Origin of the sequence: Parapedobacter sp. ISTM3 (genome assembly GCF_016533505.1) — a bacterium.
In the GTDB taxonomy this organism is placed as follows: domain Bacteria; phylum Bacteroidota; class Bacteroidia; order Sphingobacteriales; family Sphingobacteriaceae; genus Parapedobacter; species Parapedobacter luteus.
Genome location: NZ_JAENGN010000017.1, coordinates 57,672 through 115,342, shown reverse-complemented (window position 1 = coordinate 115,342; position 57,671 = coordinate 57,672). Strand labels below are relative to the sequence as shown.

The 57,671-nt window shown below is 46.9% G+C and carries 57 protein-coding genes (2 of these 57 cut by a window edge); 35 read left to right on the top strand and 22 right to left on the bottom strand.

The window, feature by feature from the left end; translation table 11 throughout:
- From traM to JHJ32_RS19080, 12 genes are all read left to right on the top strand, one after another.
- Positions 1-736 carry part of the coding region annotated (gene traM / locus JHJ32_RS19135) for a conjugative transposon protein TraM (RefSeq protein WP_200122052.1) on the top strand (this coding region is incomplete at its 5' end). The annotated region extends 258 nt beyond the left edge of the window, so 736 of the 994 annotated nt are shown.
- A gap of 24 nt (positions 737-760) precedes the next feature.
- Positions 761-1,654: a conjugative transposon protein TraN gene (traN, locus tag JHJ32_RS19130; protein ID WP_066436433.1), complete on the top strand. Its 894-nt coding sequence runs from the start codon at positions 761-763 to the stop codon at positions 1,652-1,654.
- Between the two features lie 20 nt (positions 1,655-1,674).
- Positions 1,675-2,235, top strand: coding sequence for a conjugal transfer protein TraO (locus JHJ32_RS19125; protein ID WP_013632611.1), 561 nt, complete (start codon positions 1,675-1,677; stop codon positions 2,233-2,235).
- Between the two features lie 12 nt (positions 2,236-2,247).
- Entirely contained in the window at positions 2,248-2,697 is a 450-nt protein-coding gene (locus JHJ32_RS19120) for a DUF3872 domain-containing protein (RefSeq protein WP_200122051.1), read from the top strand.
- A gap of 259 nt (positions 2,698-2,956) precedes the next feature.
- The gene (locus JHJ32_RS19115) at positions 2,957-3,229 is read left to right on the top strand and encodes a molybdenum ABC transporter permease (RefSeq protein WP_066436434.1); all 273 of its coding nucleotides are present in this window, start codon (positions 2,957-2,959) and stop codon (positions 3,227-3,229) included.
- Positions 3,230-3,299: 70 nt separating this feature from the next.
- Positions 3,300-3,614: a hypothetical protein gene (locus tag JHJ32_RS19110; protein ID WP_013632608.1), complete on the top strand. Its 315-nt coding sequence runs from the start codon at positions 3,300-3,302 to the stop codon at positions 3,612-3,614.
- An 88-nt stretch (positions 3,615-3,702) separates the two neighbouring features.
- A complete protein-coding gene (locus tag JHJ32_RS19105; RefSeq protein ID WP_013632607.1) occupies positions 3,703-5,874 on the top strand; it encodes a TonB-dependent receptor in 2,172 nt (723 codons plus the stop codon).
- Positions 5,875-5,878: 4 nt separating this feature from the next.
- Positions 5,879-6,673: a cation transporter gene (locus JHJ32_RS19100; RefSeq protein WP_013632606.1), complete on the top strand. Its 795-nt coding sequence runs from the start codon at positions 5,879-5,881 to the stop codon at positions 6,671-6,673.
- Between the two features lie 158 nt (positions 6,674-6,831).
- Entirely contained in the window at positions 6,832-7,143 is a 312-nt protein-coding gene (locus tag JHJ32_RS19095; RefSeq protein WP_066436440.1) for a helix-turn-helix domain-containing protein, read from the top strand.
- Entirely contained in the window at positions 7,124-7,411 is a 288-nt protein-coding gene (locus JHJ32_RS19090) for a helix-turn-helix domain-containing protein (protein ID WP_066436443.1), read from the top strand. The genes JHJ32_RS19095 and JHJ32_RS19090 overlap by 20 nt, the downstream gene beginning before the upstream one ends.
- A 278-nt stretch (positions 7,412-7,689) precedes the next feature.
- Complete coding sequence (locus JHJ32_RS19085) at positions 7,690-7,977, top strand: hypothetical protein (protein WP_091520313.1); 288 nt, start codon at positions 7,690-7,692, stop codon at positions 7,975-7,977.
- The gene (locus JHJ32_RS19080) at positions 7,959-8,408 is read left to right on the top strand and encodes a response regulator transcription factor (RefSeq protein WP_103905093.1); all 450 of its coding nucleotides are present in this window, start codon (positions 7,959-7,961) and stop codon (positions 8,406-8,408) included. Before JHJ32_RS19085 ends, JHJ32_RS19080 begins: the two co-directional genes overlap by 19 nt.
- Positions 8,409-8,648: 240 nt before the next feature.
- Here JHJ32_RS19080 and JHJ32_RS19075 read toward each other — a convergent pair whose 3' ends face one another.
- From JHJ32_RS19075 to JHJ32_RS19045, 7 genes are all read right to left on the bottom strand, one after another.
- Positions 8,649-8,981 (bottom strand): penicillin-binding protein, encoded by a 333-nt coding sequence (locus tag JHJ32_RS19075; RefSeq protein WP_066436448.1) that lies wholly within the window; start codon positions 8,979-8,981, stop codon positions 8,649-8,651.
- 23 nt (positions 8,982-9,004) lie between these two features.
- Complete coding sequence (locus JHJ32_RS19070; protein ID WP_200122050.1) at positions 9,005-9,436, bottom strand: hypothetical protein; 432 nt, start codon at positions 9,434-9,436, stop codon at positions 9,005-9,007.
- Positions 9,437-9,440: 4 nt separating this feature from the next.
- Entirely contained in the window at positions 9,441-9,935 is a 495-nt protein-coding gene (locus JHJ32_RS19065; RefSeq protein ID WP_066436455.1) for a hypothetical protein, read from the bottom strand.
- A gap of 2 nt (positions 9,936-9,937) precedes the next feature.
- On the bottom strand, positions 9,938-10,345 hold the full coding sequence (locus JHJ32_RS19060) for a hypothetical protein (RefSeq protein ID WP_066436456.1): 408 nt from the start codon (positions 10,343-10,345) through the stop codon (positions 9,938-9,940).
- Positions 10,346-10,396: 51 nt separating this feature from the next.
- On the bottom strand, positions 10,397-11,470 hold the full coding sequence (locus JHJ32_RS19055; protein WP_066436458.1) for a DUF932 domain-containing protein: 1,074 nt from the start codon (positions 11,468-11,470) through the stop codon (positions 10,397-10,399).
- A gap of 577 nt (positions 11,471-12,047) precedes the next feature.
- The gene (locus JHJ32_RS19050) at positions 12,048-13,298 is read right to left on the bottom strand and encodes a site-specific integrase (RefSeq protein WP_066436467.1); all 1,251 of its coding nucleotides are present in this window, start codon (positions 13,296-13,298) and stop codon (positions 12,048-12,050) included.
- A gap of 493 nt (positions 13,299-13,791) precedes the next feature.
- Positions 13,792-14,094, bottom strand: a complete 303-nt coding sequence (locus JHJ32_RS19045) for a hypothetical protein (protein ID WP_200122049.1) — start codon at positions 14,092-14,094, stop codon at positions 13,792-13,794.
- 60 nt (positions 14,095-14,154) lie between these two features.
- On the opposite strand from JHJ32_RS19045, the gene JHJ32_RS19040 reads away from it, so the two are divergent.
- From JHJ32_RS19040 to JHJ32_RS19015, 6 genes are all read left to right on the top strand, one after another.
- On the top strand, positions 14,155-14,835 hold the full coding sequence (locus JHJ32_RS19040; RefSeq protein ID WP_079718509.1) for a response regulator transcription factor: 681 nt from the start codon (positions 14,155-14,157) through the stop codon (positions 14,833-14,835).
- A 10-nt stretch (positions 14,836-14,845) separates the two neighbouring features.
- Positions 14,846-16,204: a HAMP domain-containing sensor histidine kinase gene (locus JHJ32_RS19035; protein WP_200122048.1), complete on the top strand. Its 1,359-nt coding sequence runs from the start codon at positions 14,846-14,848 to the stop codon at positions 16,202-16,204.
- A 62-nt stretch (positions 16,205-16,266) separates the two neighbouring features.
- Entirely contained in the window at positions 16,267-16,479 is a 213-nt protein-coding gene (locus JHJ32_RS19030; RefSeq protein WP_233632762.1) for a twin-arginine translocase TatA/TatE family subunit, read from the top strand.
- A gap of 11 nt (positions 16,480-16,490) precedes the next feature.
- Positions 16,491-17,783, top strand: a complete 1,293-nt coding sequence (locus JHJ32_RS19025) for a TolC family protein (RefSeq protein ID WP_200122047.1) — start codon at positions 16,491-16,493, stop codon at positions 17,781-17,783.
- 25 nt (positions 17,784-17,808) lie between these two features.
- On the top strand, positions 17,809-18,894 hold the full coding sequence (locus JHJ32_RS19020) for an efflux RND transporter periplasmic adaptor subunit (RefSeq protein ID WP_200122046.1): 1,086 nt from the start codon (positions 17,809-17,811) through the stop codon (positions 18,892-18,894).
- A complete protein-coding gene (locus JHJ32_RS19015) occupies positions 18,891-22,013 on the top strand; it encodes an efflux RND transporter permease subunit (protein WP_200122045.1) in 3,123 nt (1,040 codons plus the stop codon). The genes JHJ32_RS19020 and JHJ32_RS19015 overlap by 4 nt, the downstream gene beginning before the upstream one ends.
- On the opposite strand, the gene JHJ32_RS19010 is transcribed toward JHJ32_RS19015, so the two are convergent.
- Genes JHJ32_RS19010 through JHJ32_RS18995 form a run of 4 tightly spaced genes read right to left on the bottom strand, consistent with a single transcriptional unit; the run spans position 22,010 to position 24,642 of the window.
- Complete coding sequence (locus tag JHJ32_RS19010; RefSeq protein WP_079718504.1) at positions 22,010-22,576, bottom strand: DUF4256 domain-containing protein; 567 nt, start codon at positions 22,574-22,576, stop codon at positions 22,010-22,012. The two genes, JHJ32_RS19015 and JHJ32_RS19010, sit on opposite strands and share 4 nt — an antisense overlap.
- Positions 22,577-22,626: 50 nt before the next feature.
- Complete coding sequence (locus JHJ32_RS19005) at positions 22,627-23,019, bottom strand: DoxX family protein (RefSeq protein WP_233632761.1); 393 nt, start codon at positions 23,017-23,019, stop codon at positions 22,627-22,629.
- A complete protein-coding gene (locus JHJ32_RS19000; protein ID WP_233632760.1) occupies positions 23,016-24,248 on the bottom strand; it encodes an RNA polymerase sigma factor in 1,233 nt (410 codons plus the stop codon). Before JHJ32_RS19000 ends, JHJ32_RS19005 begins: the two co-directional genes overlap by 4 nt.
- A 46-nt stretch (positions 24,249-24,294) precedes the next feature.
- Positions 24,295-24,642, bottom strand: a complete 348-nt coding sequence (locus JHJ32_RS18995) for a YciI family protein (protein WP_079718503.1) — start codon at positions 24,640-24,642, stop codon at positions 24,295-24,297.
- 183 nt (positions 24,643-24,825) lie between these two features.
- On the opposite strand from JHJ32_RS18995, the gene JHJ32_RS18990 reads away from it, so the two are divergent.
- Together JHJ32_RS18990 and JHJ32_RS18985 are read left to right on the top strand one after the other, a co-directional pair.
- Positions 24,826-25,857, top strand: coding sequence for a L,D-transpeptidase (locus JHJ32_RS18990; protein WP_139378784.1), 1,032 nt, complete (start codon positions 24,826-24,828; stop codon positions 25,855-25,857).
- A gap of 65 nt (positions 25,858-25,922) precedes the next feature.
- A complete protein-coding gene (locus JHJ32_RS18985) occupies positions 25,923-26,717 on the top strand; it encodes a murein L,D-transpeptidase catalytic domain family protein (RefSeq protein ID WP_079718501.1) in 795 nt (264 codons plus the stop codon).
- A gap of 21 nt (positions 26,718-26,738) precedes the next feature.
- Here the strand turns inward: JHJ32_RS18985 and JHJ32_RS18980 are convergent, their stop codons facing one another.
- A complete protein-coding gene (locus JHJ32_RS18980) occupies positions 26,739-26,924 on the bottom strand; it encodes a hypothetical protein (RefSeq protein ID WP_200122044.1) in 186 nt (61 codons plus the stop codon).
- 245 nt (positions 26,925-27,169) lie between these two features.
- On the opposite strand from JHJ32_RS18980, the gene JHJ32_RS18975 reads away from it, so the two are divergent.
- The 6 genes from JHJ32_RS18975 (at position 27,170) to JHJ32_RS18950 (ending at position 37,438) form a co-directional block, all read left to right on the top strand.
- Positions 27,170-29,320, top strand: a complete 2,151-nt coding sequence (locus JHJ32_RS18975) for a phosphocholine-specific phospholipase C (RefSeq protein WP_200122043.1) — start codon at positions 27,170-27,172, stop codon at positions 29,318-29,320.
- Between the two features lie 400 nt (positions 29,321-29,720).
- Entirely contained in the window at positions 29,721-30,632 is a 912-nt protein-coding gene (locus tag JHJ32_RS18970; protein ID WP_370584545.1) for a GLPGLI family protein, read from the top strand.
- Positions 30,633-30,673: 41 nt separating this feature from the next.
- Positions 30,674-33,352 carry a carboxypeptidase-like regulatory domain-containing protein gene (locus tag JHJ32_RS18965; protein ID WP_200122041.1) on the top strand — a complete coding sequence of 893 codons (2,679 nt, stop codon included), beginning with the start codon at positions 30,674-30,676 and terminating at the stop codon, positions 33,350-33,352.
- Positions 33,353-33,417: 65 nt separating this feature from the next.
- Positions 33,418-34,656, top strand: coding sequence for a beta-ketoacyl-ACP synthase II (gene fabF, locus JHJ32_RS18960; protein ID WP_200122040.1), 1,239 nt, complete (start codon positions 33,418-33,420; stop codon positions 34,654-34,656).
- 371 nt (positions 34,657-35,027) lie between these two features.
- The gene (locus JHJ32_RS18955; protein ID WP_200122039.1) at positions 35,028-36,191 is read left to right on the top strand and encodes a histidinol-phosphate transaminase; all 1,164 of its coding nucleotides are present in this window, start codon (positions 35,028-35,030) and stop codon (positions 36,189-36,191) included.
- Positions 36,192-36,286: 95 nt separating this feature from the next.
- Positions 36,287-37,438 (top strand): AEC family transporter, encoded by a 1,152-nt coding sequence (locus JHJ32_RS18950; protein WP_200122038.1) that lies wholly within the window; start codon positions 36,287-36,289, stop codon positions 37,436-37,438.
- On the opposite strand, the gene rmuC is transcribed toward JHJ32_RS18950, so the two are convergent.
- Both rmuC and JHJ32_RS18940 read right to left on the bottom strand, forming a co-directional pair.
- Positions 37,435-38,799 (bottom strand): DNA recombination protein RmuC, encoded by a 1,365-nt coding sequence (gene rmuC, locus JHJ32_RS18945; protein WP_200122037.1) that lies wholly within the window; start codon positions 38,797-38,799, stop codon positions 37,435-37,437. The two genes, JHJ32_RS18950 and rmuC, sit on opposite strands and share 4 nt — an antisense overlap.
- 55 nt (positions 38,800-38,854) lie before the next feature.
- A complete protein-coding gene (locus tag JHJ32_RS18940) occupies positions 38,855-40,036 on the bottom strand; it encodes a formimidoylglutamase (protein WP_079718493.1) in 1,182 nt (393 codons plus the stop codon).
- A 196-nt stretch (positions 40,037-40,232) separates the two neighbouring features.
- Between JHJ32_RS18940 and JHJ32_RS18935 the strand changes: the two genes are divergently transcribed.
- Both JHJ32_RS18935 and JHJ32_RS18930 read left to right on the top strand, forming a co-directional pair.
- Positions 40,233-41,282, top strand: a complete 1,050-nt coding sequence (locus tag JHJ32_RS18935; RefSeq protein WP_233632759.1) for an NAD-dependent epimerase/dehydratase family protein — start codon at positions 40,233-40,235, stop codon at positions 41,280-41,282.
- Positions 41,279-42,571, top strand: a complete 1,293-nt coding sequence (locus JHJ32_RS18930) for an HAD-IB family phosphatase (protein ID WP_079718492.1) — start codon at positions 41,279-41,281, stop codon at positions 42,569-42,571. Before JHJ32_RS18935 ends, JHJ32_RS18930 begins: the two co-directional genes overlap by 4 nt.
- A 363-nt stretch (positions 42,572-42,934) precedes the next feature.
- Here the strand turns inward: JHJ32_RS18930 and JHJ32_RS18925 are convergent, their stop codons facing one another.
- The 7 genes from JHJ32_RS18925 to JHJ32_RS18895 form a co-directional block, all read right to left on the bottom strand.
- Positions 42,935-43,519, bottom strand: a complete 585-nt coding sequence (locus tag JHJ32_RS18925) for a 5-formyltetrahydrofolate cyclo-ligase (RefSeq protein WP_200122036.1) — start codon at positions 43,517-43,519, stop codon at positions 42,935-42,937.
- Between the two features lie 103 nt (positions 43,520-43,622).
- The gene (gene efp / locus JHJ32_RS18920) at positions 43,623-44,183 is read right to left on the bottom strand and encodes an elongation factor P (protein WP_200122035.1); all 561 of its coding nucleotides are present in this window, start codon (positions 44,181-44,183) and stop codon (positions 43,623-43,625) included.
- Between the two features lie 87 nt (positions 44,184-44,270).
- Complete coding sequence (locus tag JHJ32_RS18915) at positions 44,271-44,891, bottom strand: ATP-binding cassette domain-containing protein (RefSeq protein ID WP_079718489.1); 621 nt, start codon at positions 44,889-44,891, stop codon at positions 44,271-44,273.
- A 3-nt stretch (positions 44,892-44,894) separates the two neighbouring features.
- Positions 44,895-45,689: an acyl-ACP--UDP-N-acetylglucosamine O-acyltransferase gene (lpxA, locus tag JHJ32_RS18910; RefSeq protein WP_079718488.1), complete on the bottom strand. Its 795-nt coding sequence runs from the start codon at positions 45,687-45,689 to the stop codon at positions 44,895-44,897.
- The gene (locus JHJ32_RS18905) at positions 45,686-47,095 is read right to left on the bottom strand and encodes a bifunctional UDP-3-O-[3-hydroxymyristoyl] N-acetylglucosamine deacetylase/3-hydroxyacyl-ACP dehydratase (protein ID WP_200122054.1); all 1,410 of its coding nucleotides are present in this window, start codon (positions 47,093-47,095) and stop codon (positions 45,686-45,688) included. Before JHJ32_RS18905 ends, lpxA begins: the two co-directional genes overlap by 4 nt.
- A gap of 45 nt (positions 47,096-47,140) precedes the next feature.
- Positions 47,141-48,181, bottom strand: a complete 1,041-nt coding sequence (gene lpxD, locus JHJ32_RS18900; protein WP_200122034.1) for a UDP-3-O-(3-hydroxymyristoyl)glucosamine N-acyltransferase — start codon at positions 48,179-48,181, stop codon at positions 47,141-47,143.
- Between the two features lie 49 nt (positions 48,182-48,230).
- Positions 48,231-49,478: an HD domain-containing protein gene (locus JHJ32_RS18895; protein ID WP_079718485.1), complete on the bottom strand. Its 1,248-nt coding sequence runs from the start codon at positions 49,476-49,478 to the stop codon at positions 48,231-48,233.
- Positions 49,479-49,649: 171 nt separating this feature from the next.
- On the opposite strand from JHJ32_RS18895, the gene JHJ32_RS18890 reads away from it, so the two are divergent.
- The 7 genes from JHJ32_RS18890 to JHJ32_RS18860 all read left to right on the top strand — a co-directional run bounded on the left by JHJ32_RS18890 (position 49,650) and on the right by JHJ32_RS18860 (position 57,621).
- Positions 49,650-51,203, top strand: coding sequence for a PglZ domain-containing protein (locus JHJ32_RS18890; protein ID WP_079718484.1), 1,554 nt, complete (start codon positions 49,650-49,652; stop codon positions 51,201-51,203).
- 22 nt (positions 51,204-51,225) lie between these two features.
- A complete protein-coding gene (gene tsaE / locus JHJ32_RS18885; protein WP_079718483.1) occupies positions 51,226-51,645 on the top strand; it encodes a tRNA (adenosine(37)-N6)-threonylcarbamoyltransferase complex ATPase subunit type 1 TsaE in 420 nt (139 codons plus the stop codon).
- 120 nt (positions 51,646-51,765) lie between these two features.
- A complete protein-coding gene (locus JHJ32_RS18880; RefSeq protein ID WP_233632758.1) occupies positions 51,766-52,323 on the top strand; it encodes an RNA polymerase sigma factor in 558 nt (185 codons plus the stop codon).
- Complete coding sequence (locus JHJ32_RS18875) at positions 52,310-53,146, top strand: hypothetical protein (RefSeq protein WP_200122032.1); 837 nt, start codon at positions 52,310-52,312, stop codon at positions 53,144-53,146. Before JHJ32_RS18880 ends, JHJ32_RS18875 begins: the two co-directional genes overlap by 14 nt.
- Before the next feature lie 32 nt (positions 53,147-53,178).
- Positions 53,179-54,084 carry an outer membrane beta-barrel protein gene (locus JHJ32_RS18870; RefSeq protein ID WP_200122031.1) on the top strand — a complete coding sequence of 302 codons (906 nt, stop codon included), beginning with the start codon at positions 53,179-53,181 and terminating at the stop codon, positions 54,082-54,084.
- 198 nt (positions 54,085-54,282) lie between these two features.
- The gene (locus JHJ32_RS18865) at positions 54,283-55,344 is read left to right on the top strand and encodes an ABC transporter ATP-binding protein (protein ID WP_079718479.1); all 1,062 of its coding nucleotides are present in this window, start codon (positions 54,283-54,285) and stop codon (positions 55,342-55,344) included.
- Between the two features lie 93 nt (positions 55,345-55,437).
- Positions 55,438-57,621, top strand: coding sequence for a S9 family peptidase (locus tag JHJ32_RS18860; RefSeq protein WP_200122030.1), 2,184 nt, complete (start codon positions 55,438-55,440; stop codon positions 57,619-57,621).
- Here the strand turns inward: JHJ32_RS18860 and JHJ32_RS18855 are convergent.
- Positions 57,615-57,671, bottom strand: the 3' end of a protein-coding gene (locus JHJ32_RS18855; protein ID WP_079718477.1) for a TolC family protein. It continues 1,269 nt past the right edge of the window; 57 of the gene's 1,326 nt are visible here — the last part of the coding sequence; the start codon falls outside the window, past its right edge — the gene reads right to left on this strand; it ends in the stop codon at positions 57,615-57,617. The genes JHJ32_RS18860 and JHJ32_RS18855 overlap by 7 nt on opposite strands.

Sequence of the window (57,671 nt, the reverse complement as noted above, 5' to 3'; positions counted from 1 at the left end):
ATTAATGGAGAAATCCTATGAAATGGCAGCAAAGTATCTTCCCCAAAATGCCAATACCGGAAACGCTGCTCCTGCCATCGGTGCAACTCCTGCTGCTGCGGGTGCTAACCAAAAAGAGCAATTTGTATCGTTCACACCAACAAGAAAGAACATTGTATCAGCCTTGTACCGTGAACCGTCGGACAGTGCCTTTGCAGCCGATTGGAGCCAAACAAAAAACAGGGGGTTCTATACCGCAGGTTCTACTGAAGAGGTGGTACAGCCTAAAAACAGTATCAAAGCCTGTGTACACGAAGCCCAAACGGTAGTTGGCGAAACGGGTGTGCGTTTACGCCTGTTAGAGCCTGCCAAAACCCCGCAACGTACCATCCCCAAAGGAACAATTGTAACGGCTAATGCCAAATTTCAGAATGGCAGGTTACAATTAAAAGTTACTTCGGTAGAACTGGAGGGCAATATCATCCCGGTAGATATTACTATTTATGATTTGGACGGACAGCAAGGTTTATATGTTCCGTATTCGCCTGAAAGAAATGCGGTTACGGACATTGTAGCCAATATGGGCAATGCCACAGGTTCGAGCTTCAGTATGAGTTCTACTCCTGGACAGCAAATTACTTCTGACCTAAGTAAAAGTGCAGTGCAAGGTATTTCGGGCTATTTCGCTAAGAAAGTAAGAACGCCAAAGGTTGCACTCAAAGCAGGCTATCAGGTCTTTCTTGTATCTAAAAAATAATGTTGAACTCAAATAAATAAAACAATGAAAAATCATTTAAAAACCTTTTGGGCTATTGCCCTTATACTCGGCTTTGCTGCACAATCTAATGCACAGGACAGCATCAGAACACCACTTGCATTGGGCAAGATAGAGCCGTACCGTATGGAAGTTACCTACGATAAAACCTCGCACCTGATTTTCCCGACTGCCATTCGTTACGTGGATTTGGGCAGCGAATACCTTATTGCAGGGAAAGCCGAAGATGCGGAAAACGTGTTGCGTGTAAAAGCATCTGTAAGGGACTTTGAGCCGGAAACGAATTTTTCCGTTATTACGAATGACGGACGTTTTTATAGTTTCAACGTGTATTACAGTTCCTACCCGGAGGCAATGAGCTATGACCTGCTCACGATGCAAAAAGCGGTGGATAAAGCCAAAGGTAACGATGTGCTTTTTGAAGAACTGGGCAACAATTCGCCGTCACTGGCAGGCTTGCTTTTGGAAACCATTTACAAGAAAGACAAACGCATTGTAAAGCATATCGGTGCTAAGAGTTTCGGCATTCAGTTTATCCTAAAAGGGATTTACATACATAACGGCAAATACTATTTCCATACTGAATTGAGAAACCGTGCCAATGTTCCTTTCGAGATTGATTTCATCAATTTCAAAGTAGTGGATAAAAAGGTAGCTAAACGCACCGTAGTCCAGGAACGCCCTTTAACTCCTTTGAGAACTTACAAGCCATTGGACGGTATTTCCGGAAAATCGACCGAACAAAATGTGTTCCTGTTAGACCAGTTTACCATTGCCGATGATAAGGTACTGCTGATTGAGATTTTCGAGAAAAACGGTGGCAGGCATCAAACATTGCACGTCGAAAATTCCGATTTAATCAAAGCCCGTTTGATTGACGATATGCACCTGAAATTTTAATAACCCTTTAAAGCAAGAATATGAAAAAGTATATCTATACCGTGCTGTTTGTCCTGATAGGCATCACGGCTGCACAGGCGCAAAGAATGCTGCCGAAGCAGAAAGGATTGGAAATAAGTGCAGGTGTATTGTCCGATGATAAGATTGGCAATGATTACTACATCAGCGCAGCAATGACGGTAAACGGTAAGAATGGTAACTATCAGCTTTGGGCGTTGGAATATACCCACCAGTACCACGGGTATAAAGACCTCCGCATACCGCAGGAAACCTATTCCGCAGAGGGCGGTTACAGCTTCTTTTTGTTGGGCGATGCCCGTAAGAACATCACGCTGAATTTCGCCGTAACAGGTGTGGTCGGTTACGAAACCATCAACCGGGGCGAAACAATGTTGTACGACGGTGCGAAGATATTGAGCGAAGATAATTTTATCTACGGTGCAGGCGGTCGCCTCACTTTTGAAACGTACCTGTCCGACCGTTTTGTATTAGTCCTGCAAGGGCGTACAAAAATCCTTTGGGGTACGGATTTACAACAGTTCCGACCGTCAGCAGGTGTGGGATTAAGGTTTAACTTTTAAAACGTAAAAACGATGATAGCAATATTCAATAAATTCAGAACGGGGCTACTGCCACTATATGTATTCCTGACAATCCTCACAGCTTCGGTTACGTTGGTATCTTGCAGCAAAGATGATGACCTCGAAATACAGAACAATTTTCCTTTCGAGGTCAATGTAATGCCAGTGCCTAAAGATGTTGCAAACGGGCAGACCGTAGAAATACGCATTACCATACAGCGTATAGGCAATTACAGCAATACGCAGTATTTCCTCCGTTACTTTCAATTTGACGGGCAGGGAACATTGCAATACTACAACGAACCGCCGTATCAGCCCAATGACCTGTACCAATTACCAACGGAGCAGTTCAGGCTGTACTACACTTCAACGTCTGCCGTTTCACAGTCTTTTGACGTTTGGATTTCGGACAGCTTCGGGAATGAAAAGCAGATAACTTTTCAGTTTAACAGCAGCGATTAAGAGCAGTATTTCAATTCAAAAAAAAACGGCTTATCTGATTGGTAAGCCGTTTTTAATTTTCAGCCGGGCAGTGTATTTCAAAAGAAATAATTTCTTATCCTTGTAATCTATTTCAGTGTTGAGTAAGGTTTTATTTCCATAAACAATGAAAGAGGCTTGCCTTTTGGGGTAAGCCTCTTTCGCATTTAATTCACATCGTTTACAGGCTGAAAAAAATATTTTTCGTAAATTCAAACAGTGGAAATAAAGTGTTTTTGTTATGGTCGCATCATTGGTTATAGGTATCATATTTTTGGTTGCAGGCTTGGGACTTCGTTACTGGATTAACCGCAGGAAGTTTTACAGGCGCAGCCCTATGGGAGCAGAGGGTTTCTCATCTTATGAAAGTTCGGTTTTCATTAAATTGATTGAAAGGGTTGGTAAATGGATAGCTTACGCACTGATTATTTTCGGTCTGTTGTCACTGTGGGTTTATTCCCGTGAGAAAAAGGAAAAACAGCAGCCTGAAGTAAAAACCGAACAATCTCGATAAAAAAACTATTCGCTTTAACTACCTCCACAAGATTTGTGAGCTAACGCAATTAATTTTTATTTAACTTTGTATGGTGAAGTTTATATCTTTAATATTAGCCGCCTATGTATTGCTTTTATCAGCAGTACCGACTTTTATTGAGGATAAATGTATGCAGAAGCATACTACCGAACAAGGACAAAACGGACAGGATGACCAAGATTGTAATAAGGGATGTTGCTCGCCTTTTTTTAGTTGCAACACCTGTACAGGATTTGTTTTAACTACTTTTCATTTCTCTATTGTCCATTCAGTAAAAGAACCGCAACGGAAGTTAGGAAATATGCTGACCCCACCTGTTTCTGATTTTCCATTTTCCATTTGGCGTCCCCCGCAACTTGCTTAATGTATAATGCTTTCAGCACAAATTAATTAAAAAGCGATGTCTTTGCATCGTCATAGCTTATTTATATACATTAAGTATCATTTTTACAATGAAAAAAATACTCATTGTGTCATTTTTTATGGCACTCAACCTTTGTGTATATGCACAAAATACATTAAACATTGTTGTAAAAAACAGTGAAACAAAAGAACCCTTGATTGGTGTAACAACATCTATAAAAGGCACCTCAATTGGAGGAACCTCGAACGAAAAAGGACAGATTATATTATCGAATATTCCTGATGGAATACAGGAGATACATTTTAGCTACGTAGGCTTTGAAGAGTTTATTGAAAAAATAGAATTTCCACTAAAGGATACCAATGTTATTGAAATTCTGCTCAAAGAAAATTCAGAGGAATTAGAGGGTGTTGTAATTACATCTACCCGAAGTACAAGAAGCATACAAAATATTCCTACACGTATTGAGTTTATTGGAAGTGAGGAGTTGGGAGAAAAAGGGAATATGAAACCGGGAGATATTCGTATGCTTTTGGCAGAAAGTACAGGTATTCACGTACAAACTACGTCGCCCACAAGTGCCAATGCGAGTATCCGTATTCAGGGACTTGACGGACGATATACACAAATCCTTAAAGACGGTTTTCCGATTTATTCGGGAGCTTCAAGTGGTTTGGGCTTATTACAAATTCCGCCACTTGATTTAAAGCAGGTTGAAGTTATCAAAGGCTCAACTTCTACACTTTACGGAGGTGGAGCAATAGCAGGATTAGTCAACTTGATTTCCAAAACGCCAACTGATGAAAGAGATTTACGCTTTCATATCAACGGAACATCAGGGAGAGGTTTAGACATTAATGGTTTTTATGGGCAAAAATTCAATAAAATTGGAACAACTATTTTCGCTTCGCACAACAGAAACGGAGCTTATGACCCTGCAAAAATTGGTTTTTCCGCCATTCCAAAGTTTGAACGCTTCGTATTGAACCCTAAATTATTTGTTTACTTCAATGATAAAACGAAACTGAATTTTGGCATCAATACAACCATAGAGAACCGTTTGGGCGGCGATATACTTTACATCAAGGGCAAAGGGGATAATACGCATCAATATTTTGAAGAAAACAAAACACAACGCTATTCCACACAATTTGTTTTTGACCATTTAATTAATGAAAACAGTTCTTTTCAAATCAAAAACAGTGTAAGTTATTTTAACCGCAATACGGCTATTCCCACTTACGAGTTTGAGGGAACGCAAACAGCCACTTTTACGGAAGCTAATTATACTTACAGCAAAGAAAAGTCAGAATGGGTAACAGGCGTTAATATTTGGACGGACAATTTTAAAGAAAAGCAGATTACAGTATTTCCGTTAAGAGATTATAGCCAAACCACATTTGGGGCTTTCGTCCAAAATAATTTTAAAGCTACGGATTGGCTTCAATTGGAAGCAGGTTTAAGAACGGATTATGTTATAGATTATGGGGCTGTATTCTTGCCAAGAGTATCGGCGCTATTCCATATTGCAAACGGATTAACATCAAGGATTGGCGGCGGATTTGGATATAAAACACCCACTATCTTTACCGAAGAAAGCGAACGCTTACAATATCAAAACGTAATGCCAATTAACAATAAAACCAATAAACTGGAAAAAAGTTATGGTGGAAATGCAGATATAAATTACCGCACTAATATTGGCGATGGTTGGTCATTCAGTATCAATCAATTATTCTTTTATACCTATTTGAATAATCCTCTATTACTTGAAAATCCATCAGCTAATCTCTATCAATTTGTAAACTCTACTGGTTACATCCATACAAAAGGAACAGAAACCAATATCAAAATCGGTTACGATGATGTGAAATTATTTTTAGGGTACACTTATACAGATGCACAGTTACACCAAAATGCAACAACTACCGAAAGCCCGTTAACCCCAAAACACCGTATTAACTCGGTTTTAATGTATGAAATCGAAGACAAATGGAAAGTTGGTTTAGAAGCCTACTATTTCAGCCCGCAAAAGCTGAACGATGGAACAACAGGAAAAGACTATTGGACTTGTGGATTTATGGCTGAAAAGATTTGGGAAAGGTTTTCGTTATATGTCAATTTTGAAAATTTCCTTGATACAAGGCAGACACGTTTTGGCAACATTTATACAGGTACAATTAGTAATCCTATATTTAAAGACATTTATGCACCATTGGACGGATTTGTCATTAATGGCGGAATAAAATTTAGACTTTAAGAAGATGAATAAAACCATATTCAATATAACTAAAATGGATTGCCCAAGTGAGGAGCAATTAATCCGTATGAAATTGCAGGATTTCGATATGGTAAAGTCATTGGAATTTGATATTCCCAGTAGAAAACTAAATGTTTACCATAGTGGAAAACCAGAGCCGATTTTTTCGGCTTTGGAAACATTAAACCTGAATACGTCATTGATTTCAACTGAAGAAAGCAATGCAGTTCTTGAAACAGATACAAGCAATGACCAACGGAAACTACTTTGGACTGTACTGATTATCAATTTCGTTTTCTTTGGATTGGAAATGTTGTTCGGTATTTTTTCCAATTCAATGGGATTGATAGCAGACAGCTTGGATATGCTTGCAGACAGTATTGTTTACGCTTTGGCATTGTTTGCTGTTGGGGGTACGATTGCAAGAAAAAACAATATCGCCAAATTTGCAGGTTACTTTCAAATTCTGTTAGCCGTTATCGGTTTTGTTGAAGTTATCAGACGTTTTATCGGAATAGAAGCGATGCCTGATTTCAAAACAATGATTGTTGTTTCTGTTTTGGCGTTGATTGCAAACGTACTTTGTCTTTATCTATTACAAAAGAACAAAAGCAAAGAAGCCCATATGCAGGCTTCGATGATTTTCACTTCCAACGATGTTATAATCAATTCGGGTGTTATCATTGCGGGATTATTGGTCAATTGGCTCAATTCGAGTTATCCGGATTTGATTATTGGGGCAATTGTATTCGTGATTGTGGCAAGAGGTGCATATAGAATACTGAAGTTGGCAAAATAAAATAGCAGCAAATCATAGCCCCGAAATTCGGGGCTTTTTTTGTACCAAATCTTACTACTAACGCCAAACGCTGCCTTTCAAAGCCAAATCCTGCAACATTCTCCAACGCTGCAATAAGCCTTTATAAATTCGACTTCCACAGCAAAATTGAGCAAACTATGGAAGTAATCACAATACAAAAGTCCGTACTGGAGGGAATGAAAAATGAGCTGAAAGCACTTTTGGAACTGACCGAAAATGCTACGAAAAAATACACGCCAATTTTCAAAGAAGAAAAATGGCTCGATAACCAGGAAGTGTGTCTGATGATGAACATTACCAAGCGGACTTTGCAGACGTATAAGGACAAAGGACTATTGCCCTATTCCCGACTGAACCGTAAGAATTATTATAAACGCTCGGATGTACAGGCTTTGCTCGAAGCCGGACAGCCGTACAATACCGTTGAAAATGGATTTATTCGAGAATGACGAAATCATTGCCCATCAGGAAATGATAACGCTGCTAAGAACCCGTATCGAAAGTATATTGAAAAATTACCGTCCTGTAATGAACGGGGAAATATACCTGTCGGGCGAAGATGTGTGTAAGCTGCTCCATATCAGCAAACGAACTTTACAGCAATACCGTGATGACAATATCCTGCCGTATATACAGATAGGCGGTAAGATTATTTATAAGGAAAGCGATATTCTGACAATACTTGAACAGAATTATATTTCACAAAAAACAGTTTGACTGTAATCTTTTTTGTACTATATGCAGTCAAAAAGGCACGAGTTTAGTCTCTTTGTTGTCGAAAATATAGAAAATACTTAAAGTGTTTTTGCTTTAAGTCCCACATTGAAAACTGGTAATTTTTAGACAACGGGACAGATAAGTAAGAACGCTCACGTCAAAAGGCGTGGGCGCTCGCTTATTCGTTGTCGGGCATACCAGTGCCTCAATGTGCGGTAAGTGTAGTTGCCTGCGCTCTTTTTTTGTGCCAGGCATCCACAACCTAAAACATTAAGGCTATGGAGAATGAGCATATTTTTTACCCCGAATTTGACTATCCTGCATCCCATCTATCTGCATTCACTCTCTGCATTGATGTTTTTATCGTATCTCTTAAAAACGGGGAAATTGTTCGTTTCAAGCCTCACGAAATAGCACACTTTAAAGAATGGCTTAATCATTTTAAGGTCAGGGACATTACGGTTAATAATGGCTTACCTCACGTTGACAGAACATCTGATTTATCTAAGTCTAAATACGGATTTTTCAATTTTATCAAAAGAAGAAAATGGGTAAAGAAAAAATAATTAAGATAGGAATGATAGACGACCACGACTTACTTAGGAAAGGTATCTGCGATTTTATACGGGACGACGATAATTTTGAAATCGTATTTGAAGCGGAAAACGGCAAATTAGCACTGAAAAAAATGGAGCAAATGGAAGTTATTCCCGATATAATGGTTGTTGATATAAATATGCCTGTAATGAATGGTTTTGAAACTGCTAAAGCATTGCTTGAAAAATATCCGCAAACCAAAATCTTGGCTTTTAGTATTAACGATGATGTGCAGGATGTGGTTAAAATGCTTAATAGCGGGGCAAAAGGGTATATCCTGAAAGGCGCAGACCCCGAAGAACTCAAAAAAGCCATCACGGTACTAAACGACGGAGGGCGTTATTTCAGTGCAGGTGTAGCTGAAGTAGCAAAAGAATATTACAAACAGTTTCCGCAATAGCAGGTTTCTTTGTTACTTTCTTTTCCGCTGAACTCACGAAAGAAAGTAATCACTCTAATCTAATTATGGGATAACGAATATCCCACGCAATAACGCTGCAACCTGTTTGGTAAAATGAAAAGGATTTGTAAGGGTGCATTTTGCTAAAGGGGATTGCACCAATTTAAAGCAAAAAGACTGCCCGACCATCGGGAGGATCTGTCTTTTTGCCGCCCGACTTTTCGGGTCAGGCGGCTTGTATTAGTTAATCGTTTTTAAATACTCGTAGTATCTTTCCGTTATATCCTTTCCTTTCCTGAAAGTGTCATTGGTATAACTGTAATGCTCTTCAAAAAACTTAACTTCTTTAGTGGTAAGGTCTATTAAATAGCGGTAATATGCGTTTATCCGCCTTTCATCCATCGTGCAATACTCTTTAAGCATTAAGAGTTCTTGCTCGCTGTTATCAAGGGATAACAAGGGCAAAAAAAGCCTTTCAACGATATAGCCCTGTTCGGGTGCGCTGCTGCTGTCGGCAACGCATACAAGGGATTTACCGTTACTCAATTTGATGTGAAGATTTGAACGTGTCATAATTTGAAATTTGATTTTTCTGATTAAGCAATTAATTGGGTTAATAAAAATTCTTCCGTCCAAAATTCTTCGCTCGTATGCTTCCCGTATGCTGTATAGTAGCCTGTACCGTTTGCCCTTAATACAAGCCTGTAACAGTCCAGTCGGTTTTCAGGTACGGTAAACGTTTCCTGCTCTTGCTCGTCAAGCTCCACAAATATCCATTCATTACCGTTTAGCAATTCTTCAATATTCGGGTTGTCGTTTTCGCCTGTCCTATAAAAATCTACTGCTGTATCATAGTAATTCATTGAGCAGAAAGAGTGATTGCCCTCTAACGGCTTAACTAATGCAAGCCGTTTTGCCTGTTCTGTTTTCCATTCTTCGGATAGGTGGATAATTGCAAACTCGCAATTATCCCATTCGCTGTTGGCTTTAACCAAAATATGTGCTGTCGCTTTATCTGATAGTTTCATCGTTCTAAATTTTAATGGTGTTTAATTGATTTTCGCTTTTACGCTCTAACAAAGTGTCGAGTATTTCCCATTCGCTGTCGTACTCTGTTCCCTCAAAATGGTAGGTGTCCGTTTCCTCGTCTAATTCATAGCTGTCAAAGTCCTGGCTATCTAAACAGGTATCCGTTAGTATTCCTTCTTCAAATATTGCCTGACCATATACTAAGCATCCTAATTCCTCATAGTCCTGTGTGAAATTCACTTTGAAATGTTCGGCTATCTGCTTAACGGCATCCGTATTTGGCGACCATTTTGTTTCATACTGGAATACACCCGCACTTTCATTGTCCTGACTGATATTGTAGAAATAATCTCCGTGCGTGTCCTGTACGAAATGGGGTAAATGCCCGCAGTTGTCTTTCTGTTCCTGTTCAGCCATTGATTTGAATAGCTGTGTTATCTGCTCTATTGCTTCGGCTGTTCCCTCAAAAACAACCCAGTTGTTGCACCAATTAGCCATAATTATTTATCGTTTAAGGTTATCTGTAAAAATTTGTCGTTCCCGAAAAGCAGGTGTATCGCCTGTTTTAATTGCGGGTCGCATTGTGCATCCTCTGTATATTCAATCAGGCAGTGGATAGCGAAAATTGAATTGTGTCCGTCAAAAAAATGGTCTGTAAACCAGTTCGGGCGTTTCCAAAGTGGTTCATTCTTGTCTATGCCTTTTTGTGCATTCTGCACAAGCCTGTACCAAAATTCAGCGGTAAAAAATCCCTTTTGATACCAACCCTCACGAAAGGCGGTTTCATTTTGCAGGAAGTAGTCGCATTGCGTTTTTATAGCGTTTTGCAGGTTCTCCAGTTCTGCGGGAAACAATTTGCACAACAAGCCCGCTTTATCGAGGTTGTCCATTTTATCTAATGCTTTCATATCTTTTGTTTTTAGTAGGCGACCACCTTTGCAGGCAGTCGCCTTTGATGATTAATTGAAGTTGAAAATCTCTGCTCCTGAATAGGCAAAGTCTGTACACAGTTCAAAGGCTTTTTGTGTCTTTAGCTGTGCTGTACCGCCCATTACAATAGATTGTAGTTTGGCTTCGCCATCCCTGTAATTGCGTACATTCTGAAAGTAACCTGTAACAGCATTGTAAGCCCCGAATAATGTGCCTTTGGTAGTTGCCATTTGTTGGGTGTCGCTTATCATAGCGTATTCAAAGGCATCATCTACGGTGTTTTTAAACACGGTGGAAACTTCATCTTCCGCACCTTTTTTGAGCAGGTTAAGCGTTTCTTTGTTCGGGCAAAGTGCCAACTGGATTAGCTTTCTTACTTCTCGGTCTGTTACCCTTACTTTAGCCCAATCGTTAAAGATGTTCTCTAACTGCGTGCTTAGTGTGTTGGCAAGCCCCATAACCTTGTGAGCATTTTCGAGGCGTTGTTTTGCTCCTGACGTGTGTTTGATACGCACTACATTGGTCATACTCCGCAATGATGCGTTCAGGGTGTTTTGACATACGATACGGATAGGTGTAAACGCTGCGGTAATACTTCCACTACCGTCGTGGCTTGTGGTTAAGAAGATGTACTTTTCTGTAACATCGTCGCCGTTACCTACACGGATATAGTCGGGCAGCTTGGCAGTGATAAAAATACGCTCCCCGTTACCCAATGCTCCTGCGGTTTCGTACAATATTCCCTCGCCTCCGCCTACAATAGCATCAAAGAAATTGAACGCCTCACGGTTTTGTACAATATGGTAGTCTTTGCCTACTACACCCAACGGTGTATTGGTGTCGGTGCGGAGGGTGGCGAAACTGTTAGGTACTAAGATGTCATTGGCTTCAATCAGTTCTCCGTTTTCGCCTATGCTCATTGTTCTGCCCTGTGTAAACAGTGGGGATTTGATAACCTCGTAATCTAAACCTGCGTGTACTATTGCTTCCTCGCTTGTTGGGTATTGCTCTACGATTTGCCCCAAACCGTGCCACGCTTTTTGTTGAACGCTAAAGAATGAATGACGTCCTGTTTGCTCGTTGAAATTGATGTTGTGTGCCATAATGCTAAAATTTTGATGTTTGAAAAAATGTTATTTACTCACTCGCTTTTCTCGTTTCCCGCTTCCCGTTGTGGTTTGCTCCGCTTCGCTTCGCATAAATTTTTCCAAAAGAAAAACCGGAAAAAAGAAAGCAGATAATCCAAGCGGGCAACAGCGTAAAACCGAAAGGAAACGGAATAAGTCCCGGAGGGTGGCAAGGCAAAATGCTGGCTTCGCCGAATTGCTGTGTGTTGCCTTGCCATTATGCCGTAGTCTTTTGGTTGGGCGTGTGAGGTGGCTGCCCGCTATAACTTAGCTGCCTTTTTACCGGTTGATTGTGGAAATTTTCTGTTCTAAATTTTTATGGCATTAATGACCAGGCTATGATAGCCTGTAATAGGGATTTGAAAAATGGAATAGCAGGGAGCGTTAGATAAGGGTTTCGTTTTTCAATTTTCTATTTCTGAAGTAGGTAATAAGCTCTTTTACAGCGTTGGATTGCGTAGAGGAAAATAAATGTGCTTTACCTACACAAAAAGATAGGCATAAAAAAAGCAGAACCGTTAAGTTCTGCTCATTGAGATTAGATAAAAGCTGATTAGATTGCCATCATAAACGCTTCTTCCATTGCCTTGAATTTAGGGGTAACTAAATCCATATCCTTACTGATTTTTTGGCTTGTGATTTTAGCGTAAATCTGTGTGGTGGAAATATTTTTATGCCCCATCATTTTGCTAAGACTTTCAAGCGGTACGCCCTCGGTCAAAAACATTGTTCCGAAAGTATGCCTTGCCGTGTGAAAAGTTACTTTTTGCTCCGTAATGATTTCTGCCTTTTCAACCAGTTTGCCTATGTGAGTATTGCAGGTTGCATTGGTCGGAACCGGAAAGATAAATTCATTCCTTGTCGTACCCTGATATTTCTCAATGATACGTTTAGGGATTTCCATTAACCGAACATTTGAAGCAATATCTGATTTCTTTCTCCTGCTGATAATCCACTGATGACCGTCAAAGAATGATTGAATGTTGTTCCTTGTCAGTTTCTTAATATCCGCATAAGCAAGTCCTGTAAAGCAACTGAAAATAAACAGGTCTTTTACAAGTTCATACCGTTGGTGCGATGGTACGCACATCATCAGCTTTTCAACATCTTCTTTAAGGATATAGCCCCGGTCGGTTTCTTCCATATTGATTTCGTAATCCTGAAAAGGATTATCACGTATCAAGCCTTTTTTAATAGCCAGTTCCACAAGGGCTAATACAGGCATCGTGTACACCCAAACTGTATTGTGGGAGGACTGCAAATCATACCGGAGGTAAAAATCAAACTCCCGGATAAAATCGGAAGTCAATTCCCGAAAAGCCATATCGTCACGATGATAGCGTTCCTTTATAAACGTGGTAAGATGATTGTAAACTGTGATATACTTGTTGTAGGTGCTTTGTGAGCGTTCTTCCTTTTCGACCAATTTTTTAAAATCCTCATTTTGGTCGTTGAAGACTTTAAGTATTGCATCATCCATTACGCCAACACCCAAAAACGATAGCTTTACTTTTTGGGCGGTTGCAAAGCCCTCGTGCTTCAACATATCTTCATAAATCTTGTCGATACGCCCACGTATATTATCCAGTTTTTTATTGATACTTAATGCCTGCGCACTCTTGCCCTGAACTCTTCCGTGTTTTAAATCCCAATTATTGGGGTCAATTTCTAACTTTGTTCCGAAAGTTTTAGGGGTTCCGTCAATGGTAATACGTGCCATAATCGGAGCATTACCGTTCTTTTTCAATTCGTTCTTTTTTAGGTAGAAAAGCAGTTTGAACGTCGATTTTTTTGTCTGTTCCATAACTCAAATGTTTAACGTTTAAAATTAAATTACATTGAGTTACAAGGGAATGTAGAAAAGGGTGCAAAACACTGAAATATAATCAGTTAAACCACACTGTTACCTTTGTCAATCGGTAACGAATTAGTAACCTAACCTAGTCAATTTAAGCCCCAAAACTATCAGACACCGACTTCCGAACTAAGACTACTCTTTTTATAAAGCCTTGTATAGCAAAGGTTTTAACCGTTTTGCTTAATTTTGCTTTTTACTAATCTTTTTTTATAAAAATGATCTGATTAGGCCGCCCCATCGAATGATGACTACCGAAGAGGTCCTGGCCTTGGTACCCAAGCCGATTTATATTCAGTACCAGTGATGGGACGAAAAGCTGTCATCTAGTGCGGTTCGTTTCCAAAAGGGCAAACACGCCCTCATTCTCTAATATCCACAGCCCGATGCGATCGTCTGTAATTCCTTCGCGTAGACGGTAATCAAACATGGGGATCCCCCTCTATATTGGTAGGGATGCCGAAAAAGATATGGGCCGATCGGGACGTTTTAGGTAGTAATCTACGAAATCTATTGTTGTCTTGTCCAGTGTGAGCTTTTCCAAGTTGTCCATCAAGAACCTGATGGTTGCCATACGTGCTTGGAGCTGGCTGCGGTCTGCAAGTGGCTTACGGAACAAGCTGCGCAATGCGTCCTCGCCGCCATAAGTCACGGTTTGGTTAAAACATCCGAATACGCTGCCCGCCCCCTCGTTGAACAATTGTAAATCGGCGAGGGTTTGTTTGTCGATATAAAAGTCGTTCATACAACAAATATACACGGCCAAAATTGGATTTGGTCATCCCGAACGCTAACTTTGGCCATAATGAATATTCTGCTCATTGAAGACGATAGCCGCATTAGCGATTTTGTGGTGAAGGGATTGGAAGAAGTAGGGTACAGCACGGCGCTGGCTACCTCAGCAGAAGCCGCCCGGGAGCTGGTAAACACGCACGATTGGGACGTGATCCTGATGGATATCATGTTACCCGGTATAGACGGCGTGCAGCTCACCAAGCTTATCCGCTATCGGCGCAATCAGACTCCCATCCTGGTGATAAGCGCATTGGATGGCCCCGATGACAAAGTCAACGCATTGGACAGCGGAGCCGACGATTATTTGGTGAAGCCTTTCCACTTCAAGGAGCTGCTTTCTCGTATCAACGCCTTGGTTAGGCGATCCAAATTGGCCCACCAGTCAGACAGTAAGGTATATCGTAGCGGCTCACTCACCGTCAATACAGCCGAGCACGCCGTTCGGTTGGGCGAAGATCGGGTTGAATTGTCTCCCAAAGAATATAAACTGTTGCTTTACTTCCTCGAGCATCCGGGCCGGGTGTTGCCACGTGCGCAGCTACTGCATGCGGTATGGGGAATAGACTATGACAACAGTACCAACGTGGTAGACGTGTACATTTCGTACTTGCGTGCAAAAATAGAGCGCGGGGGTGTAAAATTCATTCACACAATCAAAGGTACTGGATATCTTTGGAAAGAACCTTTATAAACCATACCGTATGACCATTCGCAACCGGCTCACGCTCATTTCATCGCTTACCTTTGGGGTGGTGTTTACTTTAGCGGCCTTTGCGGTTTATTACACCTTCCATGTCACCTCCGAACGTATTATCTTCAGTGAGCTGCAGAAGACCGGATTACTGTCGGCCATGTTTTATCTGGAAGAGGACGAATTATCGGCACGTGAGCACAATCGCATACGGACAGATTTCGAAGTCGAAATGCAACAAACGGATGTGAAGGTATACGACAGCACAAACCGGGTCCGGTACGGCAATGGCCACTCGATGGAACAGGTTGTTCCGGCTGCTTTGCAACGCATTCGGGATGAAGGGCGGGTACGGTTCAAAACGGGAGGGTATTATTATTACGGCCTCTACTATCCCGACAACCAAGGCGACTTCGTTGTGGTCGTTGCCACAAGCAATGTTTTTTTCGCGTCGCAAAGCAACCAATTACTGCTCATGATGGGGATTGCGCTGGCAGTAGGCCTGCTAACTATTTTTCTGCTCAGCTATTGGCTTTCGCGGATAGCCTACCGGCCCATTTCTGCCGTCATCCATCAGGTCAACCAATTGCAGGCCGACAATCTTGAAACCGCATTGACGTTGCCAAAGACCAAGGATGAGCTGCATGAACTCGTTAGCACATTCAATGGATTACTGCTCCGCTTGGCTGATACATTTGTGATCCAAAAAAATTTCATCAACTACGTTTCACACGAATTCAAGACCCCGCTGGCTTCCATCACCGGAAATCTCGAGGTTTTTGCCCAAAGAGATCGCTCCCCTGCCGAGTACAAAGAAGTCAGTCAGACCGTATTGGCGCAGGTGTCGCAATTGGAGCGCATCTTCAACAACCTCATGATACTTGCCGGGCTGCGCAACAATCCAGCAGACAACACGGCTTACCGCATCGATGAGCTATTATGGAATGTATTGGATCGGATTTTCGATAAATGGCCGGAGGCCAAGCCGCTACTGCGTGTGGAGGTTTTGGTGCCCAACCCTGACAAGCTGTTGGCCAAGGGAAATGGTAATCAAATGCAGATGGCGGTATACAATCTGATCGACAACGCCGTTAAATATGCAAATGGCCATCCCGTGGTCGTAACGCTTAGCCAACAGGGCAAATGGTTACAACTCACCGTCCAAGATAACGGAACGGGCATCACTCCCGAAGAATTGAAACACGTGCATCAACCATTCTACCGAGGAAGCAATGTGGGCAATACGAAAGGGAGCGGTATCGGGCTGTCGCTTGCCGTACTTATCTGCAAACAAAACGGGGTCTCGTTTTCCCTGGCATCGGAGATTGGGCGAGGGACTACCGTCACATTGGGCTTTAGTCAACTTTAACCCCTTTCTAAGGCATTTCTAATGTTGCGGTTTTACTTTTGTCGCAACTCAAAATGCTGATTATGTTTTACGAAAAAACCATGTTGTTGGGCATCATGGGCATCGGCGGGCAAGAGCTACTTTTAATAACTTTTGCCTGTTTGTTGCTCTTCGGCGGTAAGAAAATCCCCGAACTGATGCGAGGCCTTGGCCAGGGTGTACGAGAGTTTAAGCGGGGACAGGAGGAAGCGCCCCGTCAGGACGTGGCTGACCAACCGACTGAACAGCACTCATGAGACGCTATTGCATGAGAACCTATTTGTATTCGGTTGTGGTAGCCTTATGCTGCTTTACGGCGGACGCTCGCGGACAATCGTCTGCTGACACGCTGGTGATAAGCCGTGCAGAAGCGGAGGCTGTTTTTCTGCAGCGCAACCTGCAATTACTCGCGGGCAAACTGGAGATCGACGAAGCAAAAGCAAAGGTAATACAAGCCAAGTTGTGGCCCAACCCAACGCTCTCCATCGGCGAGATCAATCTCTGGTCCAATGCTGGTGCAGAGGCGCTCGGTCGCCTATTTGGAACGTGGGGCAACCATGCGCAGGTGGCAGTGGATATCGAACAACTCATCCAGACTGCGGGCAAGCGTAAGAAAATGATAGCTATCGAGGAGACAGGTGCAGCGATTGCCGAACGGAACTTTGAGGATTTGTTGCGAAGTCTCAAGGTTGAATTCCGGTCACAGCTGGCCCAACTTTACAATACGCAGCAGCGGATGAAGGTGTACGAGGAAGTACTCAACCAGCTAAGACGGTTACTTAACGGCTATGAACGGCAAGTGGCGCAGGGCAATGTCAGTCGCAGTGAGTACATGAGACTAAAGGCATCCGAAGTGGAACTCATGAAAGTTATTGATGACATCCGCAAAGAAAACGGAGTGGCACAACGGTCGTTGAAGACATTGATGGGAATACCGCAACAGGGAATGCTGGTGCTGGCAGATGAACACCTGCCGGAAATACCCACAGCTGCCATCCAGATGTTGGATGCCGGCACGGTGCAGGAGTGGGCACAAGCCCATAGTGCCGAGCTGGCCGCTATCGAATTGGGAGCAACCTTTGCGGAGCATGAGTTGAGCTACGAGCGGGCCCAGCGTGTACCGGATCTTACATTGAGCGCCGGCTATGATCGCGGGGGAAATATCATGCGCGATTTCATTGGCCTGGGCTTATCGATAGACATCCCCTTTTTTCATCGTAACCAAGGTAATATCAAAGCCGCCCAAGCTAGACTCGAACAAAGCCGTCTGCGCGCCGAAGACAAAAAGAATGAAGTGGCAGGCATGGCTATCCAAGCGTGGAAGGACCTGTTGGCAATTATTGCGCGAAAGGAGTATGTAGGCGCGCAATACGATGAGGATATGGGCAAGCTGCTGGCCGGCTACCATAACAGTTTTGCGCAGCGTCACATCAGCCTGCTTGAATACCTGGATTTTTTGGAAGCCTACCTCGCTACCAAGGATATCCTCTTAGACACCGATACTGAACTGCTTTCCCAATATGAAACCTTACGGTACCATGTAGGCGACCAGCTCCCCTAATTGCTTTGATAAACAAAATACAACCATGATACACACCATAAAACTATACAGTTGGATAATGTTGTTGCTCGTGATGGCTTGCGGCCGACGCATGCAACTCGTGGAAGAAAAGCCGGAAGGCTTCTGTCTAAGCGACAACCTGCGCCAAGAACTGGTGCTGGATACCCTGCACGAGCGTACCATCACGCAACATGTGACACTGACCGGCGAAGTCTCGTATAACCCCGATAAGGTTGTGCAATTCGTCAGTTGGATAGAGGGCGTGGCTGTGCAGACCCATTTTTCCCTCGGCGACTACGTGAAGCAGGGCCAGGTGCTGGCGACCATCAAAAGCCCCGAGCTTAATACCATGCTCGCAGAAAAAAGAAGCCTACAATCTCAGCGCCAATTGGCCGAACGGGAATACACCGCCGCACGCAGCATGTACGACGATAATATTTCCGCTGAGCGGGATCTCATGCAAGCAAAGTCGGTTCTCGAGAAACTGGACGCTGAGCTTGCGAGCATTGAGGCTAATTTGGCGCTGTTCCATCCCAATCCGGCGCAGGGCGTTTTTGAAATTCGCTCGCCGGCCAGCGGCTACATTGTCGAAAAGAATATCAATCCTGGTATGCCCATCAACGACGGGGACAATCTGTTTACCGTGTCTGGGCTCGATGAAGTATGGGTCATTGCCAATGTTTATGCCACGGACATGCAATTTGTACAGCATCACATGGATGCCGAGATACGAACGCTGGCTTACCCAGGAGAGGTATTCCGCGGACGCATATCAGCGCTTCCTCAAGTGTTTGACAACAACGAGCGGGTGCTCAAAGCCCGGATAGTGATTCGCAACGATGATTTGAAGTTGAAACCAGGCATGTCTGCCGACATTGCTGTCGAGCGGCGGGACCGCGGTACAGCGGTAGCGCTGTCTGCGGATGCGGTCATCTTCGATGACAACCAGTATTTCGCCGTCGTATACAACAGCGATTGCGATCTGCAATTGCGGCGGATTTCGTTTGCAGCGCGCGACAATCAGTGGTATTTCGTGGAAGAAGGGCTCGAGGCAGGTGAGCGTGTTGTCTCCCAAAACCATTTGCTTATCTATGAAAGGATTAAGGGATGAAGAAATTTGTTCAAGGTATCGTCTCCTTCTCGCTCAAGAATACATTTATTGTCTTTTTCTTTACCGCCTTGCTATTGGGTGTGGGAGTCTATTGCCTCGTGCATACCCCCATCGAAGCTTATCCCGATGTGACCAATACACGAGCGCGTATCATCACGCAGTGGCCGGGGCGTAGTGCCGAGGAAGTTGAGAAATTCGTTACCCTGCCGATATCCAAGGAGGTCAACACCATCCCCCGCAAGGCAGAAGTACGCTCCATTTCGCTATTTGGCCTTTCGGTGGTTACGATCATTTTTGAGGACGATGTAGACGACTTCTATGCGCAGCAGTATGCTTCTAACCGCCTGCAGGGTGTTGATCTTCCTGAGGGGGCGGCGGCCGATATTGAGCCTCCTTCCGGCGCCACGGGAGAGATTTTTCGTTATGTGGTAAAGAGCGAACTACCCATTAAAGAGGTCACGGCGATACACGATTGGGTCATTGAGCGGGAGCTGGTGGCCGTGCCTGGTGTGGCCGACGTTGTCAGCTTCGGCGGGGAGGAAAAAATCTACGAAGTTAAAATTAACCCCACGGAGTTGGTCAATTACGATCTGTCGCCATTGGATGTATACGAAGCCGTAAGCAACAGCAACATCAATGTTGGAGGCGATGTGATCCAACGCGGCGACCAAGCCTATGTCGTGCGGGGTATTGGCCTACTCGACAAAGTTGAGGATATTGAAAATATCCTTATCACGGTCCGGGGCAATACGCCAATTTTGGTAAAGCATGTGGCCGAAGTTGAAATATCGGCCAAGCCCCGGCTCGGACAGGTGGGTTTGCAGGACGAAGACGACTTGGTGCAGGGTATTGTCATCATGTTGCGGGGTGAAAATCCCGGAGACGTTATCGCCCGATTGAAAGAAAAAATCACCGAGCTCAACGAGCGCATTCTGCCTGTGAATGTCCATATCGAGCCGTTCATTGATCGTACGGAGTTGGTAGGTGCTACCGTGAATACGGTGAGCAAAAATTTGCTTGAGGGCATTGTGTTGGTCTCCGTTATTGTGTTCATTTTTCTCTTCAATTGGCGCACCACGGTCATTGTGGCTTCCGTTATCCCCTTGGCATTTCTCTTCGCCATCATCATGTTGCGTATTCAAGGCTTACCTGCCAACCTCATTTCGATGGGGGCTTTGGATTTCGGGCTCCTATTGGAAGGTACGCTGGTCATTGTAGAGAGCGTCTTTGTAGGGATGCAAAAGCGCGCCGAACTGGTTGGTATGGAGCGGTTCAATAGCTCCATCAAACTGGGCATTATCAAGAAAAGTGTAGCGAGTGTGGCTACTTATGTGTTTTTTGCGCAACTCATTCTCATCGTAGCCCTGTTACCGATCTTTTCCTTCCAGAAGGTGGAAGGCAAAATGTTCTCGCCCTTGGCCTTTACGCTCGGGTATGCCTTGTTGGGTTCGCTTATCCTCAGTCTGACCTACGTGCCGGCCATGTGCAAGGCGCTACTTCGCAAGAATATACGGGAAAAGGAAAACTTGATCTCCAAAGCATTTCACCACGGGGCCTCGTGGCTGTTTGCGTGGAGCCAACGTCGGCGATGGCTTACCCTGTGGGGGTTTGCCCTGCTTTTGGTCGTCTGCATCGTACGCTTTTTATTCTATGGCTCGGAATTTATTCCCAATCTCAACGAGGGTGCCATCTATGTGCGGGCTACCCTGCCCAATAGCGTCAACTTGGATGAGTCCGTACGCCTGGCCCAAGAAATGAGGCGAAAGCTGCGGACATTTGATGAGGTGAAGTTCGTGATGAGCCAGACCGGCAGGCCTAACGACGGTACAGATCCAACGGGATTCTTCAACATTGAGTTTCACATCCAGCTCCATCCCGAAGGGGAATGGCAGCGGCGCATCAGCAAAGAACAACTGCTTGGCGAAATGCGTAAGGAGTTGGAGTCCTACCCAGGCATTAACTTTGGATTCAGCCAGCCCATCCAAGACAATGTGGAAGAATATGTAGCTGGCGTAAAAAGCTCGTTGGTCGTCAAGATTTTCGGCGAAGATCTCTATCAACTGGAAGACTACGCCGGTCAGGTCGAAAGGGTGCTTAGTACCGTCCCGGGCATCACGGACCTAAAAGTATACAAGAATATCGGGCTGCCAGAATTGCGTATTCAACTGCATGACCATAAGATGGCTCGCTATGCCGTTAATACCGCTGATGTACAGGCTGTGGTGGCGATGGCCATTGGCGGGCAGGCAGCTACACAATTCTACGAAAACGAACGGATATTTGATGTGCGGCTCCGCTTCCAGCGTGAATATCGTGATGATGAGGAAAAGATAGGCAACATTTTGATTCCTACGATGGATGGCAAGTCCGTCCCTTTACGTGAGATAGCTACCATTGGTTTTCATACCGGCCCCGCTTTCATCTATCGGGAAGGCAGCAGCCGTTATATCGGCGTAGGTTTCAGCATTGAGGGGCGCGATTTGGGAAGCACCATCGCTGAAGCCCAACATCGCGTGGCGGCAGAAGTAAATCTCCCGAAGACAAACAAGATTGAATGGGCAGGCGAATTTGAGAGCAAGGAGCGGGCAACTCGCCAATTGGCCGTGGTTGTGCCGGTGGCGCTGGTGCTTATCCTCTTTTTGCTGTACTTTAACTTCGGCAACTATAAAGATACCTTGGTGGCCGTAGGTGCCATCCCTTTTGCCTTCATTGGCGGGTTTCTGTCGCTATGGATCACCGGTACGGTATTTGGCATATCGGCGGGCATTGGATTCATCATCTTATTCGGCGTCAATACCATCAACGCCATCATCCTCATTGCGGTGATGAAGGAAAATTTGCTGCGTAGAAAGTTGCCGCTGGCTGAAGCAATCCGTCAGGGTGTGGACAGCCGCATACGCCCTATCGTCATGATCGCCTTAATGGGATCGATGGGCTTACTGCCTGCTGCTCTTTCCACGGGTATGGGATCGGAGATTCAAAAACCCTTGGCCATTATGATTGTAGGAGGGCTTCTGGTTTGTATGCTGCTTTCATTTACCGTACTTCCTCAGCTGTTTTACTGGATGTATCGTAGCCAAGAAAAAGAAAATAACATGCCGCCTCACCTTGGACACTAAACCCGCAGTGCGCCACGAAACCCTCTGACACCGTAATAGGAGTCGGCGCCATTATGATATACGAAGACACGGCCGAAGCGGCGATCGCAAAAGATTGCCCCGCCGCGTCTTCGGATATCGGCCGGTGTTTTGACCCAGCTTGATGTTTTTAAGTCAAACTCGCCGAGTTGCTGCAACTGTCGGTACTCTTCTTCCGTCAAAAGTTCGACACCCATGGCGGCCGCCATATCCATAGCGCTCGTTGCCGGTTTATGCATTTTCCTTGCCTCCAATGCTTCTCGATCATAGCAAACGCTTCGGCGGCCTTTGGGGCTTTCTGCTGAGCAATCATAGAAAATATACTCGTCCGTCTTCTGATCATAGCCCACGACGTCTGGCTCACCTCCCGTTTTTTCCATTTCATGGAGCGACCAGAGCTTTTCAGCATTGGCTGCGAGCCTCGTATGCACATCGGCCCATTCAAGACCTTCGTGGCGGTTCCTGTTTTTCTCAAAACGTGCCTTTAAAATGCCGAGCAACTCGTCCCGCTGACCAGGTGATAATTCCTTTTGATCGTTTTTCATTATTGTGCTGTTTGTCGTCTTTGCTGGTGACAGTACATAAGTGACCGAAGTTAATTCATTTTATGGTTAATAGAAACTTTTCTGGCTGGCGGTCTGAAATACCACGACAGCGCGGTCAGCGTTAGCAATAACACGGGACCAAATAGTTCCATTATGGAATCACCGGATGCGACGTGCGAAAATATAGCCCCCAACATCGCAAAGAAAAAACCTGCGTAAGCCCATTCCTTCAATAAGGGAAATCTGGGGATAAGGACTACGGCCACCCCTAGAATTTTCAAAGTCCCAAGCAAAGTCAGCAAATAGTCCGGATAACCCAAGTGTTTCATTGCTTCGACTTCTTCGTCCATTTTAATCAATTGCACGATTCCTGTTGAGAGCATTCCCAACGCCAGCCAAAGGGTGGCAATCCAATAAAGGATTTTGTTTCGCTTTGTCATCATGTTTGCATTCGTTTTAAAATAATTTTTCTTTCCGTCTCCGTTTTTGCAAGGGAAAATGCGCGTCGAAGATTTTCAATAGCCTTTTTATCGTCGACGCCTTTGTAGAGTTCGCCGAGTAAGGCGAAATAAAAATGACTGTTTACCAGTTTGAGCTTCTTAGCTTCTTTCAATGCCGTTTCTCTTCCGTCAGCTTTGTATAAGGCATAGGTGCGATTGAGTGCCACGGCAGGCGAATAGTTGATCAGTAGCAATTGATTATAAAGTTGCAGGACCTCTTCCCATTTTTCCCTTGTGTCTGTTCCAGTGCAATGGCAGGAGGCTATTTTGGCTTCGAGATGGTAGGAAGTGATTTCGTTACCTGCGGCCGACCGGCCGAGGAAATACATTCCTTGACGGATTAGACTTTTGTCCCAATTACATGCATGCTGCTGTTCATACAGTACAAAATCCTCTTCGCTGGTTTGCCGCGTACTGAACCGGGAAGCGTGAAAGCACATCAGCGCCATGAGCGCATTGGTTTTAGGTGTGTTGGTGCTTTCATTCTCAATAAGTAAGACTCCCAATCGCAGGGCTTCATGGCATAATTCTTCCCGCAAAATCTGATTTTTGGTTTTCGAATAGTATCCCTCGTTGAATAGCAGGTAAATAATGTGCAGCGCATTGTCCAGACGGGTGTTAATTTCGCTGTTGGGCGGAAACTCCATCTTGATTTTTTCCGCTCGCAACCTCTCTCTTGCACGGAATAACCGTTTATTGATAGTCTCCTTGTTGGTAAAAAACGCTTCGGCAATTTCCTCGATGCTGAAGCCACAGAGTATCCGCAACGCTAAGCCTATTTGCGCTTCGCTGGCAATGGCTGGATTACAAACAACAAAGAGCATTTGCAATTGGCTGTCTTTTATTTGCTGCGTAGAAAAATTTACCTCAGCCATTTCTTCCGCCATTTCCAACTTGCTTTCCCATTGGGGGATGACTTTGTCCGCTAAGATTCTGTTCCTACGGAAGTAGTGAATTGTTTTTTGTTTAGCAACGGTATAGAGCCACGCAGTGGGGTTGGGTGGTAGCCCGCCCTCCTTCCAAGATTCAGCCGCTGTTGCAAACGTTTCACTGACAAGGTCTTCCGCGGTTTCGATGTGCTGCAAACCGTACCGTTTGCTAATCACAGCGACCATTTTGGAAAATTCCTCGCGGAACAAATTTGCAATAATTCCGGTGTCGTTATCCATCATCAACTGCAAAAACCTGCGGGCAAACCGCCGGTTTTGATTTATTTATTTAATGTTGTTCGTACACAGGCCTAATCTCAACACTGCCGCCCTGATCGATGGCGGGGCACCCGTGGGCCAGCGTTGTGGCTTCTTCCAGGTTATCGGCCTTAATCCGCAGAAAGCCGCCCAGCATTTCGTGCACCTCTACAAAAGGGCCATCGGTCACCACGCCACTTTTTTTCAGCACTTTGCCTGTAGATTCGAGCCGGGGGCCGGCGTTTACCACTTTTCCTTGCGCCGCGATACTGCCTACCCAGTCATTCCATTTTTTGCCAAGTTCCTGCATTTTTTCAGGGGTCACCTCACTTTCGTCGGTATTAAAGGGCAAACGAAAAAGAAACATAAACTCTTTCATGGTCTTTGATGTTAAACGATTGAATATACGAATTACAATTGAATAAGGATTGATACGGTTATCATTGGACAAGTTCGGAATATTTTTTTTAAAAGGTACACTTTTAGTGGCAATTGGAATGAACGCAAACCTTTTATATATCTTTGATAATATGCATCGATGGTGCCAAATTTGTTTAACTACATGAGATTATTTTTGTATCCAGTCATTTTCTTTGTTGTACCGTTTATTTTTTCATGCAACCATCAGCGCGAGAATTCACAGGATGAAGCGGAAAGGCGAAAAGCAGATTCATTAGAACAAGTAAGATTAGCCGAAGAAGAGGAGCGCAGGCGCCCACGGACGGCTGATGATATCCAACTTTCCAAAGATCTGGCCTATGATCAATATACACTTGCCGATGAGTATCCTTACAAGGATACGGTTCGGGTATTCCAATGGGATAAAATCAAGGAGAAACTTGCGTATGTGGATAATTTTCAACGAGGTAACAAGCAATATGCGGTATTGCAGAATTATAAAAACAGAAACGGCGAAGCGCCCGTTGTGGCAAACTACGTACGGAATGCCTACAAGCGCGTATCTGACACACTGGGGACCGAGCGTTACCAGTCCGTGCCGCTGTATCGCGAAGGCAATAGCGATGTTCCCATCATATACGGCCGGGACGGTTCGTTGGTTGAATTGTTGAGCAGTGACACCATCCCGATGGTCAAGATAACGGGTATATCTTTCGAAGGTACCTGGGAAGTGCCCAAAAGATATGTAAAGGTCATTGGCGACACCGTGACGTTTCACCATGTCATTGTGGTGGATGTGACCAATCAAAATATCTGCACCATCGAACGTTCCGAAGAAGCGTCTTGGCGGATATTGAGCATGAACCCGGCCACGTCGGGGGTGCATAAGCCTCCATACTCGATGGAGACCCCGGTTGGTATCTTTGTGCTACAGGAAAAGAAACCAAAAATGTTATACTTGAAAGATGGAACTAAAACCATACAGGGCTATGCGCCACATGCAAGCCGTTTTACCAACGGCGGATACATCCATGGAGTCCCTACACAGCACCCCGACGCCAGCATCATCGAGTACAGCGCTACCTTAGGTACTGTACCCCGATCACACATGTGCGTGCGTAATGCGTCTTCGCATGCCAAGTTTATTTACGACTGGGCAAAGACCTTCCAATCGTTAATCATCGTCATTGATTGACATTATTTAACATTTGGCTATTTATATTATTGCTAACTTTGTAGCTGACGTAAAGAAGAGTGCCTATGAATAAGTTGATGCTGATGATGATAGTTGCGGTTGTTGCAGGCTTAGGCTTTCATCCATCTCACGTTAATAAAGCGGAAAACAAAGAAACCAAACCCATCGATTCAGTGATTCCATCACCCGAATTTTCGGAAACCCAAAGACTCTACGACAGCTTGAACCTCCAATCCATTCTTGACTATGAGGCTTTTGAGCAAGCGATGATCGGTTATAAAACAATTCCAGCCAAAAATAAAGATATTCTTACCGTAATCGACTTTACTCGGCCTTCCACGGAAAAAAGAATGTATGTGTTGGATATGAAAAACAAAAAAATGCTGTTTCATACCATCGTTTCCCACGGCCGTAACAGTGGAGGGAAATACGCTACTAAATTTTCCAATAAACATGGTTCTTTGCAAAGTTCGCTCGGGTTTTATCTGACCGATGCAACCTATCAAGGGGGCAATGGCTATTCCCTTCGGCTGACCGGCTTGGAGCGCGGCATCAATGATCAGGCGATGGCCCGGGCGGTAGTCATCCACGGTGCAGACTATTGCAGCGAAGACGTGATACGTGCTACTGGGAGACTGGGGAGAAGCTATGGTTGTCCAGCGTTGCCCAGAGCGCTGAATCGGCCAATCATTGATACCATTAAGAATGGATCATTGCTTTTTATTTATGCAGGAAGTGAAGAATACATGGCCAACAGTAGTGTGCTGAAAAATCACGAACGCCAGCGTTCAAAAACGATGCTGGCGCAAAATGAAAAGGCGAGCTCGGGGCAGACCGCACCGAATACGATGGTGAATTAAGAAGGCCCAACGCAGAAAAACTCATTCTTTGTCTTTGGTATTACGGATCAACGAGATACCTGATGAGAAAAATATCAGGCCCAGGATGCCCACGACAATCAATTCACGTACTTGGTTGCTCTGTTGTACTACCATGACACCGGTGTAGATAAGCCCACCTATACCCAAAACGGTAAGTATGGTGCCAAAAATTCGCTTGATATTCATCCGTTAATGTGTTAGTCTTCAATGGTCGGGCAGAACCTTAATGATTAAAGACATGACTGCTTAATCATTTCGCCTTCAGTGCGCTTTCGCTTTAATCCAAACTGTTGGTTTAACGCCGCAATATCCATGCCTGTTTGCAAGTTCAAGTTGTTTCGTTTTATTGCCCTTTGGCAAGTACCGTCGTTTACCCGTTTTAAGACTTTTTATCTTATCTTTAAGCGCTATTTCAACCTTTTTAAACGCATATGTCCAAGTTAAACAGGAGAGATTTCATCAAGTTGTCCGCCACAGCGGGACTGGCGACAACCATTTGGGAGCCACTCTTACAAAAAGCACTGGCCGTAGAAGCCTACAACGCTACCCGCTCCATCAAAGACGTACAGCACATCGTCATCCTCATGCAGGAAAACCGGTCTTTTGACCATTATTTTGGTGCCATGAGGGGCGTTCGCGGGTTTGGTGATCGATTTCCGATACCACTCGAAAGCGGTCAGCGTGCTTTTCATCAGTCAGACGGCGAGAAAATAGTACCACCGTACCGGGCCGATGCGAAAAAATCAAACGCAGCATTTATCAGTGGTACTCCGCATAACTTTCCGGATACCCAAGCAGCCTGGAATCAAGGCAAGTATGGATTTTGGCCGTTATTCAAGACCCCCTATTCCATGGCCTATTATACCAGAGAGGAGATTCCTTTTCAATATGCCATGGCGGAATATTTCACAATTTGTGATGCCTACTATTGCTCCGTCGCCACGGGTACGGATCCTAACCGAATTGTGTTCTGGTCAGGGTCTGTACACGACCCGGACAAGCGTGCAGCAGGCATCAATTGCACTGATGCAGATTCGGAGCCGGTCAATTTACGGTGTTGGATAGAAGGGGAGATGCCCGAACCGGGCTACACGTATCAGGGGAGTGCCTTCTCATGGCCTACCATACCGGATGTGTTGCAGGAGGCCGGGATTAGTTGGCGCATATATCAAGATCCCAATGACAATTGGACAGGAGCCATGCATGGCTGCTTGGCATTTGAGAGCTTCCGAAATGCCAAGCCTGGTGATCCTATTTACGAAAATGGTATGCGGCATTGGTCGCTTGAAGACCTAGCCAATGATGTCAAAAATAATCGCCTGCCGCAGGTGAGTTGGATATTGCCTTCACAAAGCAACTCTGAGCATCCGGGGGCACCCTCGAGTCCTTATCGGGCATCCAACTTTACGCATCAGGTTCTTTCGGCCATTACATCCAATCCGGAGGTCTGGAGCAAGACTGTTTTCTTTCTGACCTTTGACGAGAATGATGGCCTTTTCGATCACCTGCCGGCACCTTCGGTGCCTTCTTACAACCTGGATGGGACACTTGCAGGTAAATCGACGCTGGAGTTGGCAGGCATGTACTTTCATAATGACAAAGACAACCTTGATGATATGGAGGCCGAGCGTGTCTACATCGATAAACGAGACACCATCTCCGGCAATTTACGACCTTGGGGTATGGGACCGAGGGTTCCGATGTACATCCTGTCGCCTTGGAGCAAGGGCGGATGGGTAGATTCTGCCGTAGCAGATCACACATCAGTAGGGCAATTTATTGAGAAAAGGTTTGGTATTACCATTCCCGCTATTTCTCCGTGGCATCGCGCCATCAGCAGTGATCTCACATCGGCATTTGATTTTGTCACGCCGAATGATCCGAAAACTCCTGTTATGCCGGATACTTCTGGGTTCGAGAAGAAGGACGCAGCCTCCCGGGCATTACCCACTGCGGCAGCCCCTCAACAACCCGCCCGGCTGTATCAAGAACGGGGCAGCCGCCCTTCAAGAGCACTTCCCTACCGCCTGCACTGCACGTTGAAGTACCTGCAAGACGATAGGCAGGTACGATTGGTTTTTGAAAACAAGGGACATAAAGGCGCGGTATACCATGTATATGATATGAACCGGCTGGATAAGATACCCCGGCGCTACACGGTGGAAGCGACGAAATCGTTAATGGATGAATGGGATGTGATCGATAGCAATGGCTGCTATGACTTAGAGGTATACGGTCCCAACGGTTATTTTCACAAATTCTCGGGGAATATCAATGATGACGAACCAGAAATTCAACTGGAGTATGACCAGATAAACGGTGGTATTTTCGTTTTGCTACGGAACAGTTCCTCGGTTCCGATGCACATCGAAATAGTAGCCAATGCGTACGATTATAAAAAGGCTGAGGTCGTTTCCTTGGGCGCGGGAGAACTGCTGCGAAAATACATCGGCCTTAGAGAAAGCGGCAACTGGTACGACTTTACCATAAAAACTAAAGCCGGCTTTTTGCACCGGTTCGCCGGGAGGGTAGAAACTGGTAAACACAGTATTAGCGACCCTGCGATGGCAACTGAAATATAGTACCGGTTGTAAATTAACTGCATTTCGATCAACCGGCCCGATGGCTCAAGTATACCTTCCAGGATCGGCTTTGGCTGGGCGGCGGCTCCCAACTATGAGTCGTTTTCGGCCATTGCAGAATTTAGTATCAACGCGTTGTTTACCCTAGCTGTTCTACGATTTCGGTCATATTTTCGACGCTGGCGGGTGGGGATGCAATACAAGTAGCCAAGAGCCGGGTGGGAGATGCCGATCATTTAATCTACGAGTAATTCGTATTTAATTTGTTTGTTTCGTAATATTACTATATTTTCGTAGTATGTTTGGTAGGCTATATTATGAGACTTCATCTATAATGTAGACTGATAAACGGAATGATTTAAGTGGCGCGAATGGACGCGTCTGACAAAAAACAAATGTTATGCGAATAAAAATGAAGTGTTTTTGTTTTCTATTATTTACAGGATGTTTGGCAACAACAACCAAAGCGCAGCAAAGCGAACCGGCGCTTGCCCGCGTGCTTTATGAATTCACGCACATCAACGACACCCTGCAACCCGACAAGCCGCATAAAGAGGAAATGGTGCTTTACATCGGGCAGCATGCTTCGCTCTACGGTTCCAATACGGGCGAACAGATCAACCAGCAAATCCAAAAGCAACTGGAAGACCCTTCGTTCGACGGCAACCTCACCATCACCGGAAGCGGCCGCACCACACAGGAGTCATACTACGCGAAGCCGGGAACACAGGCATTCAAGCAGCTATCCCGTGTGGCAGGGGAAACATACTTGGTGGACAAAGATTATCCGGCTATTGACTGGCACGTATCCGACGAGACCAAGGAGATTGGCGGCTATACGGCACAGAGAGCCACCGGCCGGTTCAAAGGCCGGGAATACACGGCGTGGTTTACCACGGAAGTGCCCTTTCAGGCCGGTCCCTGGAAGCTGCAGGGACTTCCGGGCCTGATTCTCGAAGCCGAGGACAGCCGGGAAGAAGTGGTTTTCCGCTACGCGGGTTTCGAGACCTTTGAGGAAAGCGAAGCCGCGGTATTGCTTCCCGACAACGCAATCCCGACCACGCAAAAAGCGCTGGATAAGCTGGTGGAAGCGTATAAAAGAAACCCCCAGGCAGCACATAATGCCCGCTCGCAAGGCACAGCAACGGCGGGGGGAGGCAGCGGGCGTCCCGTGGTACGCGTGGGAGCAGGCGGAGGAAACGCGATGGCTTCTATCGACCCTTCCCGCATCAAAAGCGTCAATGTGAAAAAGGACAATACGCAGATATCTCCCGTGGACAATAACCCCCTTGAACTGGAAGATAACCGTTGATTGTACCCTTCGGACTGTCGGAAAAATAGCAGACTGTATATATGACGAGATGTTTGGTTACCTTATTCATCCTCTGCTTGGGTCCGGGTGTGCTCGCTCAACAGCAAACCATCCAGGGTTCGCTCAAAACTACTGACGGTAAACCGGTACCCCATGCCAGTGTGACCGTGCGCAATCCGCAGGACCGCATTGTGGTCTTTAAAACCAGTGATGCGAGCGGCAATTTCAGCATTGTCCTGCCTGCCGCAGTGCCCTTAGACAGCCTCCACCTGCTGGTCAATCACCTTGGCTACGCGGGCGTAAACCTGCCGATTTCGCGCGAACGCAGCCACTATGACATTACTCTCCAGGAAAAACCCATCGACCTCTCAGAGGTGAAGGTAAAAAGCCGCCCCCGCATCGATACGCGCGGCGACACACTCCGCTATGACGTAGGCTCCTTTGCCAAGGCAGAAGACCGCAGCATCGGGGATGTACTAAAACGTATGCCGGGCATGGAGGTGAGTGAAAGCGGACAGATCAAATACAACGGGCAGAACATCTCCAACTTTTACATCGACGGCGATGACCTGCTCGACGACAAATATGCCATCGGCACGAAAACCATCCCCCATGCCATGGTGCAGAAGCTGGAGGTGCTGCAGAACCACCAGCCGCTGAAAGTGCTCAAAAACAAAACCCTCAGCGACCGTGTGGCACTCAACCTCGTCATCAAAGATGAGGCACGTCTCAAACTCACCGGGCAGGTCAAAGCAGGCGCCGGCCTGCCCCACCAATATGACAGCGAGCTGAATTCCATCCTCTTCAACAAGAAGTACAAGATGCTCAACGTGGTCAAGGGCAACAACGTGGGCGAAGACCTTGCGTCCGACTTCACGGCATTCGGCCTGTCCGATATGCTGACAGGCGCCGGCAACTCCCGCCCGCAGGCGCTGCTCTCGTCGGGCACCGCGGGTAACCCGCCACTGCCCAAGCAGCGTTATTACTTCAATAACTCCGGGTCGCTCAACCTCAACAACCTCGTGAACCTGAAAAATGGGCTTCAGCTAAAGGCAAACATCAACGGCCTGCTGGATGGCAACGACATGGCATACAACAGTTGGAGCGAACTCTACCTAGGCAATGATACCATTCGCTACAGCGAATGGCAGGACATTGGCCGCGATCCCTTTCTCACCGGTGTTAGCCTCACCGCCATGGCCAATGAAGAAGGGCATTATTTCAACAACGTATTCAAGCTGAACTATTCAGGCGATATGGGTTCGTCTGCCTTACTGAGCAACGACATGGACATGCGCCAAGGCCTGCACAACCGCTTACGCGACTTTGCCAACACGCTGGAGTACACGCCGGCGCTGAAAAACGGCAACGTGATCAACCTGTATTGGTATGTCAATCACTTCAATCAGCCCCAGACGCTTATCATTACACCCGGCATCAACGAAGAAGTGCTGAACGCTGGCGTGCCGTTCGCCGGTATCCGCCAATTCGGTGAAATCCCTTCCTGGTTCAGCCGGGCATCGGCCGCCTACCGGCTCACCAAAGGGTTGATCCGCCAGCGCTACCGGACCGGCGTGATCAACGAATGGCAACGGCTGCATTCGGCCCTGCACCTCACCCAAACGGACGGCCGGGAGACACCTTATGCCGGCAGTGAGGACAATAACCTGCACTGGCAGCGGCATCAATTTTTTTTAGACGGCACATATGAATACAAGCAGGGACCGTGGGAAGCCACCGCAACGCTTCCGCTCGCCGTGCAACGCATCGCCTATCACGACGATGCGTTTGCCCTAGACGAATCGAAAATCCGCCTGCTGTTCAATCCGTCGATGCGTTTGAAACGCATGATGACCAGGGAAGACTACCTTTCGCTTGACTATCGCTATACCAACCACATGGGCAATATCAACGGGGTATTCCGGGGTGCGGTACTAACCAATTACCGCAGCATGGAGGCGAATGAAGCTGACTTGCAGGAGCGCGACAGCCATAATATAGGGCTGCGGTACCATTTCCAACGTGCGATCAGCATGCTTTTCATGAATGCGGGGGTCACCTATGCCAGGTCAACTGCCAATACCATCGCCGCGAGCGTCGTCACGGACAACATTGCCCGTACGGTGCTCCTACCAATCGATAACGACGTGAGCAGCGTCAACCTCAACGCAGGCCTGAGCAAGTTTATCTTTGCCCTCGGGGCGACAGCCAGCCTGAGAGCATCCTGGGGCACCAGCCGCTTCAACCAGGTGCTCAACGGTGAAACGCTCCCCTTCAATAACCGCTCGCTGACGGTAAATCCGGCCTTTGAAGCCCGGCTTTTAAACAAAGTCAACTTCAATTACAACGGCGTGGCTACCTGGACGACCAGCCGACTGATATCAGGAGAAGCCTCCACCCATATGCCCGACCGCCAAATTAGGCTATTCGACCAGACAGTCAGCGTTTCTTACTCACCTTTCAGAAGCACTTTCCTCCGGGTGAACGGCCGCCACCAATATACCAGTCAGGCGCAGCTCAATGACATCTCCTATTTCTTCGCCGACGCGAATATCCGCTATACCCTAGCCAAATGGCGTACCGATATCGAACTCAACCTGACTAACCTGGCTGATGTCACCGCTTACGAAACCTATTCGCTGTCGGCCAATCGACTGGGATACAGCCACTATCAGCTACGCGGCAGCATGGCTGTATTAAAAGTCATCTTCAGCTTGTAATACGTCGGAGAAATAGATTATACCGTTCGGTATATTTTTGTTACTTTTGCCGAAATTGTAAAATCATGACAAGAGTGGTCATTACCGGCATGGGGGCCGTCACTCCCCTTGGCAACGATGTCAATACGTTTTGGCAGAATATTCTCGGCGGTGTAAGTGGTGCCGGATCAATCACCCGGTTTGATGCCGAACGGTTTCGTACCCGTATTGCCTGTGAGGTAAAGGATTTTTCACCCGAAAAATACCTGGATCGGAATGAAATCAAGCGAAGTGACTTGTTTACTCAATATGCGCTATACGCAGCATCGCAGGCGCTGGAAGATGCAGGGTTGGATCTACCTGCAGTGGATCCGTTTGATATTGGCGTGATCTGGGGTGTAGGCCAGGGGGGCATGGAAACTTTCGAACAGGAGGTGACAAACTATGTGACCGGAAGTTATGTGCCTCGGTTTAGCCCATTTTTCGTCCCTAGGCTTATTGTTAACCTTGCTTCAGGGATGATATCGATGAAATTCGGTTTACAGGGCATCAATTACACAGCGGTATCGGCATGTGCGACCTCCAATACGGCGCTCATGGACGCATTTAACTACATCAAAATGGGCAAGGCGAAAGTATTTGTTTCGGGCGGTTCGGAAGCGCCTATTACCCCGGCTTCCATCGGCGGATTTTCCGCAATGAAGGCCATGTCGGCCCGCAATGACGACCCATTGCATGCCAGCAGACCGTACGATCAAGATCGAGACGGTTTTGTCATGGGGGAAGGCGCTGGTGCGCTGGTGCTCGAGGAGTATGAGCATGCTAAAAAGCGGGGAGCCCACATTTATGCAGAGCTTGTTGGTGCGGCCATGACAGCTGATGCCTACCATATGACCGCGCCGCATCCTGAGGGAATCGGAGCATCAAAGGCTATGACACTGGCCTTGGAAGAGGCTAAAATTGCTCCGGAAGATCTGGATTACCTCAATCCGCACGCTACGTCGACGCCAATAGGTGACATCAGCGAACTAAAAGCCGTGGTCGCTGCTTTAGGTGACACCAGCAACCTGCATATAAGCGCGACCAAGTCAATGACCGGGCATTTATTGGGTGCAGCCGGGGCCATCGAGGCAATAATCGCGATAAAGGCCATCAATGACCAAGTAGTACCCCCTACCATCAATGTAGACAACCTGGATAATGCCATTCCCAAAGGCATCCACATCGTCACCAACGAACCGCTACCGCGAACGATCAATGCGGCTATGAGCAATGCATTTGGTTTTGGTGGACATAATGCCAGTGTTGTCTTTAAAAAAGTCTAACATTTATATTTCAGGGTCTTTCAGTTGATTAACAAATGCCTTGCCGGTAGTAAATAAATCGGTAAAGCATTTGTTAAGATGTTGTAATATCTTGTTTCACTTTGCTTGGAAGTATTGGTGGTGGTTTTTGGTGAATTGGGTGTTGCTTTTGTGTTTTTGTTTTATGTTTAGGTTATTATTCGGTTGTTTTGTTTGATTTTTATGTGGTATCGGTAAAGTTACCAAAAAAATATAACATTTGTCATTGCATTGTCTGTATAAATCCATAATATTGCATTAGCTATTCCATTTTGGGAGACCTTTATTAAGTTTTGGTGGTATTTTTTTGTTGGAAGACAATTGACGGTAATATTTAGGCCATGACCAAAACAATGACAAACAGAAGAACCTGGATTAAGTCCAGCTTGCTAGCCGCTGGTGGTTTAGCATTAGCGCCGTCCCTCTCATTGGGGAAGAACAAGGTGGCTGCAGCCACCGCATCGCCGCAAGGTATACTGCGAGACATCACGTTGCCGTGGGACGATACTGCGCCGGCAATGCAAGCTCGCTTATCTGCTAATGAGAACCCATATGGGCCATCGGAATCAGTTCGCAAGGCAGTGGCCGATGCCGTGGGGTTCGGTAATCGGTACGGGCATGAAGATGCGGCACGGCTGATTGATATGATTGCCGAAAAAGAAGGTGTGACGCGCGATTACATTATGCTGGGGCCAGGGTCTACGGATTTGTTGGAGAAAACTGCGATATCGCTTTTCCTGAAAGGCGGCAATATTGTTTCGGCCGATCCTTCGTACATGTCCATGATGAATACGACACGGGCTATCGGCGGAACTTGGAAACCGGTGCCCCTGACGGCTGATTACGCGCATGACCTGGACGCCATGGCCGCTGCTGTAGACAGCGAAACCAGGCTAATCTATGTCTGCAATCCCAATAATCCATTGGGGTCAATTACGTCGGCGGCCGCACTGAAGCAGTTTTGCTCAACGGTCTCAGCCAAAGTGCCGGTGTTTATTGATGAGGCTTATTTGGAATTTTTACCGGATCCAGCGGCAAATACGATGGTGGGACTTGTGGCGCAGGGCAAAGATGTCATCGTGGCACGAACGTTTTCAAAAATCCATTCGATGGCCGGGCTGCGTATCGGATACATTGTCGCTCAGCCAGAGCGAATCAAGTCGCTGAACTCGATTGTAAGGGGTACAATGGGTTTGTGTGTCACCTCATTGAGTGGGGCTATCGCCAGCATGCAAGACAAGGCTTTTCAAGAGAACAGCCGTAAACTCAATTTAGAATGCCGGGAATATTTGTGTAACGAACTGAAAACGCTGGGCTACCCGTATATTCCTTCACTCACCAATTTTGTTATTTTTCCCATAAAAAGCGATGCTCAAGCCTTTCAGGGAAAATTGCGCGAAGGCGGAGTAAGTGTACGCATGTTCGAAATCGACGAAAAACCATGGTGCAGGGTCAGCATGGGTACGATGCCCGAAATGGAATTGTTTACCAACGTGTTGAAGAAAATCACCGTGTAATTCCCGGTTTCAACATTCCCTGCGGTTTGTATGTTTACCCTGCTATGGCAGGCGGACATGCAAGCCGAGTAAAGCCCTAAGACACACTATCTCGAATGAATCCGGCTATAGCTAAGACCATATCACTTTTACTGCTTATCGTTGTGGGGCTCTTGCTCCGCAAGGCTTTGCACAAGGCCGAACATCATCAGGCCCTTAAAATACTGATCCTGAACATTGCATTGCCTGCGATTATTTTTGTGGCATTGATGAATACGCAGATGAACGCCGACCTGATTTGGCTGCCGCTTTTGGCTGTCGCATTTAACTTTGCGATGCTCGGTGCCACCTGGCTGGTATTGCCACGATTGTATGGTATCCGAAGTAATGGAGCGGATATGCGTACGCTGTTGTTGCTTATCCCATCTTTGGCGCCGGGCATGTCATGTTTTCCCTTCTTGCTTGAATATGTGGGCAAAGAAGCCGTGGCGCTTGGGGGCATCGCCGATTTGGGCAACAAGGTATATGTGCTCATATTCTGTTACCTATTGGCTATGCACTGGTATTTTAAGCAGGCAACCGCTCCCAAAGTACGCGGGCGCCAGCGCCTGAAAGCCTTGTTGGCTACGCTGATGAAAGAGCCGGTAAATTTGGCGATTTTTGTGGCGCTTATTTTGTTGGGCTTTGGTTTGCATTTTCAAGATCTGCCAACGTTTATGAGCAATCCCATAACCATGCTGAGTGCTTTGATGACGCCCGTTATCTTACTGTTCATCGGCATCACGGTCAAATTTAAATGGACGCAATTTCGAGTAATTATCAGTTTACTCTTGTTCAGGGCCGGAATTACCTTTCTGTTGAGTGGCGTGTGCTTGCTGTGGATGCCGGGTCTCTCGGCTACCCTGGCAATCGTTGCTATTGTGTTTCCCCAAAGTGCTGTAAGCTTTTGGCCTTTGGCTCATATTTCCACCGTGTCAGCCATGGAAAAACACGGGCGAATTGGTTCGTCGCCTACGTTTAACCCTCAATTGGCGCTCAACGTGCTGGCTTTGTCGCTGCCCTTCTCGGCGACGATCGCACTGGCGGTGTTCAGCACTAATGGTTTCTTTTTGGAAATTCCGAATCTCTTTACAACGGGAGGGCTCTTGCTGGTCATGGCCATCACGCCGGTTTTGCTCCACCGTATGCATATGGCAAAGTGGCGTCCGGCACGACGGAAAGAAACGCTTGATGCACCGCAGAGCCAAGAAGAGCGGGTGGCGCTTTAGTCGCCTTCGTCAAGCAGATTATTGTCAATCTGCTTGCTTGCCCTCGCACCCAGTTTTTTGAGGTTTTCTACTTTTCGAATGACATTTCCGGGGCCGGTACCAAGCTTCTTGGTGGCCTCTTCATGCGAACGTACAGCCCGGTTCAACTGCTCACCCACCCGGTTCATGTCCTGCAAAAAGCCCACAAATTTATCGTAGAGTGCCCCCGCCTCTTTCGCGATTTCAAGCACGTTGCGTGTCTGTCGCTCCTGTTTCCACATGCTGGCTATCGTGCGCAGCGTGGCTAGTAAGGTAGAAGGGCTTACAATGACCACTCTGCGGTCCCAAGCATCGCTAAACAGGTCGGCTTTGTATGTGATAGACATGCTGAACGCCGATTCTATGGGCATGAATAAAAGTACAAAATCAGGTGAATTAATGTGGTAAAGGTCGTGATAGTTCTTCGCGGAGAGGCTTTTGACATGGTTTTCTACCGATTGGATGTGCTGTTTGGCAAAAATCTCCCGTTCTTCATCGGTCTCCGCATTTACCCAGCGTTCATAAGCCAGCAGTGATACCTTGGAGTCAACCACCAGGTGCTTTTCATCGGGCAGGTCGATGATGGCGTCGGGCTGAAGTCGGCGGCCGTCCTCATCGGCCATGGATGCTTGTAGCCGGTATTCGCTATCTTTTACCAACCCAGAGCGCTCCAATACCCGCTCAAGAATGACTTCTCCCCAATTGCCCTGTTTTTTACTGTCGCCCCGGAGCGCCCTTGTCAGGCTGTTGGCCTCATCTTTAATGCGGAGGCTCTGCTCCATTAACTGTTCCACGACACCCTTGAGGGTATTGCGTTCAGCGGCCTCTGTCTGATACGTTTTTTCAACCTTCTCTTCGAAAGTCTTAATCTTTTCTTTGAGGGGATTGAGTATTTGATCGAGGGTCTTACTGTTTGTCTCGGTAAATTTCTGGGTTTTTTCTTCCAGAATACGGTTAGCAATCACCTGAAATTCGGTATTGAACTGCTGCTTGATCGTTTCAATTTCGGCTTTCTGCTCTTGTAGCCTCTCCTGTTGTGATTTGTAATAAGCACGGGCGCTTTCCAGCGATCGTTCAGCCTGGGCTAGTCGCTCACGTTCCTGCTGCAGTTCGCCCAACAGGCGTTGCTGTTCTTCGCGCAATATGCCGGTAATATGCTCCTTTTCGGCCGCCATACTTTGAATCTGCTGCTCCGCACGGGCCAGTTGGAGAGCCAAGTTTTCTTTTTCTTTCCTTAGCAGTTCCTGCTCAGGGTTATGTGTGGGTGATTGCGGGCGTTTGAAAAACAGCAAGGCCGCAATGACCAGGACAACAACGGCAATAACGATGAAGTACAATTCCATGATGAACAAAGATAACAAAAACCGGCCACCGGCTACTGATCACCGATTGCTGACACTATATCAGCTTCTGGTGTGTTTTCCACCACAGGTCGGGCATTTCTCCGGACACCGCTAGTTGATAGTCCTCATATCGGCAAGGGACGAGGTGGTAGCGCTCGTTTACCGATTTGGTGCCTGAATAAGGCACCTGCATCCACCAGCGGTCGGACTTCTTGCTTTTGACAAACACCAGCTCATAGGCATCGTTGTGCACCGATGTTCGGTAGGTGATATAGGCAGATTTCGGAACGAGCGGAGCATCGTGCTTCCGGTTGTAGAAGCCGTCAATAAAATACCAAATCATCTGCGCCAGCAGTATCGCTGTTTGTTCGCGGTTGTCAAACGAGGGATTATACTCATAAAAACCTATGGAAGTGAGTTTGTCGCTCATGCCTGCATATCGGCAGATGCGGCATGCTTCATCGCCGAACAAGCCGTTGGGCGTTGCATACGCATTGCCGGGAGCATCCGAAAACCGGATCGCATTTATATCAAAGCTCATCATGTCTGCCGCCCGGATGATGGGCTCTACATGTTCCACAGCGTTGGTAATGAGGCCTAATCGCATTGCATTGAAATAGAGTTTGTCATACATGGTGATGGACTCCCTGCTCACAAAATACGTCTGGTATGCGAGGTTGCTCAAATTAAAGAGATAGTCGGGCTGATGGAGAATGATGTGGTTAAGATAAGTAAGCGAATTGAGTGGAGCGTTTTCGGTGTTTTCTTGGTCGAGATCAAAGCGTGAATCCACTATCGCTACTTCAACCTTTTGTTCAAGCTTTTCGTAAGCAAGGTATTGTGCATAAGTAATGTCTTGGCCGCCGCCTACGATAATGGGCATAATGCCCGATTTGATAAGCTCGGTGCATACCGCCTTCACTGCGGCATAGGTATCCGTTACGGTTTCGCCGGGCTTGATGTTGCCCAAGTCAGCCAACCGCAGTTTGTACTCGCCCTGATTAAGCGCATAAAAATGCCTGCGCATGATGTTTGCCGCTTCAGCACAGCCTAAGTTGCCGATGGCCATCCGGTCATCCAGCACCCCGAACAATGCCAAATCCGGTTTATCCACTTCCAAATCAGGGAACTCCAGTTCGTGGACTTGTATTGATGCCCCCATCTGGGAGCCGAGAAAACCGGTTTCCGGCGTGAAATCCTGTGAAACAATGGAAGAAAAGAAAACAGATAGGGACATGTTGTCGTGCGTTGTCTGGCAAATTACTGTTGCAAACTTACACAAAATGCACATACTGCCCAAGCATAATCAGCAAAGGTCGTCTTGCCAACGCATCCTCAAAATTTCGAGTATTCCGCACGAGCTATCGTTCAGATAAGGCGCCACCAAGCATCGCCCATGCATGCCCATTGCCGATAAAAAACAAGTTATTCGAATGAAAATTCCGTTTATTCCCTTACTTTTGGGCACATCATCAACTATTTCTAATACGGCGGTGGTTTTAGTAACAGGAGGTACAGGTTTTTTGGGTTCTACGCTGATTAAGCAGCTGCTGGCCGACGGTGTGCATGTCCGTGCTACAAAACGGAAAACGTCCATCATTCCCCCTGAATTAGGCGGCTTGCCTGGCTTGCAGTGGGTCGACGCTGATATTAATGATTTTTTTGCCCTGCAAGACGCCTTTGAGGGAGTAACACAGGTATATCATTGTGCAGGTTTGATTTCGTACCATGCCGACGATCGGAAACAACTGACCGCCGTAAATGTCGGCGGTACTGCCAACGTGGTGACGCTGGCATTGGAACAGCGGATCCGGCTGTTGCATGTCAGTTCCATTGCTGCGGTTGGCCGTGCTAAGACGAATAGGGAAATTACCGAAAGCGACCTCTGGGAATATGATTCCAGCCAGTCAGGTTATGCGATTGCTAAATACGAAGCCGAAATGGAGGTGTGGCGCGGTATTGCCGAGGGCCTGGATGCGGTTATTGTAAATCCCGCTCTCATCATCGGCCCAACGGCAAGAACAACCGATAATGGCGCAAGTGGGACTATTTTTGCCATGCTGCGCGATGGTCTGCAATTTTATACCGATGGATCGGTGGGATTGATCGATGTGGAAGACGTGGCCAAGGCGATGATATTACTGATGAAAAACCCGGCCATTACGGCGGAGCGATTTCTGCTGAGCAACGTTAATATGACACACAAAGAGCTATTGACAAAGTGTAGTGTGTACTTCAACCGGCCCGCGCCGAAATTCAGAGCCACACCGTGGATGTTGGGCGTCGCCTGGCGTGCCGCCGGGGTATTAGCGCTGCTTACAGGTAAACGACCCCTCCTCACGCAGGATACGGCCAAGTCGTCCGTTCAAAAAATGCAGTTTTCCAATAAAAAAATTGTAGAGACGACAGGAATCACATTCAAACCGATAGACAATTCCTTACGTGAAATATGCATAGAACTGTTAAAAGCGACACGACATTGACAAATTATTATATCATTGACTTTGATAGCACGTTCACGCAAGTGGAGGCACTGGATGAGCTGGCCCGCATCTCTTTAGCCAATCATCCCGCCAGGGAACTTATTTATGAAGAAATCGAACGGTTGACCAACCTATCCATGAACGGGCAGCTTTCGTTTAGGGAAAGCCTTTCCGGGCGGGTAAAACTGTTGGAAGCAAACCGCGAACACCTGAAGAAACTTATCACTATACTCAAAAAGCGGGTATCACCTTCCTTCTCCCGCAACCGGGAGTTTTTTAAGAAGCACAGCGACGGCGTGTTGATTGTCTCCGGCGGCTTCAAGGAGTTTATTGTGCCTGTGGTGAGTCCGTATCATATTAAGCAAGACAACGTATACGCGAATACATTTATCTTTGACGAGCAGGGAAACATCACCGGATATGACGAAAACAATCCTTTGTCTGAAGAGGGGGGCAAGGTTAAACTTCTGCGGCAACTCCAATTGCCAGGCAAAATCTATGGTATTGGTGATGGGTATTCGGATTTTCAGTTGAAAGAGTCCGGCCTTATTGAACGGTTCTTCGCATTCACGGAAAATATCGAACGCAAAAGTGTGTCCGAGCGGGCCGATCACGTTACCCCCAGTTTTGACGAGTTCCTGTATGTAAATGATTTACCGCGTGCCATTTCCTATCCTAAAAATCGTATTCTTTGCCTTATTGTCGGCGATGTGCCTGAAATTGCAGCACACATACTCAAGCGTGACGGTTTTTCTATCCGCGTAAAGGAAACGGTTGAAGAAAAATACGTAAAGGATGTTGGCATGCTTCTGCTTGGCAAGGACATCCGGTTGGATGATGCGCAATTGGCACAGGCTGACAAACTGAAGACCATCGGCTATTTGGGAGACAGCAAACACCGTATCAACCGGAGTATCTGCAACGAAAAGGGGATTGTCCTTTTCGACGATAAAAAGGATAAAAAACGCAATAGCGAGTTTATCCCCCGCCGTATGGCGGATTTTATCAACAAGGGCGATACCTACATGAGCCGCAACTTTCCGAACCTGATTTTGCCTAAAATTGAAAAAGCGCACCGCCTGCTCCATATTCATCGTAATGTGCCGGGGGTAATGGCGCAAATAAATAATGTCTTTGCCGAAAACCAAATTAATATCGTTGCCCAGTTTTTAATGACCAAGGGCGACATTGGTTATGCGGTGACGGATGTAGACGCCCAGTACGATAAGCAGCTGCTTAAGCAATTGAGGCAGATAGCCAATACTGTAAAGTTCAGGGTGCTGTATTGACCGCCATTTGATAGAGGCCTGCCCAAAAAATAGAGAGGGAGTTGGGGATCCCTCTCTGGCGCGATAGAATTGTTTATAATACATGAAGGCCACACCGCGGACAATTCTGGGAAACCGGGCGTGTGTTTTTAATTTTGTTTTGTGCTTTTGACTTCTAAAGCTGATGCCGGCGATATTTCAGGGCTAACTTCGTGTTTTTTTTATTAAAAACCGAAAAAATGGGTGGTTTTTTTGATTTTTTGTTGGGTATTCGTATCTGTCCTTGATGATTCGTGTTTTTTTGCTTTCTTCTAATCGTTGCTTGGGCATATGGTGCGATGAATTGTCGGTTTGTTCAGTATATGTCGGTTGTATTTTGTCTGATCAGTGACCAAAGTTCCATATCACCCAAGGCGTAATACATTTATTGAGCCTTACGTCCCAGTTGTCGGCATCTTCAATGGAGTTGACCGGCTCAAACAGCGATAATCCGATTTTTACCGTGTCCGGTCGGCATGCCTGCAAGAAACGATCGTAAAACCCTTTGCCATACCCTACCCGGTGCCCCTGGCGGTCGAAGGCAAGCAGCGGCACAAAGACAATGTCGATTTCAGCGGAGGGTACTGTGGTGCCGCTATCGGGTTCGGGGATTCCCCAGTGATTAACGTTAAGTACGGTGCCTTCTTCCCAAACATAATGCTGCATCGATAGGTTGGTGCGATTGCTTTTGGATAACGCGAGGCGCACATGTGGAAAACGTTGTCTTAACCATGCAGCAATAGCATAGGTGTCCGGCTCATGGTTGCCCTTGATTGGAAGGAATATATGGATGGTTGAATGGGCCGGGAAGTCCACTTTCTTTACCTGAGTTAGCAGTTGATGGTTTAGCTGTTTGAACTCCTGGTCAGCGAGAAGCATCCGCTTCTCGCGGTAGATTTTGCGCAACTCAGATTTAGTCGTTGGGTGCATAGCGGCAATTACGTTTGTCGCAAAGGTACAATAAAAACATCGGCCTCGAGGCGGGGAGCCCCAAGACCGAATAATCAACCTAAACCTAAAAATTTGAATTCTTTTATTTCACACGCTCGATGTAGTCACCTGAGCGGGTATCAATTTTCACCTTATCTCCTTGGTTTACAAAGAGCGGCACCCGTATCTCCACGCCCGTCTCTACAGTGGCACTTTTTAGTGCGTTTGTGGAGGTGTCCCCTTTTACGGCTGGCTCTGTATAAATCACTTCCAGCTCTACCGTAGTAGGTGCCTGCGCCATGATTGGCTCATCACTTTCCATCGCAACGAGCACCTGCATACCTTCTTTCAAAAAGCGTGCCGAACTGCCAAAAAGGGCCTTCGGTATATTAAACTGTTCAAAGGTTGTGTTATCCATCACGACGAATGCATCACCGTCTTCATATAGATATTGGTAGTCATTGGTTTCAACGCGGGCGATCTCGACTTCTTCATCCGTGCGAAAACGGTATTCGACGAGTTTCCCAGTTTTCACATTGCGCATTCTCGCTTGGTAAAACGCCCGCAGGTTGCCTGGCGTGCGATGGATGTACTCTTCAACAGACACCAACTCGCCGTTGAAACGCAGGATATTGCCAGTTTTTACTTCTGAAGCTTTGGCCATTGATTCTTGATTTAATACAGTTGCTTAAATGTCGTCAAAGATACGAAACACGTCCCCTATTTACAAGAAGGCCGGCAAAAAGGCGGGTCACGCTTTATAGTCCGTGATGTTGATTAAGTGCTCACAAAAGCCATACTCTTTCTCCTGATTGGAGCAAACCAGCACCAACCGATTGCCCTTTGTTTTGTCTACGAGGTCGAGATACCAATCTACACCTTGGTGGTCCAAATTGGTAGTAGGTTCATCTAAAAGGACCATTGGTGTGTCCGTATAGCACGCCAGGGCCAACTTGACACGTTGTTTCATGCCAGACGAAAAGAAGCGGATTTGTTTGTCTTTGGCATGCTGCAGACCAAGCCGTTCCATTAAGCGCTGTTCATTAACGCCGTGTAGGTAATGTTTATGCTTAAAATGAAACCTGATTTGCTCTGCAAGTGTAAATTCTTCAATGAGCTCCATGTACGGAGCCACTAGCGAGATGTACCGGTAAATCGCTTCCGGCTTAACGGAATGATCGCCGATGGTATAGCGAATTTGGCCCTTAGACGGGGTAAGGCTGGAAGCAATGACCTGAAGCAGCGTAGACTTGCCTGATCCGTTGGGTCCAAGGATTGCATAACAGCGCCCTGCTACAAATTGGTAAGTCACCCGCCGGAATACCCAATCCCGATTGAATCGTCTGCCAATATCTGCAAGGGTGATTTCCATGGCTTACAGTATGCCCTTACTTTGGCCAAAGCCTTTCATGACACCCCGGTTGGAATTTCGTACAAAGTCAAGTATTTCGTCGCGTATTTCCGTGGGTTTATACTCCGCTTCAATGATGTCTAACGCTTTCGTGAGGTTGTTGTTTTTGACAAACAGTACCCTGTAGATGTCTTGTATCTCATTGATTTGGTTGGATGAAAAACCTCTCCGTCGCAAGCCGACGGAATTGATGCCCACGTACGACAGGGGTTCGCGTGCAGCTTTCACAAAAGGTGGTACATCTTTACGGACCAACGAGCCCCCCGCAATGAATGCGTGTGAGCCGATATGGCAAAACTGGTGTACAGCGACCATGCCCGCCAGCACGACATAGTCGCCCACCGTGATATGGCCAGCCAGTGTGCTGCTATTTGAAAAAATACAGTTATCTCCTACGACACAATCATGGGCGATATGGCTATAGGCTTGGATAAGGCAGTTTTTACCAATAACGGTTTTCCACTTATCCTTGGTGCCCCGGTTTACGGTGACGCACTCCCTGATGGTGGTGTTATCACCGATTTCGGCTGTCGTCTCTTCACCATCAAATTTCAGATCTTGCGGAATTCCCGAAATAACGGCGCCTGGAAATATACGGCAATTCTTGCCGATACGGGCACCATCCATGATGGTCACATTCGAGCCAATCCACGTACCTTCTTCAATGACAACATCTTTGTGGATAGTTACAAACGGTTCGATAACCACATTGCCGGCAATCTTGGCTTGAGGGTGTATATATGCTAGCGGTTGTATCATGATACTTGGCTCTCTTTTACTTTTACAATCTGAGCCATCAACTCAGCTTCAACGACGATTTTTTCGCCAACCATCCCTATTCCTTTCATCTGGGCGATGCCCCTGCGGATAGGTTCCAGCAGGTCGCAGCGGAAGATGATGGTGTCTCCGGGGTTCACTTGAGCCTTAAACCGGGCGTTTTCTATTTTGAGGAACAAGGTGAGGTAGTTTTCCGGGTCGGGTACAGTACTTAGTACGAGTATGCCTCCGGTCTGGGCCATGGCCTCTATTTGTAACACACCGGGAAATACGGGGGCGCCGGGGAAATGCCCCATGAATAGATCTTCATTCATGGTGACGTTTTTTAACCCCACCACATGTGTCTTGGTAAGCTCAAGAATTTTGTCCACCATGAGAAAAGGCTGTCTGTGAGGCAGGATTTTCATGATTTGCACCGTATCGTACAGGGGTGGCATGTTAGGGTCATATATCTTGATGTATTTCCGGCCCTTTTCTTTTTTGATTTGTGCTTTGATTTTTTTGGCAAAAGCCACGTTGGCAGCGTGCCCGGGTCGCGCAGCCATGATGTGGCCCTTTATGGGGCGGCCTACCAAAGCCAGGTCTCCAATCATGTCGAGTAGCTTATGTCTGGCGGGCTCATTTTGATGACGTAGTTCAATGTTATCCAGTATGCCTTCTTTTGCCACGTCAATGTCTTCCCGGTTGAATAATTTTGCCAGGTGCCGCAGTTCGTCCTTGCTGACCTCCTTATCCACCACGACAATGGCATTGTTGAGGTCTCCCCCTTTAATGAGGTTGTTTTGCAACAGCATTTCCAGCTCATGCAGGAAGCAGAAGGTGCGCGAGGAGGCAATATCCTTAGAAAACTCATCAATGCCACTGATAGACGCATGCTGGCTTCCCAATACGGGCGAATTAAAATCAATCATGCAGGTAAACCGATAGCCATCCAATGGCATCGCTACCATCTCTACTTTCCTGTCGGGCTCCGTGTGGTGTATGTTGTGCGGAATTTCGTAATAATCTCGGTCTGCACCTTGGTCTACATAGCCCGTTTGCTCAATTGCCCGTACAAACGGCGCGGAGCTGCCATCCATGATGGGCACCTCGGGCCCGTCAATATCGATAAGCACGTTGTCTATCTGCAGACCCACCAAAGCAGCCATCAAATGTTCGATGGTACTGACGCTGGCGCCATTTTGTGAGATGGTCGTACCCCGGGAAGTGTCTGAAACGTTATCGGCATCTACCAAAATTGTGGGTTGGCTTTCCAGATCGATGCGCCTGAATCTGTACCAATGGTGTTCTGGTGCAGGTTTTAAGGTCATAGTTACGGGTTTGCCGGTGTGAAGGCCTACTCCTGAAACGATAATTTCTGATTTGATTGTTCGTTGTTTTACGTTCATCGTTGTCATTTGGCTTGTCCTTTTGCAAGGAGGCTAAGCGCTTATTTATTTCGATAGTTCTTTGGTTAATAATAGCTGTTCCAACTCTTCAAGCCGACGCTCCAATTCCGGAAGGCGAGAGTAGACCACTTGAGAGCGCATTTGCGCATTATAAGGAGTCGCGGGGCTGCCGGACCATTTTTTGCCTTCCTCGGCAATGGTACGGTTTACACCGGATTGCGCCTGTATCTGACTGCCATTGGCAATATTGATATGGCCAACGATGCCAACCTGCCCGCCGATGACGGTATTTTCACCAACCTTGGTGCTTCCCGAGATGCCCGATTGAGCGGCAATGACGGTGTGTTTTCCAATTTCCACATTATGGGCTATTTGGATCAGGTTGTCCAGTTTGACACCTTCACGGATAATCGTCGATCCCATCGTTGCGCGGTCAATAACCGTGTTTGCCCCAATCTCCACTTTGTCCTCGATGACCACATTGCCGATTTGGCTGATTTTGTTATACGTGCCATCTTCCTGCGGAGCAAAGCCGAAGCCATCGCTGCCTATCACGGTGCCCGAATGGATAATGACATGCGATCCGATGACACAGTCAAAGTAGACTGACACCCCGGCAAACAGCGTGGTGTCATGGCCGATCTTGACATTGTCGCCAATGTACACATGCGGATAGATCTTAGCATTATCTCCGATGACTACATCTTTATCGATATACGCAAAGGCACCGATATAGACATTTTTCCCTATTTTGGCGCTGGGATGGATGAATACCGGCTCCTCAATACCTGCTTTATCCAAACGCATTTTGTTGTACAGTTCCAGCAGTAGGGAAAATGCTGTGTAGGCATTTTTCACCCGGATGAGGGTGCTCGCTATCGGCCTGTCCAGCTTCAGATCTTCATTGATGATGATTACTGATGCCCGCGTTGTATAGAGATACTGTTCGTACTTAGGGTTGGACAAAAAAGACAAGCTGCCCGTGGATGCTTCTTCGATTTTGGCCAGTTGCTCTACCATCACATCGGGGTTTCCTTCCAGGGAACCATTTACGAGCGTAGCTATTTGATGTGCGGAAAATTGCATCTGCAAATGTATAAGTTTAAACGATATATATTCAAATTTTTACTGGCTGTCAGCTTATTGATGATGGAATAGTTAGCAATTCTTTTGGAAATGAAACAGCAAATTTCTGAACTTTTTTTGACAAGGTTCCTAAATTGGACAAATCTGATGCTTCCGCGATATCCTGTACGCTTCCATCTTTCATTAATATTTTGATATTACTGTTGTTTTGTTCGTATGCACTATTCTCAATGGATTGTACCCATACATAATACGCTGTGTCAGCAATGTTTATACCGAAGTGTTTGACAGCTCGTTCTTGTAAATCGGCGATGATATGCGCTTGCGGAGCGGAGCTGTATAATTCTGTTCGATACAAGGACCGGGCAATAAGCCGAGAACACAGCATGCGCAAGATGTGGTCGTTATGATACGCCCAAGCCTTCACTGCCGACCAAATGTCTGTGTCATCGAGACGAGAAAAATGCTCCAAATGTGTCACATCTTCCGTAAAATTTTCCCGGGTAATCTTGTTACGCAAAAAATGTTCCAAGGATGGTGAGGCAAAGAGCGGGCTGCCCTGCCCGTATAGCTCTTTCGCACGCTGGAGAATCTTGAGTAACATTTGTTCGGCACTGAGAACTGTCTTATGGAGGTAAACCTGCCAATACATCAAACGGCGCGCGATGAGAAATTTCTCCACAGAATAGATACCTTTTTGTTCAACGACCAGCTCGTTATCAACGACATGGAGCATTTTGATGATGCGGTCAAAACTGATGACCCCTTCAGCCACCCCAGTAAAAAAGCTATCCCGGCTGAGGTAATCCATCCGGTCGATATCAAGCTGCCCGGAAACCAGCTGGTAAAGAAATTTTTTCGGATAGCGGTTATTGAAAATCGCGATGGCCATGTCCAATCGCCCGTTGAATGTCGCGTTGAGTTCATCCATCATGAGTGCCGAAAGCAGCTCATGCGAAACACCTTCGACCAAGGTATGCTCCAGCGAGTGAGAAAAGGGGCCATGGCCAATGTCATGCAGTAAAATGGCGGTCAGGACGGCTTCCTCCTCCTCCTCCGTGATGGCCGTATCCTTCCCGCGTAATGTTTCGATGGCCAGCGCCATGAGATGCATAGCGCCCAGCGCGTGCTGGAAACGGGTGTGCAAGGCTCCGGGATAGACGAGGTGCGTCATGCTTACCTGTTTAATGTAGCGCAAGCGTTGAAAATAGGGATGCTGTATCAGGTCAAATATAAAACCAGATGGGATGGAAATGAACCCATAAACAGGATCGTTGATTATTTTCTTTTTATTCAATGCCTAGCTCCATTAATGGGAAGTACCGTCACTCGCCATAGGATTTATGGCGCAAAGATACATTACGCGCCTGTTAATTTTTGTTAAAAAAGTCAGGTCAAGGCAAACTTTTCGTTATGTTCGCAATTATTAATAATAATACAACCAATCTTTTACGTTAGGAAATAAGGAATGCAAGAGACGAATATACTATGGGCAGATGATGAGATTGATTTGCTGAAGCCGCACATCATGCTGTTGAATGAGAAGGGATATGGCGTAAAAACGGTGACCAATGGCAACGATGCAGTAGAGGCCTTTAAAAAGGGCTTTTATGATTTGGTCTTCTTGGATGAAAATATGCCGGGACTTACGGGATTGGAGACCCTCTCTGAGTTGAAAAACATCAATCCGGTCGTCCCCATGGTGTTGGTGACAAAAAATGAGGAAGAACACTTGATGGAAGACGCCATTGGTTCTAAAATCGACGATTACCTGATAAAACCCGTCAATCCCAAGCAGATTTTGCTTACCATCAAGAAGCTGACGGAGAATAAGCGGCTCATCAGCGAAAAGACGTCCATGGCTTATCAGCAGGACTTCCGAAACCTCGGCATGATTCTCAATGACAACTTGGACTATGAGCAATGGGCCGACGTTTACAAAAAACTAATTTACTGGGAATTGTCGCTTGAAAAACTCGAAGATGCCGGAATGCATGAAGTGCTTACGTTGCAAAAGGCGGAGGCCAACATGCAGTTTTCCAAGTTTATGGAAAAAAATTATCTCCGTTGGGTGAAAGAACCCGAAAAAGGACCTATCATGTCGCACCAGTTGTTCCGCAAAAAGGTTTTTCCTACGTTACAAGACAATAGGCCTACATTCTTTTTCCTCATTGATAATTTAAGGTATGATCAGTGGCGGGTAATCAACGACGTTATCACCAACTATTTCCGGTTGGAAGAAGAAGATAGCTACTACAGCATATTGCCTACCGCTACGCAATATGCTCGTAACGCCATATTCAGTGGATTGATGCCTTTGGAAATGGAGCGGCTGCACCCCGGATTGTGGCAAAATGATGAAGATGAAGGAGGGAAAAATCTCCACGAAGATAAGTTTTTGGCTGACCAAATCAAGCGGATCTACCGTAAAGAATGCAAACACTCATATACCAAAGTGCTTACGCTCGAACAGGGGCGCGATGTTGCTGATAACCTGAGTAACCTGATGGGCAATGACCTAAACGTGTTGGTGTATAATTTCGTAGACATGCTTTCCCACGCGCGTACGGATATGGCCATGATCCGCGAGCTGGCCAATGATGAGGCCGCCTACCGCTCGCTCACCTTGTCATGGTTTGAACATTCGCCGCTTTTGGATGCGCTGAAATGGCTTTCGCAAAAATCGGTACGTGTCGTCATCACCACTGATCATGGTACCATCCGGGTGAAGCACGCCAGCAAAGTCATCGGCGACCGGAATACGAATACCAACTTGCGGTACAAGCAGGGCAAGAATCTCAATTTTATTGCTAAGGACGTGTTTCACATCAAGAATCCGCACGATGCCATGCTGCCAAAGCTTCATGTGAGTTCAAGCTTTATTTTTGCGAAAGAAGATACGTATTTCGTCTATCCCAACAATTACAATCATTTCGTCAATTATTTCAATGAAACATTCCAGCATGGAGGCATTTCCTTGGAAGAAATGATCATTCCGTTCGCAACGTACACAACCAAATAGCAAAAAATGTATTTTTGCCCTCATGGTCATTGAGGTAGCAAGTTTAACGGATTTACCCCGTGCGGCTGTTCAAATCCTCGCAGCAGCAGGCAAGTATCGGGTATTTCTTTTTTATGGCGAAATGGGGGCGGGCAAGACTACACTAATCAAAGCCATCTGCGGCCAACTTGGCGTCGGCGACGCCACATCGAGCCCTACGTTTGCTATTGTAAATGAGTACAGCGCCGCCGGCGAGCCTATCTATCACTTTGATTTTTACCGGATCCGGTCTGAGCAGGAGGCTTTTGACCTGGGATATGAAGACTATTTCTATTCAGGAAACTACTGCTTTATCGAATGGCCGGAAAAAATCGCCGGTTTATTGCCTCCCGATGCCGTAGAGGTGGTTATCACCGGTTCCGGTAATGGTCATCGCCGCATTACTGTGCATCCGCAGCGGTGAGTAAAGTACGCTTTTGTTTGCAAGTCGCTGTGTAACAGCATGCAGTATTTTGCAAAAAAATCATCCCCCCAATGCAACCTTTTTATTCATATCGTCATCATTACAGTAAACACACGCAAGTTGGAGCAAACGGTTACAATAGATAGTTTGTATGAAGGCTGCAAGGCCGGCAATCGCCACGCGCAGCAACAGCTGTATCAGGCGATGGCGTCAAAAATGCTGGGGGTATGTATGCGTTATGCAAGAAGCACATTTGAAGCGGAAGATATGCTTCAAACGGGGTTTGTAAAGGTGTTTAAGAGTATTGAGCGTTTCCGTGGCGAGGGATCGTTTGAAGGGTGGATACGGCGGATTATGGTCAATACGGCAGTAGAAACATATCGTCGCAATATGCGCGGCGGTTATTCTGTGGACATCGAGGATGTGCAAGACGACATCCAACAGACCTTTTCGATGGACAGCTTGGAATGCGAAGACCTGCTGCGAATTATCCAGACGCTTCCAGATGGCTATCGCGTCGTGTTTAACATGTATGCCCTGGAGGGGTATTCACACAAAGAAATCGCTGAAACGCTCCATATCAGTGAAGGAGCGTCCAAGTCACAATTATCAAGGGCAAGGACTTGGCTTAAGGAACGGATAACACAATTGGAAGGAGGACGTTATGAATCCCAATAAAAGAAATGAATTTGACAAGCAGCTGCAAGAGAAGTTCGGTGATTTTCGGCCTGAGGTTCCGGTAGACCTTTGGGGAAAGATAGCTGCGCAGCTGGACGCTCAAGCACAGGGCGATGCGAAGGCGGCGCCCGCCAAACAACGGCGCCTGCCTGTTTGGTGGTTATCAGCTGCCGCTATGCTGCTGGCCGTATGCGGTGTGTTTTACTGGTACAACAGGCCTGTCGCTGTCACCTATCTGCAACGCCCTGTGGCGAAGGCAGACCCTATCGAACCCGCAATTGGGACGATAACGCAATCGGACAAGGACACCGTGCCGGCCAGCGAGCCGTTGGATATCGAACGGCTTAAACAAGTATTTGCAAAAAAAGATCGAGGATCGGTCCAGCATACGTCACCTACGCTCGACTCCGGCGTAAATAACGACAGACCGCCAGTGGAAAATCAAGGCCCCCAGCAACTCATGGCCAATCAGCCCATACAGTACGAGGTGGCCGGAGCATCCGAAGTAAAACGTCCTGCAACTGCTGTAGTGGAGCTTCCGGTTGAGCGTCCTGGAGAACAATCCGTAGCCATGGAGGAGGCACTAGCCAACGTGCCGGACATCCAACCGTTGGTCGCTTTGGAAGACGACGAGGAAACCATGCTGGCGTCAGCAGGAGAACGAAAGCAACCTTTCGGGATTAGTAATATCCTCAATTATGTAGTGGGCACCGTGGACCAACGTGAAGAAAAGCTTGTTACCTTTTCAAATGATAGCGAAGGTTCGCTGAAGCTTGACTTTAACTTTGGCTTGGCAAAAAACAAAAAGAAAAAAGTAAAATAATATAAGCATCAAACATTTAATATACAACTGATATGAGATACATTAGCCTTACAGTATTGTTTTATGCCCTTATTCTCACGGCTGCAGCACAAGAAAACAAGCGGACTGATAGCCTTCGCAGCTTGGGTAAAATATCTGCCGATACCGTCATCATGGAAGATGTCAATACCGGAGAAAAACGCAAAGTGCGTATCATCGTCCCCGGGAAGGACGAGGGCATGATTACTATCGAAAAATCAGAAAAAGCGTACCAGTACGATTCGGACGATAAGCAAGACGGCAAACGGGTGAGTGTAACGAAAGACCACCCCAGGAAGTCATATCCCATTTATGGGGTCACACTGTCACGGATTGATCTGGGGTTGGTCAAGCTGATGGACAATGGCAGCTTCTCGCTGTCTGACGACAACGATATATTCGATTACCGGCGCGGAAAGACGGTCAATTTCGGATTTGATGTATTGCAGGCAGGGTACCGCTTTAATGACCAGTTCCGGATATTCTTATCCGGAGGATTCGACTGGACTTACATACGGCTCAAGGGCAATTATATATTTGATCCGGACATTGTGCCGCTGACCGTTGTTGACGACCAGACGGATATCAGGAACAACAGGCTCACGTCTACTTACTTAAGGCTGCCGCTTACCTTTGAGTTCAGGAGCAAAAATTATTCCGGTATGGGCCGGATGCGGTTTGCGTTTGGCCCGGAAGGGGGCTTCCTGCTGAAAGGTACACAAAGGTACCGCGGTGCAGACGGCAAAGTCAAACAGCGTGGAGACTATGCATTTAATGAGTTCCGCTACGGCGCATTCGCCCGGTTTGGCGTTGGCGCCTTTGGTATTTACGCCAAGTATTACTTCAATGATATCTTCGAAAACAGTCCCCAGCACGCGGGATTGCAGAACTTTACCTTTGGGTTGATGCTCGGCTTCTGACAAGTGTGACAAGTTTTTGCTTATTCCGGTTGTTGGGGGGGGCATAGGATCGCGAAACGGAGTGAGCGTTCCAGTCAAAAACCCAACAACCGGAATATCGTGAATTGTCAACCTGATTTGCCAGATTCCCTGCTTCTTAACTGTATCAATAATAATTTGTAGTTTTGTGCCGACCCGACATGCTCGGGACGGCTTTTTATGGTGTCAATCCCAACAACTCCCCCATCCTGCTCGGTACCCAATGATGTACACCGCGACGGACTTCCACTTATCCACGGCGAAAACCTGAGCCGTTCTTTTCAGGCCAAGGAGCCGGTCGTCGCGGTCAACGGGCTGACTTTCGGCATTGCCGAGGCGCAGGTCACCGCCATCATTGGAGAAAGCGGCAGTGGCAAAAGTACCATGCTCCGGCTCATCTACGGGTTGTTGGAACCCGATGAGGGCGAAGTACGCTATCGGGGGTGGCGAGTACCTAACCCAAGAGAGAAACTTATTCCCGGACACGATGCGATGCGTATGGTATCGCAGGGTTTTGACGATTTGAATACCTATGCCAATGTCTGGGACAACGTAGCGTCTCAACTACCAAACACCGATTTAGCGGTGAAGTTCAGCCGGACGGAAGCCACGCTACACCGCCTGCGTATTGCGCACTTAACTAAGCAACGTATTGCCGATCTAAGCGGTGGCGAAAAACAACGGGTAGCCATCGCCAGGGCCCTGGTAAGGGAGCCCGAAGTGCTTCTAATGGATGAACCCTTTAATCAGGTAGACGCGTCATTCCGGGAGACACTGCAACGGGATATTCGCCATATCGTGGACGAAACCGGGCTGACGGTGGTGTTGGTGTCACACGATCCGGCAGAAGTGCTTTCTATGGCGGATCAGCTGATTGTGTTGCGGCACGGACATTTGGTGGCAGCCGATGAGCCGGCGCTGCTGTACCGACAGCCACCGGATAGTTACACGGCGCGATTGCTAGCCAAGAGCAACATCCTTACCAACGCGGAGGCATCCGCATTGGGTATCATTACGGATGCAACGACTGTCATTGTCCATCCTGAATGGCTATCGCTGGAGGAAAGCCCACATGCAAGCTTTCACGTCGTGGATATTCAATTCAAGGGATTTTACCAGGTGGTTGCCGTTCAGGACACCAGCCTCTCCTTGCAGGTGATTGTGAGTTCAGTGACAGACCTGCGAAAAGGTATGCGAGTGAGCGTGCGCATCAAACGGTTCCATACCAACGATGCTTCATAAAGAATGGCCAATACCTGCTAAGTGTGGGTTAAAATATGGCTTAGCCGCTGCCATTTGAGTCCTTATATTTGGCGTTTTGTAACCTTTTGAAACATGCATAAATCAACATGGATAGGGTATGCCCCTTTGGCAACACTCTTACTCAATGTGTCCGTCTTGGTGGCACAAACCCCCGAGGCGTTCACGCCATCACATGATGAAATCGTAGCACGTTATAAACACGCGGCAAGGATGGACAGTCTTACCAAAAATGCGGTGTTCAACGATCGGGTAGAAGCCCATTGGCGTCAAGATGAGCAGTCGTTTTGGTATGAAAATATCCTGCCGGACGGCTCATCGGCATACGTGCTTGTAGACGCGAAATCTGGCAAAAAGCAACTGTTTACCAACAAAGCGCAAGTGGTAGCCGAAGCACCGGGCGAGCAGGTGCAGCAGCCCAATCGGCAGAGGCGTTGGGGGATGGCAGATTTCCGTGGCGAACGTGTCTCTCCCGATCAGCAATGGGAAGCATACATCGAAGAGGGCAATCTCTTTGCTAAGCGGTTGAGCGACGGAGAGATTATTCAATTTACTTCTGATGGCACCAAGGAAAACCCATATGGAGCCGTGGCTTGGAGTCCCGACAGTAAATACCTTGCTGGTTATCTCATCCATCCGGTACAGGATTCATTGGTGCATTTTGTCTTGTCGGCCGTTCCTGAAACCACGCGGGGTCAGCTGGTGTCTCGTCCATACAAACAACCTGGAGACCCTTTTACGACGTACGATTTGTTTGTTTTCCCGCTTGACAAGCGGACGGCCGTCAAGGTAGCCGCGGAGCCCATTGATTTTCCAAATGCAGCACCATTGTTGCGGTGGCGGTATGGCGATGCCCGGTACTTTACTTATGAGAAGTTCGATCGAGGTCATCAGCGATTTCGTGTTATCGAGGTGGACAGTCACACGGGCACCACACGAAATGTCGTCGATGAACGAACCGGCACGTTTATCTACCACGACCGGCAGTATACCCACTATCCGGAAGAACGCAATATCCTTATCCGGTCGTCAGAGAAGGATGGTTGGCGCCATCTCTACTTGGTTGACTTGACCAGTGGTATAGAAAAGCCCATCACCGCTGGCGAATGGGTGGTGCGGGATGTGGTTGATGTGGATGCCAGAAACAGGCAGATCTGGTTTACTGCCGGCGGAATGAACGCGGGAGAAGATCCCTATCATATCCATTATTACCGCATTGGTTTCGACGGGAAGGGACTCGTTGACTTGACACCCGAGCCGGGCAACCACAGCGTGGTATTTTCGCCCAGCAAATCTTATTATATTGACACCTACTCAACCGTCAACCAGCTTCCGGTGACCAAGCTGCGCAACGGGAAGGATGGCAAGGAAATAGCCGTGCTGGAAGAAGCTGTGCTAAGTGAAGCCTATCAGCAAAGCGGCATCACGCCACCCGAAGTGTTCGTCGCTAAGGGCCGGGACGGCGTAACGGACATCTGGGGGATAGTCAGCAAGCCGTCAGATTACGATCCAGCAAAAAAATACCCCGTGCTTGAAAACATCTATGCAGGACCTCATGACTCGTTCGTGCCCAAGTCCTTTGTGCCGTACAGCGAGATGCAGAGTCTAGCCGAACTTGGATTTATCGTGGTGATGATCGATGGCATGGGAACCGCCAACCGCTCCAAAGCATTTCACGACATATGCTGGCAAAATATCGCGGACGCGGGCTTACCCGACCGCATATTGTGGATCAAGGCACTGGCAGAGAAGTATCCGTCCGTAGATACCACCCGCGTTGGCTTGTATGGCACTTCTGCTGGCGGGCAGAACACCGTCTCGGCTTTGTTGTTCCAATCGCACTTCTACAAAGCTGGTGTAGCCGCCTGTGGTTGTTATGACAACCGCGTGGATAAGCAGTGGTGGAATGAACAGTGGATGGGATATCCCGTAGGGCCGCACTATGAGGCCCAATCGTGTGCAACGGTTGCCAATGCGCGCAAGCTGAACGGCAAGTTGTTGCTGATTGTAGGCGAAGCCGATAGCAATGTGCCGCCGGAGTCTTCCTATCGCGTGGCCGACGCGTTGATAAGAGCAGGCAAAACCTTCGATTTTTTATCCATACCGGGCATGGGCCATAGTGATGGCGGCCCTTTCGGGCGAATGAAAAAGCGTGACTTTTTCGTCAAGCACCTGCTTCAGGTGGAGCCGCCTGATTGGAATGCCGGAGAGCTCCCTTACAATCCTGATACCGGCAGGGAACGCTGGTCATTTCAATAATCCAATGGCATCTCGCCATTGTAATAATCCACAATGCGTTGGCGGAGGTG

Excerpts from the sequence above, each read along its gene's own strand:
- JHJ32_RS19110 (WP_013632608.1), top strand. The coding sequence starts at position 3,300 with ATGGTGAAGTTTATATCTTTAATATTAGCCGCCTATGTATTGCTTTTA.
- JHJ32_RS18955 (WP_200122039.1), top strand. The coding sequence starts at position 35,028 with ATGACAAACAGAAGAACCTGGATTAAGTCCAGCTTGCTAGCCGCTGGT.
- JHJ32_RS19010 (WP_079718504.1), bottom strand. The coding sequence starts at position 22,576 with ATGAAAAACGATCAAAAGGAATTATCACCTGGTCAGCGGGACGAGTTG.
- JHJ32_RS19035 (WP_200122048.1), top strand. The coding sequence starts at position 14,846 with ATGACCATTCGCAACCGGCTCACGCTCATTTCATCGCTTACCTTTGGG.
- JHJ32_RS18985 (WP_079718501.1), top strand. The coding sequence starts at position 25,923 with ATGAATAAGTTGATGCTGATGATGATAGTTGCGGTTGTTGCAGGCTTA.
- JHJ32_RS18890 (WP_079718484.1), top strand. The coding sequence starts at position 49,650 with ATGCAAGAGACGAATATACTATGGGCAGATGATGAGATTGATTTGCTG.
- rmuC (WP_200122037.1), bottom strand. The coding sequence starts at position 38,799 with ATGGAATTGTACTTCATCGTTATTGCCGTTGTTGTCCTGGTCATTGCG.
- JHJ32_RS19075 (WP_066436448.1), bottom strand. The coding sequence starts at position 8,981 with ATGACACGTTCAAATCTTCACATCAAATTGAGTAACGGTAAATCCCTT.
- tsaE (WP_079718483.1), top strand. The coding sequence starts at position 51,226 with ATGGTCATTGAGGTAGCAAGTTTAACGGATTTACCCCGTGCGGCTGTT.
- JHJ32_RS19025 (WP_200122047.1), top strand. The coding sequence starts at position 16,491 with ATGAGAACCTATTTGTATTCGGTTGTGGTAGCCTTATGCTGCTTTACG.
- JHJ32_RS19120 (WP_200122051.1), top strand. The coding sequence starts at position 2,248 with ATGATAGCAATATTCAATAAATTCAGAACGGGGCTACTGCCACTATAT.
- JHJ32_RS19125 (WP_013632611.1), top strand. The coding sequence starts at position 1,675 with ATGAAAAAGTATATCTATACCGTGCTGTTTGTCCTGATAGGCATCACG.
- JHJ32_RS18965 (WP_200122041.1), top strand. The coding sequence starts at position 30,674 with ATGACGAGATGTTTGGTTACCTTATTCATCCTCTGCTTGGGTCCGGGT.
- JHJ32_RS18915 (WP_079718489.1), bottom strand. The coding sequence starts at position 44,891 with ATGGAAATCACCCTTGCAGATATTGGCAGACGATTCAATCGGGATTGG.
- JHJ32_RS18950 (WP_200122038.1), top strand. The coding sequence starts at position 36,287 with ATGAATCCGGCTATAGCTAAGACCATATCACTTTTACTGCTTATCGTT.
- traN (WP_066436433.1), top strand. The coding sequence starts at position 761 with ATGAAAAATCATTTAAAAACCTTTTGGGCTATTGCCCTTATACTCGGC.
- lpxA (WP_079718488.1), bottom strand. The coding sequence starts at position 45,689 with ATGATACAACCGCTAGCATATATACACCCTCAAGCCAAGATTGCCGGC.
- JHJ32_RS19095 (WP_066436440.1), top strand. The coding sequence starts at position 6,832 with ATGGAAGTAATCACAATACAAAAGTCCGTACTGGAGGGAATGAAAAAT.
- JHJ32_RS18990 (WP_139378784.1), top strand. The coding sequence starts at position 24,826 with ATGAGATTATTTTTGTATCCAGTCATTTTCTTTGTTGTACCGTTTATT.
- JHJ32_RS18865 (WP_079718479.1), top strand. The coding sequence starts at position 54,283 with ATGGTGTCAATCCCAACAACTCCCCCATCCTGCTCGGTACCCAATGAT.
- JHJ32_RS19005 (WP_233632761.1), bottom strand. The coding sequence starts at position 23,019 with ATGATGACAAAGCGAAACAAAATCCTTTATTGGATTGCCACCCTTTGG.
- efp (WP_200122035.1), bottom strand. The coding sequence starts at position 44,183 with ATGGCCAAAGCTTCAGAAGTAAAAACTGGCAATATCCTGCGTTTCAAC.
- JHJ32_RS19000 (WP_233632760.1), bottom strand. The coding sequence starts at position 24,248 with ATGATGGATAACGACACCGGAATTATTGCAAATTTGTTCCGCGAGGAA.
- JHJ32_RS19050 (WP_066436467.1), bottom strand. The coding sequence starts at position 13,298 with ATGGAACAGACAAAAAAATCGACGTTCAAACTGCTTTTCTACCTAAAA.
- JHJ32_RS18870 (WP_200122031.1), top strand. The coding sequence starts at position 53,179 with ATGAGATACATTAGCCTTACAGTATTGTTTTATGCCCTTATTCTCACG.
- JHJ32_RS19055 (WP_066436458.1), bottom strand. The coding sequence starts at position 11,470 with ATGGCACACAACATCAATTTCAACGAGCAAACAGGACGTCATTCATTC.
- JHJ32_RS19045 (WP_200122049.1), bottom strand. The coding sequence starts at position 14,094 with ATGAACGACTTTTATATCGACAAACAAACCCTCGCCGATTTACAATTG.
- JHJ32_RS19085 (WP_091520313.1), top strand. The coding sequence starts at position 7,690 with ATGGAGAATGAGCATATTTTTTACCCCGAATTTGACTATCCTGCATCC.
- JHJ32_RS19090 (WP_066436443.1), top strand. The coding sequence starts at position 7,124 with ATGGATTTATTCGAGAATGACGAAATCATTGCCCATCAGGAAATGATA.
- JHJ32_RS18860 (WP_200122030.1), top strand. The coding sequence starts at position 55,438 with ATGCATAAATCAACATGGATAGGGTATGCCCCTTTGGCAACACTCTTA.
- JHJ32_RS19060 (WP_066436456.1), bottom strand. The coding sequence starts at position 10,345 with ATGAAAGCATTAGATAAAATGGACAACCTCGATAAAGCGGGCTTGTTG.
- JHJ32_RS18975 (WP_200122043.1), top strand. The coding sequence starts at position 27,170 with ATGTCCAAGTTAAACAGGAGAGATTTCATCAAGTTGTCCGCCACAGCG.
- JHJ32_RS18995 (WP_079718503.1), bottom strand. The coding sequence starts at position 24,642 with ATGAAAGAGTTTATGTTTCTTTTTCGTTTGCCCTTTAATACCGACGAA.
- JHJ32_RS18905 (WP_200122054.1), bottom strand. The coding sequence starts at position 47,095 with ATGAACGTAAAACAACGAACAATCAAATCAGAAATTATCGTTTCAGGA.
- JHJ32_RS19105 (WP_013632607.1), top strand. The coding sequence starts at position 3,703 with ATGAAAAAAATACTCATTGTGTCATTTTTTATGGCACTCAACCTTTGT.
- JHJ32_RS18940 (WP_079718493.1), bottom strand. The coding sequence starts at position 40,036 with ATGTCCCTATCTGTTTTCTTTTCTTCCATTGTTTCACAGGATTTCACG.
- lpxD (WP_200122034.1), bottom strand. The coding sequence starts at position 48,181 with ATGCAATTTTCCGCACATCAAATAGCTACGCTCGTAAATGGTTCCCTG.
- JHJ32_RS18875 (WP_200122032.1), top strand. The coding sequence starts at position 52,310 with ATGAATCCCAATAAAAGAAATGAATTTGACAAGCAGCTGCAAGAGAAG.
- JHJ32_RS19015 (WP_200122045.1), top strand. The coding sequence starts at position 18,891 with ATGAAGAAATTTGTTCAAGGTATCGTCTCCTTCTCGCTCAAGAATACA.
- JHJ32_RS19115 (WP_066436434.1), top strand. The coding sequence starts at position 2,957 with ATGGTCGCATCATTGGTTATAGGTATCATATTTTTGGTTGCAGGCTTG.
- JHJ32_RS19030 (WP_233632762.1), top strand. The coding sequence starts at position 16,267 with ATGTTTTACGAAAAAACCATGTTGTTGGGCATCATGGGCATCGGCGGG.
- JHJ32_RS18925 (WP_200122036.1), bottom strand. The coding sequence starts at position 43,519 with ATGCACCCAACGACTAAATCTGAGTTGCGCAAAATCTACCGCGAGAAG.
- JHJ32_RS18980 (WP_200122044.1), bottom strand. The coding sequence starts at position 26,924 with ATGAATATCAAGCGAATTTTTGGCACCATACTTACCGTTTTGGGTATA.
- JHJ32_RS19070 (WP_200122050.1), bottom strand. The coding sequence starts at position 9,436 with ATGAAACTATCAGATAAAGCGACAGCACATATTTTGGTTAAAGCCAAC.
- JHJ32_RS19020 (WP_200122046.1), top strand. The coding sequence starts at position 17,809 with ATGATACACACCATAAAACTATACAGTTGGATAATGTTGTTGCTCGTG.
- JHJ32_RS19100 (WP_013632606.1), top strand. The coding sequence starts at position 5,879 with ATGAATAAAACCATATTCAATATAACTAAAATGGATTGCCCAAGTGAG.
- JHJ32_RS18935 (WP_233632759.1), top strand. The coding sequence starts at position 40,233 with ATGAAAATTCCGTTTATTCCCTTACTTTTGGGCACATCATCAACTATT.
- JHJ32_RS18970 (WP_370584545.1), top strand. The coding sequence starts at position 29,721 with ATGCGAATAAAAATGAAGTGTTTTTGTTTTCTATTATTTACAGGATGT.
- fabF (WP_200122040.1), top strand. The coding sequence starts at position 33,418 with ATGACAAGAGTGGTCATTACCGGCATGGGGGCCGTCACTCCCCTTGGC.
- JHJ32_RS19065 (WP_066436455.1), bottom strand. The coding sequence starts at position 9,935 with ATGGCTAATTGGTGCAACAACTGGGTTGTTTTTGAGGGAACAGCCGAA.
- JHJ32_RS19040 (WP_079718509.1), top strand. The coding sequence starts at position 14,155 with ATGAATATTCTGCTCATTGAAGACGATAGCCGCATTAGCGATTTTGTG.
- JHJ32_RS19080 (WP_103905093.1), top strand. The coding sequence starts at position 7,959 with ATGGGTAAAGAAAAAATAATTAAGATAGGAATGATAGACGACCACGAC.